This window comes from Mongoliimonas terrestris, assembly GCF_001927285.1.
Taxonomy (GTDB): Bacteria; Pseudomonadota; Alphaproteobacteria; order Rhizobiales; family Pleomorphomonadaceae; genus Chthonobacter; species Chthonobacter terrestris.
Genome location: NZ_MSIG01000004.1, coordinates 333,389 through 390,933, shown reverse-complemented (window position 1 = coordinate 390,933; position 57,545 = coordinate 333,389). Strand labels below are relative to the sequence as shown.

At 69.1% G+C, this 57,545-nt stretch carries 47 protein-coding genes, 1 tRNA gene and 3 pseudogenes (2 of these 51 running past the window's edge); 21 read left to right on the top strand and 30 right to left on the bottom strand.

Annotated elements, in window-relative coordinates; translation table 11 throughout:
• Positions 1-469, bottom strand: partial view of a benzoate/H(+) symporter BenE family transporter gene (locus BUQ68_RS08300; protein WP_075215518.1) — the start only. The gene continues 677 nt to the left of window position 1, outside the view; 469 of the gene's 1,146 nt are visible here — the first part of the coding sequence; its start codon is at positions 467-469; its stop codon lies off the left edge, out of view.
• Positions 470-664: 195 nt separating this feature from the next.
• The gene (locus BUQ68_RS08295) at positions 665-2,050 is read right to left on the bottom strand and encodes an APC family permease (RefSeq protein WP_075215450.1); all 1,386 of its coding nucleotides are present in this window, start codon (positions 2,048-2,050) and stop codon (positions 665-667) included.
• Between the two features lie 447 nt (positions 2,051-2,497).
• Here BUQ68_RS08295 and ytfQ point away from each other — a divergent pair, with 447 nt between their 5' ends.
• The 4 genes from ytfQ to yjfF all read left to right on the top strand — a co-directional run bounded on the left by ytfQ (position 2,498) and on the right by yjfF (position 7,264).
• Positions 2,498-3,463 (top strand): galactofuranose ABC transporter, galactofuranose-binding protein YtfQ, encoded by a 966-nt coding sequence (ytfQ, locus tag BUQ68_RS08290; protein ID WP_075215449.1) that lies wholly within the window; start codon positions 2,498-2,500, stop codon positions 3,461-3,463.
• 266 nt (positions 3,464-3,729) lie between these two features.
• Complete coding sequence (ytfR, locus tag BUQ68_RS08285; RefSeq protein WP_075215448.1) at positions 3,730-5,262, top strand: galactofuranose ABC transporter, ATP-binding protein YtfR; 1,533 nt, start codon at positions 3,730-3,732, stop codon at positions 5,260-5,262.
• A 2-nt stretch (positions 5,263-5,264) separates the two neighbouring features.
• Entirely contained in the window at positions 5,265-6,263 is a 999-nt protein-coding gene (locus BUQ68_RS08280; protein WP_075215517.1) for an ABC transporter permease, read from the top strand.
• Positions 6,260-7,264 carry a galactofuranose ABC transporter, permease protein YjfF gene (gene yjfF / locus BUQ68_RS08275; protein ID WP_075215447.1) on the top strand — a complete coding sequence of 335 codons (1,005 nt, stop codon included), beginning with the start codon at positions 6,260-6,262 and terminating at the stop codon, positions 7,262-7,264. Before BUQ68_RS08280 ends, yjfF begins: the two co-directional genes overlap by 4 nt.
• Here yjfF and BUQ68_RS08270 read toward each other — a convergent pair.
• From BUQ68_RS08270 to chvE, 6 genes are all read right to left on the bottom strand, one after another.
• Positions 7,248-8,267, bottom strand: a complete 1,020-nt coding sequence (locus BUQ68_RS08270; RefSeq protein ID WP_075215446.1) for an aldose epimerase family protein — start codon at positions 8,265-8,267, stop codon at positions 7,248-7,250. The genes yjfF and BUQ68_RS08270 overlap by 17 nt on opposite strands.
• Before the next feature lie 157 nt (positions 8,268-8,424).
• On the bottom strand, positions 8,425-9,870 hold the full coding sequence (locus BUQ68_RS08265) for an aldehyde dehydrogenase family protein (RefSeq protein WP_075215445.1): 1,446 nt from the start codon (positions 9,868-9,870) through the stop codon (positions 8,425-8,427).
• A gap of 11 nt (positions 9,871-9,881) precedes the next feature.
• Positions 9,882-10,874 (bottom strand): AraD1 family protein, encoded by a 993-nt coding sequence (gene araD1, locus BUQ68_RS08260; RefSeq protein ID WP_075215444.1) that lies wholly within the window; start codon positions 10,872-10,874, stop codon positions 9,882-9,884.
• Between the two features lie 156 nt (positions 10,875-11,030).
• A complete protein-coding gene (gene mmsB, locus BUQ68_RS08255) occupies positions 11,031-12,233 on the bottom strand; it encodes a multiple monosaccharide ABC transporter permease (RefSeq protein WP_075215516.1) in 1,203 nt (400 codons plus the stop codon).
• A gap of 5 nt (positions 12,234-12,238) precedes the next feature.
• A complete protein-coding gene (mmsA, locus tag BUQ68_RS08250; RefSeq protein WP_075215443.1) occupies positions 12,239-13,777 on the bottom strand; it encodes a multiple monosaccharide ABC transporter ATP-binding protein in 1,539 nt (512 codons plus the stop codon).
• Between the two features lie 127 nt (positions 13,778-13,904).
• Complete coding sequence (chvE, locus tag BUQ68_RS08245) at positions 13,905-14,984, bottom strand: multiple monosaccharide ABC transporter substrate-binding protein (protein WP_075215442.1); 1,080 nt, start codon at positions 14,982-14,984, stop codon at positions 13,905-13,907.
• A 332-nt stretch (positions 14,985-15,316) separates the two neighbouring features.
• Here chvE and BUQ68_RS08240 point away from each other — a divergent pair, with 332 nt between their 5' ends.
• Positions 15,317-16,342, top strand: a complete 1,026-nt coding sequence (locus tag BUQ68_RS08240; RefSeq protein ID WP_083656406.1) for a LysR family transcriptional regulator — start codon at positions 15,317-15,319, stop codon at positions 16,340-16,342.
• Positions 16,343-16,611: 269 nt separating this feature from the next.
• On the opposite strand, the gene BUQ68_RS08235 is transcribed toward BUQ68_RS08240, so the two are convergent.
• On the bottom strand, positions 16,612-18,336 hold the full coding sequence (locus BUQ68_RS08235; RefSeq protein ID WP_075215441.1) for an IlvD/Edd family dehydratase: 1,725 nt from the start codon (positions 18,334-18,336) through the stop codon (positions 16,612-16,614).
• A gap of 232 nt (positions 18,337-18,568) precedes the next feature.
• Here BUQ68_RS08235 and BUQ68_RS08230 point away from each other — a divergent pair, with 232 nt between their 5' ends.
• The 3 genes from BUQ68_RS08230 to BUQ68_RS24205 all read left to right on the top strand — a co-directional run bounded on the left by BUQ68_RS08230 (position 18,569) and on the right by BUQ68_RS24205 (position 23,245).
• Complete coding sequence (locus tag BUQ68_RS08230; protein WP_075215440.1) at positions 18,569-18,727, top strand: YqaE/Pmp3 family membrane protein; 159 nt, start codon at positions 18,569-18,571, stop codon at positions 18,725-18,727.
• Positions 18,728-18,855: 128 nt separating this feature from the next.
• On the top strand, positions 18,856-20,511 hold the full coding sequence (locus BUQ68_RS08225; protein WP_075215439.1) for an alpha-amylase family protein: 1,656 nt from the start codon (positions 18,856-18,858) through the stop codon (positions 20,509-20,511).
• Positions 20,512-20,899: 388 nt separating this feature from the next.
• Positions 20,900-23,245: a methyl-accepting chemotaxis protein gene (locus BUQ68_RS24205; protein ID WP_139315179.1), complete on the top strand. Its 2,346-nt coding sequence runs from the start codon at positions 20,900-20,902 to the stop codon at positions 23,243-23,245.
• Between the two features lie 64 nt (positions 23,246-23,309).
• Here the strand turns inward: BUQ68_RS24205 and BUQ68_RS08215 are convergent, their stop codons facing one another.
• Positions 23,310-24,443 carry a PQQ-dependent sugar dehydrogenase gene (locus BUQ68_RS08215; RefSeq protein ID WP_075215437.1) on the bottom strand — a complete coding sequence of 378 codons (1,134 nt, stop codon included), beginning with the start codon at positions 24,441-24,443 and terminating at the stop codon, positions 23,310-23,312.
• A 367-nt stretch (positions 24,444-24,810) separates the two neighbouring features.
• Between BUQ68_RS08215 and BUQ68_RS08210 the strand changes: the two genes are divergently transcribed.
• The gene (locus BUQ68_RS08210; RefSeq protein ID WP_075215436.1) at positions 24,811-26,391 is read left to right on the top strand and encodes a S10 family peptidase; all 1,581 of its coding nucleotides are present in this window, start codon (positions 24,811-24,813) and stop codon (positions 26,389-26,391) included.
• A gap of 40 nt (positions 26,392-26,431) precedes the next feature.
• On the opposite strand, the gene BUQ68_RS08205 is transcribed toward BUQ68_RS08210, so the two are convergent.
• From BUQ68_RS08205 to mnmA, 6 genes and pseudogenes are all read right to left on the bottom strand, one after another.
• On the bottom strand, positions 26,432-26,851 hold the full coding sequence (locus BUQ68_RS08205) for a secondary thiamine-phosphate synthase enzyme YjbQ (RefSeq protein WP_075215435.1): 420 nt from the start codon (positions 26,849-26,851) through the stop codon (positions 26,432-26,434).
• A 79-nt stretch (positions 26,852-26,930) separates the two neighbouring features.
• Positions 26,931-27,007: transfer RNA gene (locus BUQ68_RS08200), tRNA-Met, on the bottom strand.
• A 71-nt stretch (positions 27,008-27,078) separates the two neighbouring features.
• Complete coding sequence (locus tag BUQ68_RS08195; RefSeq protein WP_245293197.1) at positions 27,079-27,972, bottom strand: LacI family DNA-binding transcriptional regulator; 894 nt, start codon at positions 27,970-27,972, stop codon at positions 27,079-27,081.
• 15 nt (positions 27,973-27,987) lie between these two features.
• A pseudogene (locus BUQ68_RS24530) lies at positions 27,988-28,161 on the bottom strand (LacI family DNA-binding transcriptional regulator); the annotation flags it as partial.
• Positions 28,162-28,301: 140 nt separating this feature from the next.
• Positions 28,302-28,979, bottom strand: coding sequence for a class I SAM-dependent methyltransferase (locus tag BUQ68_RS08190; protein ID WP_075215433.1), 678 nt, complete (start codon positions 28,977-28,979; stop codon positions 28,302-28,304).
• 39 nt (positions 28,980-29,018) lie between these two features.
• Positions 29,019-30,209 carry a tRNA 2-thiouridine(34) synthase MnmA gene (gene mnmA, locus BUQ68_RS08185; RefSeq protein ID WP_095407302.1) on the bottom strand — a complete coding sequence of 397 codons (1,191 nt, stop codon included), beginning with the start codon at positions 30,207-30,209 and terminating at the stop codon, positions 29,019-29,021.
• Between the two features lie 321 nt (positions 30,210-30,530).
• On the opposite strand from mnmA, the gene BUQ68_RS08180 reads away from it, so the two are divergent.
• The 11 genes from BUQ68_RS08180 to BUQ68_RS08130 all read left to right on the top strand — a co-directional run bounded on the left by BUQ68_RS08180 (position 30,531) and on the right by BUQ68_RS08130 (position 44,636).
• The gene (locus tag BUQ68_RS08180; RefSeq protein ID WP_075215432.1) at positions 30,531-32,786 is read left to right on the top strand and encodes a flagellar hook-length control protein FliK; all 2,256 of its coding nucleotides are present in this window, start codon (positions 30,531-30,533) and stop codon (positions 32,784-32,786) included.
• 33 nt (positions 32,787-32,819) lie between these two features.
• Complete coding sequence (locus BUQ68_RS08175; RefSeq protein WP_075215431.1) at positions 32,820-33,509, top strand: flagellar hook assembly protein FlgD; 690 nt, start codon at positions 32,820-32,822, stop codon at positions 33,507-33,509.
• 283 nt (positions 33,510-33,792) lie between these two features.
• On the top strand, positions 33,793-34,068 hold the full coding sequence (sciP, locus tag BUQ68_RS08170; protein ID WP_075215430.1) for a CtrA inhibitor SciP: 276 nt from the start codon (positions 33,793-33,795) through the stop codon (positions 34,066-34,068).
• 446 nt (positions 34,069-34,514) lie between these two features.
• Entirely contained in the window at positions 34,515-36,197 is a 1,683-nt protein-coding gene (gene fliF, locus BUQ68_RS08165) for a flagellar basal-body MS-ring/collar protein FliF (protein WP_075215429.1), read from the top strand.
• A 3-nt stretch (positions 36,198-36,200) separates the two neighbouring features.
• Complete coding sequence (gene fliG, locus BUQ68_RS08160; RefSeq protein ID WP_075215428.1) at positions 36,201-37,268, top strand: flagellar motor switch protein FliG; 1,068 nt, start codon at positions 36,201-36,203, stop codon at positions 37,266-37,268.
• A gap of 90 nt (positions 37,269-37,358) precedes the next feature.
• Positions 37,359-38,024 (top strand): FliH/SctL family protein, encoded by a 666-nt coding sequence (locus tag BUQ68_RS08155; RefSeq protein ID WP_075215513.1) that lies wholly within the window; start codon positions 37,359-37,361, stop codon positions 38,022-38,024.
• Between the two features lie 3 nt (positions 38,025-38,027).
• Entirely contained in the window at positions 38,028-38,366 is a 339-nt protein-coding gene (fliN, locus tag BUQ68_RS08150; RefSeq protein ID WP_075215427.1) for a flagellar motor switch protein FliN, read from the top strand.
• Positions 38,367-38,376: 10 nt separating this feature from the next.
• Positions 38,377-39,753, top strand: a complete 1,377-nt coding sequence (flbD, locus tag BUQ68_RS08145) for a sigma-54-dependent transcriptional regulator FlbD (protein ID WP_075215426.1) — start codon at positions 38,377-38,379, stop codon at positions 39,751-39,753.
• 95 nt (positions 39,754-39,848) lie between these two features.
• Entirely contained in the window at positions 39,849-40,991 is a 1,143-nt protein-coding gene (locus BUQ68_RS08140; RefSeq protein ID WP_075215425.1) for an HD-GYP domain-containing protein, read from the top strand.
• Positions 40,992-41,206: 215 nt separating this feature from the next.
• The gene (gene flhA, locus BUQ68_RS08135; RefSeq protein ID WP_425349511.1) at positions 41,207-43,306 is read left to right on the top strand and encodes a flagellar biosynthesis protein FlhA; all 2,100 of its coding nucleotides are present in this window, start codon (positions 41,207-41,209) and stop codon (positions 43,304-43,306) included.
• 115 nt (positions 43,307-43,421) lie between these two features.
• Entirely contained in the window at positions 43,422-44,636 is a 1,215-nt protein-coding gene (locus tag BUQ68_RS08130) for an extensin-like domain-containing protein (protein ID WP_075215424.1), read from the top strand.
• A gap of 78 nt (positions 44,637-44,714) precedes the next feature.
• Here the strand turns inward: BUQ68_RS08130 and BUQ68_RS08125 are convergent, their stop codons facing one another.
• The 7 genes and pseudogenes from BUQ68_RS08125 to BUQ68_RS08095 all read right to left on the bottom strand — a co-directional run bounded on the left by BUQ68_RS08125 (position 44,715) and on the right by BUQ68_RS08095 (position 53,266).
• The gene (locus BUQ68_RS08125; RefSeq protein WP_075215423.1) at positions 44,715-45,350 is read right to left on the bottom strand and encodes a cation efflux transmembrane domain-containing protein; all 636 of its coding nucleotides are present in this window, start codon (positions 45,348-45,350) and stop codon (positions 44,715-44,717) included.
• Positions 45,351-45,469: 119 nt separating this feature from the next.
• Positions 45,470-48,133, bottom strand: a pseudogene (gene metH / locus BUQ68_RS08120) (methionine synthase); the annotation flags it as partial.
• A 64-nt stretch (positions 48,134-48,197) separates the two neighbouring features.
• Positions 48,198-48,650 carry a PIN domain-containing protein gene (locus BUQ68_RS08115; protein WP_075215422.1) on the bottom strand — a complete coding sequence of 151 codons (453 nt, stop codon included), beginning with the start codon at positions 48,648-48,650 and terminating at the stop codon, positions 48,198-48,200.
• A gap of 277 nt (positions 48,651-48,927) precedes the next feature.
• Positions 48,928-49,980 (bottom strand): annotated as a pseudogene (locus BUQ68_RS08110) (homocysteine S-methyltransferase family protein); the annotation flags it as partial.
• A gap of 38 nt (positions 49,981-50,018) precedes the next feature.
• Positions 50,019-50,927: a methylenetetrahydrofolate reductase [NAD(P)H] gene (gene metF, locus BUQ68_RS08105; RefSeq protein WP_075215420.1), complete on the bottom strand. Its 909-nt coding sequence runs from the start codon at positions 50,925-50,927 to the stop codon at positions 50,019-50,021.
• Positions 50,928-50,973: 46 nt separating this feature from the next.
• Entirely contained in the window at positions 50,974-51,981 is a 1,008-nt protein-coding gene (locus tag BUQ68_RS08100; protein WP_075215419.1) for an ArsR/SmtB family transcription factor, read from the bottom strand.
• Positions 51,982-52,183: 202 nt separating this feature from the next.
• On the bottom strand, positions 52,184-53,266 hold the full coding sequence (locus BUQ68_RS08095) for a DUF2336 domain-containing protein (protein WP_075215418.1): 1,083 nt from the start codon (positions 53,264-53,266) through the stop codon (positions 52,184-52,186).
• Between the two features lie 237 nt (positions 53,267-53,503).
• Here BUQ68_RS08095 and tsaA point away from each other — a divergent pair, with 237 nt between their 5' ends.
• Positions 53,504-53,995 (top strand): tRNA (N6-threonylcarbamoyladenosine(37)-N6)-methyltransferase TrmO, encoded by a 492-nt coding sequence (tsaA, locus tag BUQ68_RS08090; protein WP_075215511.1) that lies wholly within the window; start codon positions 53,504-53,506, stop codon positions 53,993-53,995.
• Here tsaA and BUQ68_RS08085 read toward each other — a convergent pair.
• From BUQ68_RS08085 to ettA, 7 genes are all read right to left on the bottom strand, one after another.
• Complete coding sequence (locus BUQ68_RS08085) at positions 53,983-54,588, bottom strand: MOSC domain-containing protein (protein ID WP_075215417.1); 606 nt, start codon at positions 54,586-54,588, stop codon at positions 53,983-53,985. The genes tsaA and BUQ68_RS08085 overlap by 13 nt on opposite strands.
• Before the next feature lie 127 nt (positions 54,589-54,715).
• Positions 54,716-55,213, bottom strand: coding sequence for a cytochrome b (locus BUQ68_RS23640; RefSeq protein ID WP_075215416.1), 498 nt, complete (start codon positions 55,211-55,213; stop codon positions 54,716-54,718).
• Positions 55,214-55,329: 116 nt separating this feature from the next.
• A complete protein-coding gene (locus tag BUQ68_RS23635) occupies positions 55,330-55,605 on the bottom strand; it encodes a hypothetical protein (RefSeq protein ID WP_075215415.1) in 276 nt (91 codons plus the stop codon).
• Between the two features lie 64 nt (positions 55,606-55,669).
• Positions 55,670-56,359 (bottom strand): SDR family oxidoreductase, encoded by a 690-nt coding sequence (locus BUQ68_RS08070; RefSeq protein ID WP_075215414.1) that lies wholly within the window; start codon positions 56,357-56,359, stop codon positions 55,670-55,672.
• 102 nt (positions 56,360-56,461) lie between these two features.
• Positions 56,462-56,887: a type II toxin-antitoxin system VapC family toxin gene (locus BUQ68_RS08065; protein ID WP_075215413.1), complete on the bottom strand. Its 426-nt coding sequence runs from the start codon at positions 56,885-56,887 to the stop codon at positions 56,462-56,464.
• Positions 56,884-57,192: a hypothetical protein gene (locus BUQ68_RS08060; RefSeq protein ID WP_075215412.1), complete on the bottom strand. Its 309-nt coding sequence runs from the start codon at positions 57,190-57,192 to the stop codon at positions 56,884-56,886. The genes BUQ68_RS08065 and BUQ68_RS08060 overlap by 4 nt, the downstream gene beginning before the upstream one ends.
• 105 nt (positions 57,193-57,297) lie before the next feature.
• A protein-coding gene (gene ettA / locus BUQ68_RS08055; protein WP_075215411.1) for an energy-dependent translational throttle protein EttA crosses the window boundary here: on the bottom strand, positions 57,298-57,545 show its 3' end. Its footprint extends 1,408 nt past the window's final position; the window shows 248 of its 1,656 coding nt (coding positions 1,409-1,656); its start codon lies beyond the right edge, outside the window; it ends in the stop codon at positions 57,298-57,300.

Below are 57,545 nucleotides of genomic sequence, written 5' to 3'. Positions count from 1 at the left end.
AGCGCATCGCGAGGGCCCAGGTCAGGACGATCGGCAGCGCCAGGGCCGGCATGGCGCCGACCGCCCGCATGGGGGCGAGGCAGAGATCGAGGAGGACACCCGCCAGCATGGCGGCGGCGAGCGGCATCGGGATGGCCGCGACGGCGCGCCCGAACGGCTTCACCACGCCTGCGGCGACGATGAGGCCAGCCGTGACCAGGAAAGCGCCGACGGCGACCGGGAATCCGCCCACCGGCGCGCCGGTGGCGACGAGCAGCGCCGCGCCGGGCGTCGACCAGGCGATCACGATCGGCATCCGCGTGCGCGCGCTCAGCACCGCTGAGAGCACCATGGCGAAGCTGACGGCCATCAGGCCGCTCGCTGCTTCGGCAGGCGATGCGCCCACCGCCGCGTAGCCGGCGAGCACGATGGTGAAGGCGCTCGCGAAGCCGACCACGGCAGCGAGGAGCCCGGCACTGACGGGCTGCATCCAGCCGGCATCGGGTGCGCGATCGTCGGAGGCGGAGGTGGTCACGGGCGGCGCGAGGTCCTGGCGGGCGGGCGGGAGGTGCGACGCCGTTCGACGGGACGCATGCGCCTTCCTACCGCGTCAGAGCCGGACGGCGCCAGAGGCCTGGCGCCGAAGCCGCCCGCACCGGTGCGGACGCCCGGTCGGGACCCGCGGTCACTCGCGCGCATCCTGCTCGATGAAGGCGGCGAGCCGTTCCGACTGGCCCCTGGCGAACAGGGCGTAGGTGAGCGCGATGAGGACGAGGAGAACCGCTGCGGTGACCGGTGCAACCCAGTCGCCGCTCGCCACCCGCGCGACGATCAGCAACAGGCACACGAGGGCGCCGAGGATGGGCACCACCGCCGGCACCTCGAAGCGGCCCCGGCGTTCCCCCGGCCGGCGCTTCAGCACCAGGAGCGCGCCGTTGACCACCACGAACACCGTGAGGAGGAGGAGCACGGTGGCGGAGGCGAGCGTGGCGATGTTGCCGATGAGGGCGAGCAGGCCGGCGATGACGAAAAGGACGGCGATCGCAACCACCGGCGTGCGGCGCACCGGATGCACCGTGCCGAGCGCGGCCGGCAGCAGGCCCTGGCGCGACATGCCGTAGAGGAGGCGGGAGGCCATCACGTAGTTGACGAGCGCCGTGTTGGAGACCGCGAAGATGGTGATGGCGGTGAAGGCCCCGCCTGGGAACCAGGGTGCGGCACGGGCCACCACGGCGGTGAGCGGCCCGTCGGCAGCGGCAAGTTCGCGCCAGGGCAGGACCGAAACGGCGGTGACCGCGATCGCCATGTAGATGGCCGTCGCCGCCAGCATGGAGGCGATGAGGGCAATCGGCACGGTGCGTTCCGGGTCCTTCACCTCCTCGGCGACGTTGATGGTGTCCTCAAAGCCGATGAAGGAGAAGAAGGTCAGGATGGCGCCCTGGAGGACGAGGAGCATGAGCGAGGCGTCGACGGCGCCGCTGTCGCCGGGCGGGAACTCCAGGAGCGACTGCTCGCCCCACCAGCTGATGCCGACCGCGATGACGAAGAGAAGGCCCGCCGCCTCGACGACCGTGCAGACCGCGTTGGCCCAGAGCGATTCGGCGATGCCGCGAAAGAGGATGCCGGCAACGAGGAGGAGGAAGCCGAGGGCCAGCACGGACACCGGCACGCCCTCAAGGCCGAAGGCGCCGATCAGGTTGCGGGCGACCACGTTGGACTGGGTGGCGATGGAGGTGAGGCCGGAGCAGGCGACCGCGAGCCCGACCACGTAGGAAAGGAGCGGCCGACCATAGGCCCGGTGCACCACATAGGCCGCGCCGGCGGCCTTCGGGTAGCGCGAGGCGATGGACGCGTAGGAGAGCCCGGTGAGAAGGGCCGCCACCATGCTGACCAGAAAGCCGATCCAGATGGCGCTGCCGAGAACGCCGGCGGCCTCGCCGACAAGGCCGTAGATACCGGCGCCCAGCATGCTGCCGAGGCCGTAGAGGGTGAGCTGGACCGTGCCGATGGAGCGGACGAGGGTCGGCTTGCCGGTACCGGCCGGCGCAACGGGGGATGCTTCGGACGCCATCGCCTGACTTGAGACCTCCTGAAGGGCCGAACGGCTGGTCGTCGGTTGAAAACATCCGGATCGGCGGCCAGTTCCGGCGACGGCAGAGGTCGTACGCCGAATTCTTGCCCACGCGCAACCACTTGGCCGCGCGCCGGAGTGGCGATCGCACCCGCCTGGTCAGAGCAGCCGCCGTGGTTGCAGGCCCTGCGGATGCGCGGATCGCTGTTATAAGGATTTCGATATGTTAAACGGCCGATTCGTCATTAGACGGTTATAACTGGGTGCGCCTATCGTGTGCCGGTCATAAGAACCGGGCGGCCTTGCCGATCCGGTCGACACGAGGAAACACCCGTCGAGCCGCCGCTCCGCGCGCGGTCGACCGCCAAAAGACGACCCGGCCATCAGCGACGCGGCATCGGTTCCGCGGACGATCCCTCATGGCCGGATGATCGGGAGGGACTATCCATGATTAGGAAGACGCTTCTCGCCGGTGTCGCGCTCGCCGCCGGCCTCATGGCCGCCGGCGCCGCCGGGGCCGCCGACCTCACCATCGGCTTCTCGCAGATCGGATCGGAATCCGGCTGGCGGGCGGCCGAGACCACCGTCTCCAAGATGGAAGCGGAAAAGCGCGGCATCGACCTCAAGATCGCCGACGCCCAGCAAAAGCAGGAGAACCAGATCAAGGCGATCCGGTCCTTCATCGCCCAGGGCGTGGACGCCATCTTCCTCGCCCCGGTGGTCGCCACCGGCTGGGATTCGGTGCTGGAAGAGGCCAAGGACGCCGAGATCCCGGTGGTTCTCCTCGACCGCACGATCGACACCAAGGACGACAGCCTCTACCTGACGGCCGTCACCTCCGACACGGTCTACGAGGGCCGCGTCGCCGGCGAGTGGCTGGCCAAGACGGTGGGCGACAAGGACTGCAAGATCGTCGAGCTGCAGGGCACCGTCGGCTCGTCGCCCGCGATCAACCGCAAGAAGGGCTTCGACGAGGCGATCGCCGCCCACTCCAACCTTTCCATCGTGCGCTCCCAGACCGGCGACTTCACCCGGACCAAGGGCAAGGAAGTGATGGAGAGCTTCATCAAGGCGGAGAACGGCGGCAAGGACATCTGCGCGGTCTACGCCCACAACGACGACATGCAGATCGGCGCCATCCAGGCGATCAAGGAAGCCGGCCTGAAGCCGGGCACCGACATCCTGCTGGTCTCCATCGACGCTGTGCCGGACATCTTCAAGGCGATGGCCGAGGGCGAGGCGAACGCCACCGTGGAGCTGACGCCGAACATGGCCGGCCCGGCGTTCGACGCGGTGATCGCGTTCAAGGAGAACGGCACGGTGCCGCCGAAGTGGATCCAGACCGAATCCAAGCTCTACCTGCCGGACACCGCGCAGGCCGAGTACGAGCGCCGCAAGGACCTCGGCTACTGAGACGGCGGGGCGGCCGCCCCGCCGCCCTTCCTTCTCTTTGCCGACCGATTCGGCGCCTCGGAGCGCTTGCCGACCCGGTCGCTCGACGGGGTCGGTAAGCGCCCCCGGCGGCGGATCTTCGGGGCGGTCAGACCGCCCTCCCCCGCCCCGGACGCCGGCCGTCGCCCTCCATGCGGCGGCCGGTTCGGCGCGGCCGGACCACCGGCGGACCGGCGACGGCCAAAGGTGCCGGACTGTACCGGACGACTTCAGCACGGGACGACCTCATGGCGAGCGACGCACCGCTCCTCGGCCTCTACGGGCTGACCAAGACCTTTCCGGGCGTGAAGGCGCTCGACGGCGTGGATTTCTCCCTGAAGGCCGGCGAGGTGCACGCGCTCCTCGGCGAGAACGGCGCCGGCAAGTCGACGCTGATCAAGGTGCTGACGGGGGTGCACAGCCGCGACGGCGGCGAGATCCGCCTCGACGGCGTGCCGATCCACCCACGCGACGCGGCGGACGCCCAGCGGCACGGGATCGGCACCGTCTACCAGGAGGTGAACCTCCTGCCGAACCTGACGGTCGCCGAAAACCTCTCCATGGGCCGCGAACCGACCCGCTTCGGCTTCACCGACCGGCGGGCCATGCGCCGGCACGCGGCGGCGCTGCTCGGCGCCTACGGCTTGGGGTCGGTGGATCCGGAGTCGACGCTCGGGGAGCATTCGGTGGCGGTCCAGCAGATCGTCGCCATCGCCCGGGCGGTGGACCTCTCCGGCAAGGTGCTGATCCTCGACGAGCCGACCGCCAGCCTCGACGCCAGCGAGGTGCGCGTGCTGTTCGACGTGGTGCGGTCGCTGAAGGCGCGCGGCATCGGCATCATCTTTGTCACCCACTTCCTCGACCAGGTGTTCGCCATCGCGGACCGGGCGACGGTGCTGCGGAACGGCCGGCTGGTCGGCACCCGTGCGACCGCCGACCTCGACCGGCTGTCGCTGGTGGAGATGATGCTCGGCCGCGAACTGAAGGACGAGACGCTGAAGCGGCACCGCACCCAGCGGGCGGCGGCCGAACCGTTCGCCACCTTCGAGGGCTACGGCCGGCGCGCCTATGTGCAGCCGTTCGACCTCGCCATCCGCCCCGGCGAGGTGGTGGGCGTCGCGGGCCTCCTCGGGTCTGGCCGCACGGAGACGGCCAAGCTGATCTTCGGCGTCAAGGAGGCCGACAGCGGCCGGGCTATAGTGGACGGCAAGCCGGTGCGCATCGCCTCGCCGCGGACCGCCGCCGCGCTCGGATTCGGCTTCTGCCCGGAGGACCGCAAGACGGAGGGCATCGTCGGCGACCTGTCCGTGCGGGAAAACATCATCCTCGCCCTCCAGGCCCGGCGCGGCTGGCTGAAACCCCTGAGCGGGCCGGAGACGCGGGCGATCGCGGACAAATTCGTGAAGCTCCTCGACATCCGCACCACGGACGCGGAGAAGCCGATCCGGCTTCTCTCCGGCGGCAACCAGCAGAAGGCGCTCTTGGCCCGGTGGCTCGCCACCGAACCGCGCTTCCTGATCCTCGACGAGCCGACGCGCGGCATCGACGTCGGCGCCCACGCGGAGATCATCCGCCTGATCGAGCGGCTCTGCGACGACGGACTGGCGCTTCTGGTGGTGTCGTCGGAGATCGAGGAGATCGTCGCCTATGCGGACCGGGTGGTGGTGATGCGCGACCGGACGCAGACGGGCGTGATCGAGGGCGACGGCGTGACCGTGGAAGGCATCGTGCGGGCGATCGCCGCCGAGCATGCCGCAAGGCATGGGGAGGTGGCGTCGTGACGCTGGCCCGCCCGTTCCGCGCCCTGCCGGCGGCAACGCCGCAGATCCTCACCTTCGCCCTGGTGCTCTTCGCCAACTGGCTCGTGTTCCCGGACTTCTTCGATCTTCGCCTGCAGGACGGACGTCTCTTCGGCAGCCTGATCGACGTCCTGAACCGGGGGGCACCGGTGGCCATCCTGGCGATCGGCATGACGCTCGTCATCGCCACCAAGGGCGTCGACCTGTCGGTCGGCGCCGTGATGGCGATCGCCGGCGCGGTGGCGGCGACGCTCGCCGCGGACGGCCATTCGCTGCCGGTGATCGTGCTCGCGGCCCTCGCCGTCGGGCTCGCCTGCGGGCTCTGGAACGGCATCCTGGTGGCGGTGCTCGACATCCAGCCGATCATCGCCACGCTGATCCTGATGGTGACCGGGCGCGGCATCGCCCAGCTGGTGACCGAGGGCCAGATCGTGACCTTCACCCACGAGGGGCTGATCGCGGTGGCCGGGGCCTCGCTCCTCGGCCTGCCGATGCCGGTGGTGATCGCCTTCGCGCTCGCGGGACTGGCGGCGGCGCTCGTCCGCTTCACCGCCCTCGGGCTCCTGATCGAGGCGATCGGCATCAACCGCACGGCGGCGACCTACGCGGGCGTCGACAGCCGCAGCGTGCTGATCGCCGCCTACGCGGTCTCCGGCCTCGGAGCCGCGGTGGCGGGCCTGATCGCGGCCTCGGACATCCGCGGTGCGGACGCGAACAATGCTGGGCTCTGGCTGGAGCTCGACGCCATCCTGGCAGTGGTAGTGGGCGGCACGTCGCTGTTCGGCGGACGCTTCTCCATCCTTCTGTCGCTCGTCGGCGCCTTCGTCATCCAGGCGATGAACACCGGCATCCTCCTCTCCGGCTATCCGCCGGAGATGAACCTCATCGTCAAGGCCACGGTGATCGTGCTCATCCTCATCGTGCAGTCGCCGGCCGCCAGCCGCATGAAGACCTTCCTCCGACCGCCGGAGAGCCGCCGATGAACCCGCGCACGCTGCCGCTTCTGGCAACCCTCGGGGTCTTCCTCCTCGCCTACGCGCTCTGCGCGCTGCAGTTTCCCGCCATGCTGTCCACCCGCGTGGTGGCGAACCTTCTGACCGACAACGCCTTCCTGGGGATCGTGGCGGTCGGCATGACGTTCGTGATCCTCTCCGGCGGGATCGACCTCTCCGTCGGCTCGGTGATCGCCTTCACGGGCGTCTTCCTCGCCGTCACCATCCGTGCGGGGCTCGACCCGGTGGCGGGATTCATCCTGGTGCTGGCGATCACCACGGCCTTCGGGGCGGTGATGGGGGCGATGATCCACTATCTGGAGACGCCGCCCTTCATCGTGACGCTCGCCGGCATGTTCCTCGCCCGGGGCGTCTGCTTCCTGATGACGACGGATTCCATTCCGATCGACCATCCGGTCTACGACACGCTCACGGGCCTTTCCTGGCGCATCCCGTCCGGCGGGCGGCTGTCGCTGATCGGCGGCGTGATGGTGCTGGTCTTCATCGCCGGCATCGTGCTCGCCCACCGCACGCGCTTCGGCACGGCGGTCTACGGGCTTGGCGGCAACCGCACCTCGGCGGAGCTGATGGGCGTGCCGGTCGCCCGCACGACCATCCTGATCTACGCGCTTTCCAGCGGCCTCGCCGGCCTCGCCGGGATCGTGTTCTCGCTCTACACGTCCGCCGGCTATTCGCTGGCCGCGACCGGCGTGGAGCTCGACACCATCGCGGCGGTGGTGATCGGCGGCACGCTCCTGACCGGCGGCGTCGGCACCGTGGCGGGCACCTTCCTCGGCGTGATGATCCAGGGGCTGATCCAGACCTATGTGATCTTCGACGGCACGCTCTCCTCCTGGTGGACGAAGATCGTGATCGGCGGCCTGCTGTTCGCCTTCATCGTGTTCCAGCGCGGCCTCGTCCACATGGCCGCCCGCCGCCGGGAGGCGGCGCGGCTGGCGACCGGGATGCCGGTTGTCAGTCCGGCAGGATGAAGCGGTAGGCGGTTTCCTGGCGGTAGGTCTCGCCGGGACGGAGGACGACGCTCGGGAAGGCCGGGTGGTGCGGCGCGTCGGGGAAGCGCTGCGGCTCCAGGCAGAAGCCGTCGTTCACCTGCGGCACGCGGCCGGAAAGCGTCGCGGCGGGCGTTGCGATCATGTTGCCGTCATAGACCTGCAGGCCGGGCTCAGTGGAGTGGACCTCCAGGGTGAGCCCGGTCTTCGGGCCGCGCACGCGCGCCATCAGCCGCGGGGCCGGCGCGGGCGTTTCGGCGACGACGAAGTTGTGGTCGTAGGCGACCGTCTGGCCGGTGGCCTCGTGGAAGCGGCGCGGCGCGCGGAAGTCGAACGGCGTGCCCGCGACGGGCGCCAGAACGCCGGTCGGGATCAGGTCGGCATCGACAGGCGTGTAGGTCTCCGCCGGGATCATGGTCTCGTGGGCGGTGATGTCGCCGGCGTCGTCGAGGTCGAAATAGCTGTGGCCGGCGAGGTTGACGAGGGTCGGCCGATCGGTCGCGGCGGTCATGACGAGATCCGCCGACCGGGCGCCGAGCCGGTAGGTGACGGTGGCGGTCAGCGTGCCGGGGTAGCCCTGGTCGCCGTCCGGCGAGACGAGGCTGAGATGCGCCTCGTTGGCGGTGGCGCCGTCGAGGGTCCAGAGCCGCTGGTCGAAGCCGTCGACGCCGCCGTGCAGGTGGGTGCGCCCCTTCTCGTTCAAGGTGAGCTGGTGCTCCACCCCGTCGAGGGTGAAGCGGCCGTCGCGGATGCGGTTGGCGCAGCGGCCGGCGATGCAGCCGAAGTAGTTGGAGTGGGCGAGATAATCCTCAAGGCGCGGATAGCCGAGGACGACGCGCCGCCAGCCGCTGGGGGTCTCCACCTCCAGGTCACGGAGGACGGCACCGTAGGTGAGGACGGACGCCCGGATGCCGTCGCCGACGAGCCGGATCTCGTGGACGGCGCGGCCATCCGGGAGGGTGCCGAAGGGGCGGACGTCGGACATGGAGCCTCAGGGGTGGGGGAGAAGAAGGGAAAGCGTGGGTGGTCCGCCTGCGCGGACCATGACGGTGGAGGGTGATGGGAGCTGGCGGAGCCACACTCGCCTCGCTCGTCATGGTCCGCGCAGGCGGACCGCCCACGCTTTTGTTCAACGCCGACCGTCAGGCCAGCGTGTAGGCGGTCTTCACCTGGGTGAAGAACTCGCGGGCGTAGCTGCCCTGTTCGCGTGGGCCGTAGCTGGAGCCTTTGCGGCCGCCGAAAGGGACATGGAAGTCGACGCCCGCGGTCGGCAGGTTCACCATCACCATGCCGGCGTCGGCGTTGCGCTTGAAGTGGGTGGCGTGCTTCAGGCTGGTGGTGCAGATGCCGGACGAGAGGCCGAACGGGGTGTCGTTGGCAACAGTGAGCGCCTCGTCGTAGTCCTTCACCCGGATCACGGCGGCGACCGGGCCGAAAATCTCCTCGCGGGCGATGCGCATGCTGTTGGTGACCTCGGTGAAGAGCGCCGGCTGCAGGTAGAAGCCCTCGCTCTCCCGGTTCAGCCGCTCGCCGCCATAGGCGAGCGTGGCGCCCTCGGCGCGGCCGACCTCGATATAGCGCATGTCCTGGGCGAGCTGGCTCTCGTCCACCACCGGGCCGATGTGGGTGCCGGCCTTCAAGGCGTCGTCGACCACGAGGCCGTTCAGGCGCTCGGTGACGGCGGCGACGAAGCGGTCGTGGATGCCCTCGGTGACGATGAGGCGCGACGAGGCGGTGCAGCGCTGGCCGGTGGAGAAGAAGGCGCCATTGACGGCGGTCTCCACCGCGATGGCGAGGTCCGCGTCGTCGAGGACGACGAGCGGGTTCTTGCCGCCCATCTCCAGCTGCACCTTCTTCATGGTCTCGCCCGCGATGGCGGCGGCGGCGACCCGGCGGCCGGTGGAGACCGAGCCGGTGAAGGTGATGGCGGTGACGTCCGGATGGTCGAGGAGCCGCTGGCCGACCACCGAGCCCTTGCCCATGACGAGGTTGAGGACGCCGGCCGGCACGCCGGCGCGGACCAGGATGTCGACCAGCGCGTGGGCGGAGCCGGGCACCAGTTCGGCAGGCTTGAACACGACGCAGTTGCCGTAGGCGAGCGCCGGGGCGATCTTCCAGGCCGGGATGGCGATCGGGAAGTTCCAGGGCGTGATCATGCCGATGATGCCGAGCGGCTCGCGCGTCACCTCCAAGCCGACGCCGGGACGCACGGACGCCACGGTCTCGCCGGAAAGGCGCACGGTCTCGGCGGCGAAGAACTCAAAGATCTGGCCGGCGCGGGTGACCTCGCCGATGCCCTCTGCAAGGGTCTTGCCCTCCTCGCGCGACAAGAGGCGGCCGAGTTCCTCCTTGCGGGCGAGGATTTCGGCGGCGGCCTTCTTCAGGATCTCGTGCCGGGCGTAGGGCACCGAGCGCGACCAGGCCGGGAAGGCGGCCTTGGCGGCGGCGACGGCCGCGTCCACGTCGGCGGCGGTGCCGCGGGCGAAGTCGCCGACCGTGTCGGCGAGGTTGGACGGATTGACGTTCGGGGCGGCCTCGGAGGCGGCGACCCATTCGCCGGCGATGAAGTTCGAGAAGGGGGCGGTCATGGGGGGCTCCTTCAGAGGGCGCGGACGGCGGGAACGCCGGCCGGGGCCTGGCCGACCGCGTTGCGCAGGGGCAGGCCGAACGGCGGCGCGGAGATTTCGAAAACGTCGCCCGGCTCCGTTCGGATCCCGTCGGAGAAGGAGAGCGTGGCGGTGCCGAAGTAGTGCACGTGCACGTCGCCGGGGCGGCGGAACAGGCCGTACTTGAAGTGGTGGTGCTCCAGGTTGGCGATGGCGTGGCACATGTTGTCCTCGCCGGAGACGAACGGCTTCTGCCAGCGGATGCCCCCGCCCCGCAAGATGCGCGAGACGCCCGCCACGTGTCCAGGCAGCGGCCCGACCAGGATCTCCGGCCCGAAGGACGAGGCGCGCAGCTTGGAGTGGGCGAGGTAGAGATAGTTCTCCCGCTCGGTCACGTGGTCGGAGAATTCGTTGCCGAGGGCGAAGCCGAGGCGGAAGGGCGTGCCGTCCGGCCCGATCACGTAGAGGCCGACGATCTCCGGCTCCTCGCCCGCGTCGAGGGCGAAGGACGGCGACGGCAGCGGCTGGCCGGGCGCCACCACGGTGGAGCCGTCGCCCTTGTAGAACCACTCCGGCGCGACGCCGGTCTGGCCGGGAGCCGGCTTGCCGGCCTCGATGCCCTTCTTGAACATCTTCATGCTGTCGGTGAGCTTGGACGGATCGGCGAGGTCCTTGTGCATCTTGTCCCGCCCCTCGGCGCTGCCGAGGTGGGTGAGGCCGGTGCCGGTGATGTAGGCGTGTGCAGGGTCCGGATGGTCGAGCGGTACCAGCATGCGCCCATCGCGGAGGACGGCCTCGAGATCCACCGGCTCGGCGCCGGCAAGACGCGCCGACACCGCCGCCGCAAGGCGCTGCCCGGCCCCGATGGCCTCCAGGGCGAGCGCGTGAGTGGAGGCGACGCCCGGCACCACGACGGCCGAACCGTCGTCGAGCACGGCCGCGACCCGGCGCTCGCCGGTTTCAAGGCGGAACTGGGAGAGACGCATGGGGCAATCCTTGGATGCTGGGGGATGGGCGTGGTCGGTCCGTCCCTGAACGGGATGCGGGGCGAAGGGCGCGGACACGGTGGTCGTCAAGGCCCGGATGCCGGGTCCGGTGCGGGAGCCGGAACCGTTGCGGGGTGCGCGTTCCCCGCCCGGCCGTCACTTGTTCTTGTTGTAGACGTCGAGGAAGACGGCGGCGAGGAGCACCAGGCCCTTGATGACCTGCTGGTAGTCGATGCCGACGCCGAGGATGGACATGCCGTTGTTCATCACGCCCATGACGAAGGCGCCGATCACCGCGCCGATGACCTTGCCAACGCCGCCGGACGCGGACGCGCCGCCGATGAAGACGGCCGCGATCACGTCGAGTTCGAAGCCGAGGCCGGCCTTCGGCGTCGCAGTGTTGAGGCGGGCGGCGAAGATGAGGCCGGCGAGGCCGGCGAGCAGGCCCATGTTGACGAAGGTGAGGAAGGTCAGCCGCTCGGTCTTGATGCCGGAAAGGCGGGCCGCCTTCTCGTTGCCGCCGAGGGCGTAGATGCGCCGGCCGACCGTCGTGCGGTTGGTGACGAAGGTGTAGAGGGCGATGAGGAGCGCCATCACGATGAGGACGTTCGGCAGGCCCTTGTAGGTGGAGAGGAGGTAGGCGAAGTAGGCGATGAGGCCGGCGAAGATGGCGTTCTTGGCGACGAAGAAGCCGAACGGCTCGTTCTCCACCCCGTGCTTCAGGGCCGTCGCCCGGCTCTTCACGTTGACCACCACCATCACGGCGGCAAGCCCGATGCCGATGAGGAAGGAGGTGATCTTCAGCGTCTCGCCGGCGAACACGTCGGGGATGAAGCCGGAGGAGAGGAGCTGGAACTCCTTCGGGAAGGGGCCGACCGACTGGCCGGCGAGGAGCGCGAGCGTCAGCCCCTTGAACACCAGCATGCCGGCGAGAGTGACGATGAAGGACGGGATCTTGTAGAAGGCCACCCAGTAGCCCTGCGCCGCCCCGATGAGGGCGCCGACCGCCAGGCACGCGATGGTGGCCGGCACGTAGTGCACGTCCCACTGCACCATCATGACGGCGGCGAGCGCGCCGACGAAGCCCACCACGGAGCCGACCGACAGGTCGATGTGGCCGGCCACGATGACGAGCAGCATGCCGAGCGCCATGATGACGATGTAGCTGTTCTGCAGGATGAGGTTGGTGACGTTGAGCGGCTTCAGGAGCGTGCCGTTGGTCAGCACCTCGAACAGCACCATGATGGCGAACAGCGACAGCATCATGCCGTATTCGCGGATGTTCGCCTGCAGGAAGCCCGTGCCCGACGGGCGGGACGGGGGCGGCTTCAGAGCCTGGGCGGGCGTGCGCTGGTCCATGGAGGTCATCCCGTCTTCTTCATCGTCGACTGCATGATGGATCGCATGATCGCCTCCTGGGAGGCCTCGGCCGCCGTGAAGGCGCCGACGAAGGCGCCTTCGTTCATCACCAGGATGCGGTCGCACATGCCGAGGAGTTCCGGCATCTCCGAGGAGATCATGATGACCGCCTTGCCCTCGTCGGCGAGCCTGTTGATGATCGAGTAGATCTCGTACTTGGCGCCGACGTCGATGCCGCGGGTGGGCTCGTCGAGGATGAGCACCTTAGGCCCGGCGAACAGCCACTTGGAGAGGACGACCTTCTGCTGGTTGCCGCCGGAGAGGTTGACGGTCTGCTGGTAGACGCTGGCGCAGCGGATGGCGAGGGTCTGGCGGTAGCCGGAGGCGACCTGGAGCTCGCGCATGTCGTCGATCATGCCGCCGGTGGAGACGCCGGGCAGGTTGGCGAGGGTGACATTGCGCACGATGTCCTCGGCGAGCACCAGGCCGAGGGTCTTGCGGTCCTCCGTCACGTAGGCGAGGCCGGCGGCGACCGCCTTCTGGATAGTGGAGACGTCGACCGGCCGGCCTTCCATCTCCACTTTGCCGCTGATGCGCTTGCCGTAGGCGCGGCCGAACAGGCTCATGGCGAGTTCGGTGCGCCCGGCGCCCATCAGGCCGGCGATGCCCAGCACCTCGCCGCGGCGGACCTCGAAGCTCACGTCCTTGATGACGACCCGCTCCTGGTGGATCGGGTGGTGCACGCGCCAGTCCTTCACGGCAAGGATGGGTTCGCCGATCTTCGGGTTTCGCGGCGGATAGCGGTCGGCGAGCGGGCGGCCCACCATGGCGCGGATGATGCGGTCCTCGCTGATGGTCTCGGCCCGGCAGTCCAGCGTGTCCACGGTGGCGCCGTCGCGGATCACCGTGATGCGGTCGGCGACCTTGGAGATCTCGTTCAGCTTGTGGCTGATCAGGATGGAGGCGATGCCCTGCGCCTTGAACTCCAGCAGAAGGTCGAGGAGGGCGGCGCTGTCGGTCTCGTTGAGGCTGGCGGTCGGCTCGTCGAGGATGAGGAGGCGCACTTCCTTGGAGAGCGCCTTGGCGATCTCCACGAGTTGCTGCTTGCCGACGCCGAGATGGGTGATCAGCGTGTCCGGGCTTTCCTTCAGGCCCACCTTGGCGAGCAGATCCTGGGTGCGGCGGTAGCGCAGCGACGTGTCGATCACCCCGAAGCGGGCCGGCTCGTTGCCGAGGAAAATGTTCTCCGCGATGGAGAGGAGCGGCACCAGGGCGAGTTCCTGGTGGATGATGATGATGCCGATCCGCTCGCTGTCCGCGATGGTGTGGAAGCGGCGCTCCTCGCCGGCGAAGTGGATGGCGCCCTCGTAGCTGCCGTGCGGATAGACGCCGGACAGCACCTTCATGAGCGTGGACTTGCCGGCGCCGTTCTCGCCGACGACCGCGTGGATCTCGCCGGCCTCCACGGTCAGGTTCACGTTCACCAGCGCCTTCACGCCCGGGAAGGACTTGCTGATTCCGCGCATGTCCAGGATGGCGCCCATGGCTTCGCGGCTCGTCTCGGTTGGGGTTGCTGCGGTCGCGACGACGGGCGGCGTCGGCCGCCGCCCGCGTTGGTGAGGTCGCCTTGCGGCTTCGAGGGTTCCGTCCGGCCGGGCCGGACGGCGCGGATCAGTTGATCTGCGATTCCTCGTAGTAGCCGCTGCCGATCAGGACGTCCTTCCAGTTGGACTTGTCCACCGACACCGGCTTCAGGAGGTAGGACGGCACGACCTTGACGCCGTTGTCGTAGGTCGTGGTGTCGTTGATCTCCGGCGTGCCGCCGCCGAGGAGCGCGTCGACCATGCCGACGGTGACCTTGGCGAGTTCGCGGGTGTCCTTGAAGATGGTGGAGCGCTGCTCGCCGGCGAGGATGGACTTCACCGACGGCACTTCCGCGTCCTGGCCGGTCACCACCGGGAAGGGCTGGTCCGGCGAGCCGTAGCCGACGCCCTTCAGCGACGACAGGATGCCGATCGAGAGGCCGTCATAGGGGGAGAGGACCGCGTCCACCTTCTTGTCGGTGTAGTAGGCCGACAGGATGTTGTCCATGCGGGACTGGGCGACCGCACCGTCCCAGCGCAGGGTGCCGACCTTGTCCATGCCCATCTGGCCGGACTGCACGACGAGCTTGCCGCTGTCGATGTAGGGCTGCAGCACGCTCATGGCGCCGTTGTAGAAGAAGAAGGCGTTGTTGTCGTCCGGCGAGCCGCCGAACAGCTCGATGTTGAACGGACCGGCGGCGTTCTTCAGGTCCAGTTCGCTTTCGATCGACTGGGCCTGCAGCACGCCGACCTGGAAGTTGTCGAACGTGGCGTAGTAGTCGACGTTGGCGCTGTCGCGGATGAGGCGGTCGTAGGCGATGACCTTGATGCCCTGGTCGGCGGCTTGCTGCAGGGCGTCCGACAGGGTGGTGCCGTCGATCGCCGCGATGACCAGGACCTTCACGCCCTTGGTGATCATGTTCTCGATCTGGGCGAGTTGGTTCGGGATGTCGTCCTCCGCGTACTGCAGGTCCGGCTGATAGCCGCGCGCGGTGAACTCCTTGACCATGCTGTCGCCGTCGGAGATCCAACGGGCGGACGACTTGGTGGGCATGGAAATGCCGACGGCGCCCTTGTCCTGAGCGTAGGCATCCTGCGTGAGCGACACGCCGGTGAGCGACAGGGCTCCGAGCGCGAGCGCTGCGACGAGCGTCTTCAGTGAAGTCATGGGTTCCCCTCCCCTTCTGGTCTGTCTTCTTCGTGGGCGCCGACACCTCCTTGAGGCGGCGGGCCTGTTTTCGGCCAAACGGCGCTTTGATCACGGCGCGCCGGCGTTCGGCCTCTCCTCGCGGCGCCGGATGGGAGACGGTCGGCGCGCGGCGCCAGACCCATCCCTCGACCCCCCTGCCCCGTCGACCTGCGGCCTCCTCCGATCGGTCGATAGGGCGCCCTGACCATAGGAGCGCGGACGCATAACGGTCTAATGATAATTCAAGCTCTTGCTATATCAAAAAGCGTATGGATAATTCCGACTTCGGGGGGAGTTTCGAGACCATGGGCATGGACACATCGGACGCGGACGACGAGCCGTCCGGCGGACGCCTGCGGCCGGTGGCCGGCACCCGGCAAGGCGGGGCCGGACAGCGCGGCAGCCACGGCGAGCGGCTGCTGCGCACCGGGCTGAAGCTCCGGCACCTGAACCTCCTCGTGGCGCTCGACGATCACCGCAAGCTGCACCGGGCCGCCATGGCGCTGAACCTGTCGCAGCCGGCGGCCTCCAAGATGCTGGGCGAGATCGAGAAGATCGTCGGCGTGCCGCTGTTCGAGCGCCTGGCGCGCGGCGTGGAGCCCACCTGGTACGGCGAGGCGCTGATCCGGCGCACCCGCACAGTGCTGGCCGAACTCGGTCAGGCGGGCGAGGAGATCGCCGCGCTCCGCGCCGGCGAGGGCGGCACCGTGGCGGTCGGATCCGTGATGGCGCCGGCGGTGGAGACGGTGGTGAGCGCCATCCAGGCGGTGCGCCGCCGCCTGCCGCAGTTGCAGGTGAGCGTGGACGTGGAGACCTCCGACGTGCTCGCCGAGCGGCTGCTCGCCTCACGGCTCGATTTTGCGATCGCGCGCATTCCGAACGGCATCGACCCGGAGCCGTTCGACTACCGGGAGATCGGCCCGGAGGAGGCGTGCCTCCTGGTGCGGGCCGATCACCCGCTCGCCAGCAAGGAGCGGGTTTCGGCCGGCGACCTGCACGACCAGGAATGGGTGCTGCAGCCGCGCGGCTCCCTGCTCCGGCGCAGCGTGGAGGTGATGATGCGCCGCCACGGCGTGCCGCCGCCGACCCGCGTGGTGGTGACCGGCTCCATCCTGATGACGCTGGTGATGGCCGCCAAGACCGACGCCATCGCGCCGCTCGCCATCCCGGTGGCGGAGCTTTTCCTGTCGGCCGGCAGCTTCCGCCTCTTGCGGCTGGAGGACCCGGTGGCGGTGGAGCCCTACGGCCTCATTAAGGTCAAGGGTCGCGCGCTGTCGCCAGCGGCGTCCGTGCTCTACGCGGCAATCGAGGAAGAGGTGTTCCGGCCGGCGGGATGAGGCAAGATGCGTGGATGGTCGGCCTGACGCCGACCATGACGGTCGCGGGTGGGGTGATTGGCGGAGGTGTCCGCCGGTCTCGGGAAGCGGGGCTGAACCACCGCCGTCATGGTCCGGTTCAGCCGGACCACCCACGCATTGGGCCGATGGAAATGCGTGGACGGCCGGCCTGACGCCGATCATGACGGTCGCGGGCGCGGGGAGATGGGCTCGGAGCGAGCCGCACACAGGGCCGGCTGCTCCGCCCCCGCGCCCCCTCCCTCCCCTGCTCAATGGCTGTCGCGGAGCACCGGGGTGCCGGACTTGCCGACGAGGAAGTCGAAGTCGGCGCCTTTGTCGGCGCCCATGACGCGTTCCACGTAGAGGCGGGCGTAGCCGCGCTCGGGGAGCGGCGGGGCGGTCCAGTCCTTCAGGCGGGCGGCGAGGTCGGCGTCGGAGATTTCCAGAGTGAGCGTGCGGTTCGGCACGTCGAGGGCGATGATGTCGCCGTCGCGCACCACGGCGAGCGGGCCGCCGGCGGCCGCTTCCGGCGAGGTGTGGAGGACGACGGTGCCGTAGGCGGTGCCGCTCATGCGGGCGTCGGAGAGACGCACCATGTCGGTGATGCCCTTGCGCAGCACCTTCGGCGGCAGCGGCATGTTGCCGACCTCGGCCATGCCCGGGTAGCCCTTGGGGCCGCAGTTCTGCAGCACCATGATGCAGGTCTCGTCGATGTCGAGGTCCTCGTCGTTGATGCGGGCGCGGAAGTCCTCGATGGAGGAGAAGACGACCGCCCTGCCCCGGTGGACGAGGAGGTGCGGGCTCGCGGCGGACGGCTTGATGACGGCGCCGTTGGGGGCGAGGTTGCCCTTCAGGACCGCGATGCCGGACGACGGCTTGAACGGCGCCTCGTAGGGGGTGATCACCTCCCGGTTCCAGCATTCCGCGTCGCGGACCGCCTCGCCGACGGTCTCGCCGGATACCGTGAGGGCGGCGGGGTCGAGGAGGCCGGCGTCGAGCAGCTCGCGCATCACGGCGGGCAGGCCGCCGGCGTAGTAGAAGTCCTCCATCAGGTGGCGGCCGGACGGCTGCATGTCGACGATGCAGGAGACGTGGCTGCCGATTCGGTCCCAGTCGGCGAGGTCGAGCTCGACGCCCATGCGGCCGGCGATGGCGAGGAGATGAATGACCGCGTTGGTGGAGCCGCCGATGGCCGCGTTGGTGCGGATGGCGTTCTCGAAGGCCGCGCGGGTGAGGATCTTCGACATGACGAGGTCGTCCTTCACCATCTGGACGATCCGCCGGCCGGTGAGCTGGGCGTAGGTGTTGCGGCGGGCATCGACCGCCGGGATCGCCGCGCAGCCGGTGAGGCTCATCCCCAGGGCCTCGACCATGGAGGCCATGGTGGAGGCGGTGCCCATGGTCATGCAGTGGCCCTTGGACCGGTGCATGCAGCTTTCCGTCGCGGTGAACTCGTCATAGGTCATGCGGCCGGCGCGCATCTCCTCGGTCATCTGCCAGATGCCGGTGCCGGAGCCGAGCTCGCGGCCCTTGTAGCGGCCGGTGAGCATGGGACCGCCGGAGAGCCCGATGGTCGGCAGATCGCAGGAGGCGGCGCCCATGAGCAGCGACGGCGTGGTCTTGTCGCAGCCCATCAGGAGCACGATGCCGTCGAGCGGGTTGGCGCGGATGCTCTCCTCCACGTCCATGGCGGCGAGGTTGCGGAACAGCATGGCGGTCGGCCGCATCTGGCTCTCGCCGGTGGAGAGCACCGGAAACTCCAGCGGAAAGCCGCCGGCCTCGTAGACGCCGCGCTTCACCCATTCGGCGAGCTCGCGGAAATGGCCGTTGCATGGGGTGAGGTCGGACCAGGTGTTGCAGATGCCGATCACGGGCCGGCCGTCGAACATGTCCGCCGGGGTGCCCTGGTTCTTCATCCAGGTGCGGTACATGTAGCCGTTCTTGTCCCGGCGGCCGAACCATTGCGTGCTGCGCAGCTTCTTCTCGTCGGCCATCGTCCGGATCCTCGACCCCTTTCGCGCCTTGTCGGCGCTCTTCGGCGAAGACCGTACGCCGGCCAATCGATAACCGTCCAATTCGGTTTCGACCCTAAGTCATGCCGTTTTGGTGATGGATGGCGCGGCCTTGGCAAGCGTGGGCGTAAACACGACATGACGTCGGGATCGGACCGGGCTGCAGCGGCGTTGTCCGTGGGACCGCATCCAACACCCTTCGGAGAGGCTAACCATGGACATCCTTCGCATCCTGATCGCCATCCTGCTGCCGCCGCTCGGCGTGTTCCTGCAGGTCGGCATCGGCCTTCATTTCTGGCTGAACATCCTGCTCACCCTCCTCGGCTACATCCCCGGCATCATCCACGCGATCTGGGTGATCGTGCGGAAGTAACCGCGCGCACCCGGCCATCCCGGCGCGGGCGGCGGACGACGGGCGAGAACGATCCGGCCCCGGCCGCGTTCGCTCTTCGACATCGCCGTCCGAACAACGTCGTCCGTAGAACCGCCGGGACCACCGCCATGATCGAAGACCTCTGGTACAAGAACGCCGTCTTCTACTGCGTGTCGGTGGAGACCTTCATGGACTCCAACGGCGACGGCGTCGGCGACTTCGAGGGCCTCACACGACGACTGGACTACCTGCACGGGCTGGGCGTCACGGCGATCTGGCTGATGCCGTTCCAGCCCTCGCCCGGCAAGGACGACGGCTACGACGTGAGCGACCACTACGGGATCGACCCGCGCTACGGCACGCTCGGAGATTTCGTGGAGTTTGCCCACGGGGCCAAGCAGCGCGGCATGCGGGTGATCATCGACCTCGTGGTCAACCACACGTCCGACCAGCACCCGTGGTTCCAATCGGCCCGCTTGGATCCGAAATCGCCCTACCGGGACTGGTACGTCTGGTCGAAGACCAAGCCCAAGGACGCCGACGAAGGCATGATCTTCCCCGGCGTGCAGGTCACCACGTGGACGAAGGACGCCAAGGCGGGCGCCTACTACTTCCACCGCTTCTACGACCACCAGCCGGATCTCAACACCGCCAACCCGCACGTCCAGGCGGAGATCCTGAAGATCATGGGCTTCTGGCTGGAACTCGGGGTCTCCGGGTTCCGCATGGACGCGGTGCCCTTCGTGATCGCCGAGAAGGGCGCCGGCATCGAGAAGCCGAAACAGCAGTTCCAGATGCTGCGCCTGTTCCGCCAGTTCATCCAGTGGCGGCGCGGGGACAGCATCGTGCTCGCCGAGGCGAACGTGGCGCCGGAGGAGACCATCAACTACGTGGGCGACGACAGCGACCGCCTGCAGATGATGTTCAACTTCCACGTCAATCAGAACCTCTTCCTGGCCATGGCGACAGAGCGGACGGAGCCGCTGGTGAAGGCGCTGATGGAGACCCGCGGTCTGCCGGACACCGCCCAGTGGGGCCTGCATCTGCGCAACCACGACGAACTCGATCTCGGCCGGCTGGCACCCGAGGACCGGGACAAGGTGTTCGCCGCCTTCGGTCCGGAGGAGACGCACCAGCTCTACCACCGCGGTATCCGGCGCCGGTTGGCACCCATGCTGGACGGCGACGAGCGGCGGCTGAAACTCGCCTACTCGCTGCTCTTCACGCTGCCGGGGGTGCCGGTGATCCGCTACGGCGACGAGATCGGCATGGGCGACGACCTCTCGCTGCCGGAGCGCTACTGCGCCCGCACGCCGATGCAATGGTCGGACGAGCCGCACGGCGGCTTCACCAAGTCGGACACGCCGGTGATGCCGGTCATCACGGACGGCCCCTACGGCTACCCGCATCTCAACGCCGCCTATCAGCGGCGGAACGCCGACAGCCTGCTCAACTGGCTGGAGCGGATGATCCGCATGCGCAAGGAGATCCCGGAGGTGGCATGGGGCGACCTGGTGCCGGTGGACACCGGGGCGGAGGCCATTCTGGCCCTTCGCTACGACTGGCGCGGCAACAGCGTGCTCTTTCTCCACAACCTTTCTGCCAAGCCGTGCGAAGTGCATTTCCGCACCGGCCTCGACGACAAGCCGCTGGTGGATCTTCTTGGCCACGACCATCGGAAGCCGGACGACGGCAACACGTTCAGCGTGCTGATGGAGCCCTATGGCTTGCGCTGGTACCGGGTCGGCGGCCTGGACTACCTGCTGACCCGCAGCGAAATCTGACGCCGAATCATCGGGGTCGATGGCGCGAAGACCTGTTCCGGCCGACACGGGCCGGCGAGCAGGTTCGTCCCCGACCGGGACGCGCCCGCAATGCCGCACGCGCGTCGTTCAAGGGCCGGGCGCGGCGACAGGACTGCGCGCCGCAGACGGCCGATCCCCCGTTGTCGCAACGCGATAGAAGATCTCAAGCATTCAATGCACCCTTCACACATGGGCACCGAGCAGGAGCGACGTCGGCAGCGAGCGAATGGTATTAATACGCTCGTATCAAAATCTTATACTCACTGTTAATTGTTGGAAGACCTACAATGTTTTGTTGATCGCAGTCCGGGCGGGGGGAGGAACACGCGTGCGGCTGAAATGGAAAATCTCACACAAGATCGCCGTCATGCTGGCGAGCGTCACGCTCTTGGCGGGACTGTCCGCCCTGGCCATCTTCCAGTTTCATCACCGGCCAAGCCTGGAGCAGGCGCTGGACCGGACGAACCTGGAGATCGCGGAGGCGATCGGCGACACCATCGACCGCAACCTTTTCGAGCGCTATGGCGACGCCCAGGCCTTCGGGCTGAACGACGCGACGCGCGATCCGGCCAACCATCGAAATCCCTCGCCGGGCAACACGCTCGTGCAGGCGATGAACGGCTACATGAAGCTTTACGGTCTCTACCGGCTGACCCTCTTCGTGGACACGTCCGGGGCCGTGCTGGCGGTCAACACCGTGGACAACCTGGGCAGACCGATCGAAACCGCGGCCTTCTACGACCGCGCGTTCACCGACGCCACCTGGTTTCGGGACGCCATGAACGGGCGCTATCTGGAAGGCCCGAACGGCTTCACCGGCACGGCGGTCCAGCAGCCAGGCTTCGACCGGGACATCGGGGCGCTTTATGGCGACGACGGGATGGTCATCGTCTACTCCGCCCGGGTGGTTGACGATGCCGGCCGGATCCTCGGCGTCTGGGCCAATTTCGCGGATTTCGGGCTGGTCGACCAGATCGCCCAGGGCTTCAGCGCCAAGTTCGCCGCCAACTACGCGGTCACCCACCTGGAGATCGCCGACGCGGAGGGACGCCTGCTCCTCGACATGGAGACGGTCGGCGGCCAGCCGATCACGCGCTATGATCGGGATCCCGCGGTGATCCTGAATCAGACGCTGGCCGACGAGGGCGGCTTCCGGCTGGCGGACCTGCCGGAAGCTGGATCGATGGTGAACATCGATCCGGAGAGCGGCACCCCGATCAAGATCGCCCATGTGCGCACCAACGGCGCCTACGACTATCCGGGCCTCGGCTGGACCGTGCTGGTGCGCATTCCGCTGAGCGAAGCCTATCCGGTGTTCGACGCCATGGAGCGGGAGGTGTCCTACGCGGTGGTGTTCGTGGTGATCGGCGTCGCGGCCGGCGGCCTCCTAGTCGGCCATCTGGCGGCGAAGCCCTTGGCACGAACCGCCGATGCCCTGACGGCCCTCGCGGGCGGGACGGCCACGGATCTGCCCTACGGGCACCGCGGCGACGAGATCGGCGACATGGCCCGCGCCTACGGCCACCTGAAGGCGGAGGTGATGGCGGCGTTCGAACTGCGCCAGATCGTCGACGAGATGCCGCTCGCGGTGTTGACCGTCGGCGCCGCCGACAACCGCATCGCCTACGCCAACCACGCCTTCGATGCGGCGGTGGCGCCCTACCGGGCGAGCCTGCCGGCGACCATCGTGGGCGCGGAGGTCGGCGCCCTCCACCCGCGCCTTGCGGCGGAGCGCGACCGGTTCGGCGCCCGAGGAACGGGCGGGGCGTTTTCGCTGACGCTCGGCACGGGTCGGTTCGCCGTCAAGGTGACGCCGATCCGCGACCGGGCCGGGCATGTGGTGTCGTCCCTGGCGGCCTGGATCGACGAGACGCGGCAGATCGCCCTCGCCGAGACCTTCGAGGCCAAGGTGAAGGGCATCGTGGACGGCGTGACGGCGACCTCGGAGGACGTGTCGCGGAAGGCCGAGACCCTCAATCGCGCAGCCGCGTCGAGCAGCAAGCAGTCGAGCGCGGTGAGCGCGTCGGCCGGTACCGCGACCGAAGGGGTGGAGACGGTGGCGGCCGCGGCCGAGGAGCTGGTGTCCTCCATCTCGGAGATCGGACGGCAGGTGGCGAGCGCCCAGGAGGTCTCCTCCGCGGCGGTGACGCAGGCCTCCGATTCCGACCGCATCATCCGGGGACTGGCGGACTCCGCCCGCAAGATCGGCAGCGTGGTGTCGCTGATCTCCGACATCGCCGCGCAGACGAATCTCCTCGCCCTCAACGCCACCATCGAGGCGGCTCGGGCGGGAGACGCCGGCCGCGGCTTCGCCGTGGTGGCGACGGAGGTGAAGAGCCTTGCCGAACAGACGGCCCGGGCGACCGACGAGATCGTCGTGCAGGTGCAGGAGATCCAGGCCTCGACCGGCGCGGCGGTGGACTCGGTCGGCAGCATCTCGCAGGTGATAGCCAATGTGTCGGAGATCGCATCCGGCATCGCGGCCGCCGTGGAGGAGCAAGGCGCCGCCACGCGGGAGATCACCGACAGCATGACACGCTCGCTCGGATCCATAAGGGCGGTCTCGGCTAGCATGGCGGAGGTGGACCGCTCGGTGTCGGAGACCGAGACGATCTCCTTCGATCTCGGCAACACCGCCGGCCGCCTCAGCCAGCAGGCCGGCGAACTGAACGGAGCGGTGCGGTCGTTCCTCGACGGCCTTCGGACGGGCTAGGCAGAGACAAATTGACGGCGGACGGGCGGTGTCGCCCGCCCGCCGTTGGGGTCGGCACCGCCGATCAGTCCTGGGGCGCGATCCGATAGACGGCGGCGTTGCGCTCGTCCGTGATCACGTAGAGGGCCCCGTCCGGGCCCTCGGCCACGTCGCGGATGCGCTTGTCGAGGTCGCCGAGGAGACGCTCCTCGCCGACGATCCGGTCGCCGTCAACATCGAGCCGAACCAGGGACTTGGCCCGCAGACCGCCGACGAAGAGGTCGCCCTGCCACTCCGGGAAGGCGTCGCCGCCGTAGAACACCATGCCGGAGGGCGCGATGACCGGCGTCCACTGGTAGATCGGGTCGGTGAAGCCTTCGCCTTGCGCCGCGCCGGTGCCGACCGGGCTGCCGCTGTAGTTCACGCCGAAGGAGACCTCCGGCCAGCCGTAGTTGTTGCGCGCCTTGGCGATGTTCACCTCGTCGCCGCCGCGCGGACCGTGCTCGATCACCCAGAGGTCGCCCGACGCCGGGTTGAGGGCGGCCGCCTGGATGTTGCGATGGCCGGTCGACCAGATCTCCGGCCGCGCCTCGCTGCCGTCCGCATAGGGGTTGTCGGCCGGGACCGATCCGTCCGGATCGAGGCGGACCACCTTGCCGAGGTGGGACATGGGATCCTGCGCCTGGCCGCGGAACTGCTCGTCGGAGCGCTCGCCGAGGCCGACGAAGAGGTGGCCGTTGTTGTCGAACACCAGGCGCGAGCCGAAGTGCTTGGTGCTGGCGACCTTCGGCTGCTGGGTGAAGATCACCTCAACGTCTCTGAGGCCGGTGCCGTCCTCCGAGAGGGCGCCGCGACCGACGGCGGTGGAGTTGGTCCGGTTTTCACCGGGTTCGGAGTAGGTGAAGTAGACGAGCCGGTTCTCCTCGAAGTCCGGGTGAATGGCGACGTCGAGAAGGCCGCCCTGCCCCCGCGCGTCCACGTCGGGCAGCCCGGCGATCGGCTCGGAGACGGTGCCGTCGGTGGAGACGAGCCGGAGCGTGCCGGCCTTCTCGGTCACCAGCATGCGCCCGTCGGGCAGGAAGGCGAGGCCCCAGGGCGTGCTCAGGCCCTCGGCCACCGGCGTGACCGACAGGGCGGCGTCGCCGGTCGAGGCGGACTGCGCGGCGACCGGTCCGGTCAGAAGGGCGGCGAGACTGCAGGCGATGGCGAAACGGGTCATGGGCGGTCAGTGCTCCTCGATCGTTGAAGGCCGGTACGTCTGCGAACAGGGTCGCGGGCGGCCATGGCGCTCCCCCCACGTCCTTTGCCCAAGATGGCGACGCACGCCCGCCGATCCAGGGCGTGGGCGGCCGTCCGGGTCGGGAGAGGACGGCACAGCTGGCGGGGTGTAGGCCGAAAACGGCCTGAAAATGCCGGACGACGGCCGGGTCCGGCGTGTTGGCGCGGCGTCATCAAAAAGCCCATCACTTCGCCGTGACTCGTCCCCCTCGCGCGGCTCCGCTTCCGACCGAGCCACGGCCAGGGAACGGACCGCGGAGCCGGCGGGTTGCCGGGTCGGACCGTTCATCCAAGGACAAGCGAACCTCATGCTGCCTCTCTCCCCCTGGACGACGACACGCAGGCCGCTGATTCCGGTCGCGCGCGCATGCCTCATCGCCTTCACGCTCGTGGTATGCGGACCGGTGGCCGCAGAGGACGCCGGCGGCGCGTCCGCACAGGACGGCACGGCGGAAGCGGCGCCGCGCCCGACGAGCGGCATCCTCAGCCTGCTGCCGCAGGCGACCACCCGCGAGGCGTCCATCGCGGTCGACGGCGGCACCCTCGCCTACACGGTGACGGCCGGCACCCAGGCGCTTCGTGACGGGACCGGCAAGGTGACGGCCGAGATCTTCCACGTCGCCTACAGGCTGAAGGACGGCGCCGCCGACCGGCCGGTGACCTTCGTGTTCAACGGCGGCCCGGGCGCGGCCTCCGCCTACCTGCACCTCGGCGCGCTCGGGCCACGGGTGCTCGACACCGCCGCGAGCGGCGACTTCCTACCGCCGCCGCAGCGACTGATCGACAATCCGGACACCTGGCTCGATCTCACCGATCTGGTCTTCGTGGACCCGCCGGGCACCGGCTACAGCCGGGGTACCGACCAGGAGCAGGAGAACCGCTTCTGGTCGGTGGAGCGCGACGCGGAGGCGATGAGCGCCTTCATCCGCCTCCACCTGCAGGCGAACGACCGGATGCGCGCGCCGGTCTATCTGGCCGGCGAGAGCTACGGCGGCTTCCGGGCGGCGCTCCTGGCGAAGACGCTGCAGGAGAGCGCCGGCATCGCGCCGAGCGGCGTGGTGCTGATCTCGCCGGCGCTGGAATTCTCGCTCCTTTACGGCGAGGACTACGAACCGCTGACCTGGGCGCTGACGCTGCCGTCGCTCGCCGCGGTGAACTTCGAGAAGCAAGGGGTGCGCGGCAGCGCGGCGCTTGCCGAGCGCCTCGCCGAGGTGGAGCGCTACGCCCTCAACGACTATCTGGTCGCGCTCGCCGCCGGCCCGGTGGAGGCGGCCGAGCGGGCGAGCGAGACGGTGGCGCGCTACACCGGCCTGCCGGTGGAGGAGGTGCGCCGGCGGTTCGCCCGGGTGCCGGTGTCGGTCTTTATCAAGACCTTCGACCCGGGCCGGCTCCTCAGCCGCTATGACGGCTCGATCGCCGGGCCCGACGTGGCGCCGCAGCAGAACGGGCCGCTCGGTCCCGATCCGATCCTCGACCGGAGCGTGCCGGCACTGACCGCCGCCATGGTGGCCTATGTGCGCGACGAACTGGGGTTTCGAACGGACATCACCTACCGCCTTCTCAACGGCGAGATCGCCGGGCGGTGGGATTATGGCGGCGGCGGGTCTCGCCAGGGCTTTGCCGGCGTGCTCGACGACCTGCAGGAGGCCCGCGCGCTGAACCCGGCCATGAAGGTGCTGATCACCCACGGCTATACGGACCTCGTCACCACCTACATGGCGTCCGAATATCTGGTGCAACAGTTGCCGCCGCTGATCGGCGCGGCGCCGATCCGCACCGAGGTCTATGAGGGCGGGCACATGATGTATCTGAGGCCCGACGTGCGGGCGGCCATGAAGGCGGACGTGCGCGCGGTCTATGCAGGCGCCGACGGGGTGGGCGAGCCTTGATGGCGACAGGCCGCGCGTTGCCGGTTGTCCCGGTGCGGCGTCATTCGCCGATCAGATGGAGAACCACCTCCCGGCGGTGCGGACGGCTGCGGTGCTCGAACAGATAGAGCCCCTGCCAGGTGCCGAGCACCGGCCGGCCGTCGGCGACCGGGATGGAGACCTGGACGGCGGTGAGCGCCGCGCGGATATGCGCCGGCATGTCGTCCGGACCCTCGTCGGCGTGGATGTAGCGGCCCGGGTCCTCGGGGGCGATGGCGGCGAAGAAGGTGTCAAGGTCGGTGCGCACGTCCGGATCGGCGTTCTCCTGGATGAGAAGCGACGCGGAGGTGTGGCGGCAGTAGGCCGTCAGGAGACCGGTGGCGATGCCCTGACCCGCGACGAACGCCAGGAGTGGGCGGGTGATCTCCACGAGGCCCTTGCCGCGGGTGTCGACGTGGAGCGTGTGGATCGCCTGCCGCATAACGGGTCTCCGCGCGCGATTGAGACCCCGCGGTCCTGTCGCCGGGTGCCGGCTCGCTGATCGGACGCTTTGTGAGGGATGGTAGCAGAGGGCGGATTCGAACCGCCGACCTACGGGTTATGAGTCCGTCGCTCTAACCACCTGAGCTACTCTGCTGTCGCCGGGACGAGGACACCGTGGCCGTTCGTCCGAAGCGCTGTCGGTATAAGGTCCTGCCGGCGGGCCTGTCAAGCGACAGACGGAGCGCCTCTTCGATCGCCCGGGGATCTGGCGGTGACGTCCTGAACGGCGCCGCCGGAGGCCGTGTTGCAGGCCGCGCCGGGTGGCACGATGCGGCACGGCAGGAGGTAGCGGCCCGGGCGGACCTCCGTCTCGCCGATCATCTCCAGGAGGGCGCGGGCGGCAGCGGCGCCGAGGGCTTCCAGGTCGGGATCCATCAGCGTCACATGGGGCGGCGGGTCACCGTCCCCGAAGGTCGCCACCGCCACATCCGCCGGCACCCGGACCCCGTGCTCGGCCAGGGCAGCGAGAGCGCCCTGGGCGATGGGCGTGGCCCCGCAGAGGACGGCGTCGGGCAGATGTTCGACCGACTGCCAGAGCCGGTCGACCTCCATGCGGCCCCAAAGTTCGGAGACGGCGCCGAAGAGCACCGGCGCATCCCAGCCGGCCGCCGCGCGGAACGCCAGCGCCCGCTGACGGCAGGCAACGGATTCGGACGGTCCAGCGAGGTAGACAGGCCGCTGCCGCCCGGCCGTCCTGAGGTCTTGCAGCGTCCGGCGGAAGGCCTCGCCCTCGTCCGGCGCGAACACGATGCCGTCCGGGGGTCCGGCCGACAGGACGTGGACGACTGGGAGTGCGAGTGCGGACAGATCGATCGGAAAGGGCGCCTCAAGCGCTTCGCCGACGACCAGGAGGCCGTCCACGTGCTTGTCCAGCATCGCCTCCACATGCTTGCGGGCGACGGTCGGATCGTGGCTGGCGGCGCAGTAGAAGACCGACACGCCGTCGGCGAGGGTGGCCTCCGCCACGCCGCGGGCGACCGGCATGCTGATGCTGCCGTCCGGATCACCCGCGAGAAGGCCGATGGTGAAACTGCGCCGGCTGAGCAGGGCCCGAGCCATCACGTTCGGCCGGAACTCCAGCTCGGACGCAATCCGCCGTACGCGTTCGCGCGTCTCGGGGGCCATCCGGCCGGAGCCGTTCAGGGCCTTCGAAACAGTCGCGATCGAGACGCCCGCAGCCGCGGCAACGTCGACGATGCGGACCCGGTTGGAGCTTGGACGTTCAGATGGAGATCGGGACACAATCATAACCAGCACGCGAGTACAATGACTTCACACTGGAAACGAGTATCGCTTGTGTACGTTTTAATGTCAAAGGAATAGGTCGAACTTGATTATAGATGGTAACTTTTAGCGGTTACCGCGCAATTTCCGATGCCCTGATTGCATCAGACCTTCGCAACCTCGAACTCCAGCAGGCGATAGAATCCGCCGAGACCGGCGGCCCTGTTGGAGAGCAGGCGGACGCCCGGAAGGGCCGCGAGGGTCGACGCCCGGATGGTGGTGTTCCAGCCGAGCAGCCGGCCCATGGGCGACAACAGGCCGCCGATCCGGGCGCGAACCCCACTTTCCGGTGCGAAATGGCTGACCGCCAGAATGCGCCCGCCCGGCCGCACGATGCGGCGCATCTCCGACATGACCCGGGCGGGATCCGGCACCACGGTCATGACGTACATGGCCATGGCGCAGTCGAAGGCGTCGTCGGCGAACTCAAGCCGCGCCGCGTCCATCTCCAGGATGGCCTCGACGTTGGTCAGCTTCTCGGCGGCGATCCGTTGGCGCGCCTTGGCCAGCATGTCCGGCGAGAGGTCGATCCCGGTGACGCGGACGGAGGACGGGTAGTCCGGCAGCGAGATGCCGGTGCCGACGCCGACCTCGAGCACGCGCCGGGTGTCGGGCGGGAGGGCCGCCACGGCGGCGCGCCGGGAAGACTCCATGATGCGGCCGAACACCACGTCGTAGATCGGGGCCCAGCGGGCGTAGGCCGCGATGACGTCGGTGGCGCGCATGGCGGTCGCGACGGCGGTTCCACTTTTCTCAGCCGTGTGCGCCCGGTCGTCGGTCATGACGTCTCCCCCGTTCTGTCCGTTATCGACGGCAAGGACTCAACCGGCGGCCAAGGTCTTTGGTTCCGCCAGCGTGCGCGGTGCGGCCATTCTTCCATCCCGCAGTGTCGCGCGAATGAAGCCGCCGCCGAGCACGCGGGAGGCCTCGCCGACGCCGTCGTAGAAGACGCAGGCCTGGCCCGGCGCGACGCCGAGCTCGCCCTCCACCAGATCGACGGAGACCCCGTCGGGCCCGCCGTTCAGGACGGCGGGCTGCGGCGGGCGGCTGGAGCGGACCTTCGCCCAGATCGGCAGGCCGTCGGCCGGCAGGTCCTGAAGCGCGCCGTCGCCGATCCAGTTGACGTCGCGGAGCGACAGCCGGCGGGTCATCAGCGCCTCGCGCGGGCCGACGACAACGCGCCGGGCCGCCGCGTCCAGGCGAACGACGAAGAGCGGCTCGCCGGTGGCGACGCCGAGGCCGCGGCGCTGGCCGACCGTGTAGTGGATGATGCCGTCGTGCCGGCCGAGCACGCGGCCGTCCACGTGCACGATCTCGCCGCCGGACGCGGCCGCCGGCTTCAGCTTCTCGATCACGTCCGCGTACTTGCCCTGCGGCACGAAGCAGATGTCCTGGCTGTCGTGCTTGTCGGCGACCACGAGGCCGAACGCGCGGGCAAGATCGCGCACCTCCGGCTTGGAGAGGCCGCCGAGGGGGAAGCGGATGTAGTCCAGTTGTTCCGGCGTTGTCGCGAACAGGAAGTAGCTCTGGTCGCGGTCGAGATCGACCGGCCGGTAGAGCGCCCGGCGGCCGGACGGTGTCAGGCCGGAGCGCACGTAATGGCCGGTCGCCAGGGCGGCGGCGCCGAGCTGGCGGGCGGTGTCCAGAAGGTCGGAGAACTTCACGGTCTGGTTGCAGGCGACGCACGGGATGGGCGTTTCGCCGGCCATGTAGCTTTCGGCGAAGCGGTCGATCACCTGGTCGCGGAAGCGCGACTCGTAGTCGAGCACGTAGTGCGGGATGCCGAGGCTCGCCGCCACCTGACGGGCGTCGTGGATGTCCTGGCCGGCACAGCAGGCGCCCTTGCGGTGGGTCGCCTCGCCGTGGTCGTAGAGCTGCAGCGTGACGCCGACCACGTCGTAGCCCTCACGCTTCAGGAGCCCGGCCACCACCGACGAATCCACGCCGCCCGACATCGCCACGACGACGCGGGTGTCTTCCGGCCGACCCGGGAGATCGAGTGAATTCAGCATCTGGCGGCTCCCGCTCCCGACCGGGCAAGCCCGGCCGTCTTGAATGGAACGGACCGGTGTCCGTTCCTCACGCTAACCTCCGGTCGGTTGCCGAACGGCATCCCTGCCTTTGCCGGCGGCCCGCCAGGGGCCTCATCGGCAAGCTTTGCCGACGCCTCGGCACCCCCTGCCGGGTGCCGGGACGGGAGTCGCCCCCCGCGTCGACCGTAGCTGGGCGAAACCTAGCCAAAAAACAAGCCTCTGTCACCGCGAAGCTGCCAGATCTGCGGGTGGCCCGCTCCTTGCTCCTCGCTTGGCTGCTTGTACCGAGTTCCCAATGCCATGTCTGAACCCGCGTTCCTGCCGTCTCTCACCGTCCAGCCCGCCATGCAGGTCTTCCCGCTGCCGGCGACCGCCGACGCGCCGGCCGATCAGACGGCCTTCTCCGGCCTGTTGAAGGCGCTCCAGAGCCTGTCCGACGCGCCTTCGGCCGCAGCCGGCACCGCCGCTGCCGCGCCGGACGGAGCGGCCGGCCCGGACGCAACGCTGTTCGCCGCCCTCTCCTTCCTGGCCGCGAACGGCGCGGCGGAGGTGGACGGCCCGGCCGAACCGTTTGGTGCTGAAGAGGTTTCGACGGAAGGCGTGGCGCCCGGCGACGAGGTCGTGGCGCAAGCCCCGGACCCGGCGCTGGCCGGTCCGGTCACGCCGACGGTTTCCGGACCGCCGCTTGCCGTTCCTCCCTTCCCCGCCGCGACGCCGATCGAGACGGCGGGCGCCGAGACGGACGACGCCCTCGCGTCGCCCGTCAGCGGCCAGAGCACCCCCCCGGACGTGGCCTCCCCCCTGTCGCGGGCGGCGGAAGCCTTTGCGGCGGCACTGCTCGGCGCCTTGAAGGAAAAGACCACGGCGCCGGATCCGGAGCCGGAGCCCGTCCGTCAGCTCAACGGTGAGGAGAAGCCGGCGACGGCGTCCGCCGGAAGCCCTGTCGTGACGGCCGAGGGCGCGGGGCTCGAGGGTGTGGCGGGCGACGTCGAGGCGGCGTCGGCCGGTGGTTCCTCCACGCCCGCCGTCCCGCCGCCGGTCGATACCGCGGCGCTCCTTGCCGCGCTGAGCGCCGGCACGGGATCCGAAAAGCCGGTCCCGGCGGCGTCCGCCCTTGCCGGGTCGCCGACCATTGTGACGGGGTCGCCCGCGATACCGGGCTTCGTGCCGCCCGCGCAGCCGGCGGGCAGCACGGTCGTCGCCGAAGCGCCAGGACCGACGGGGCCGGCCCCTACCGCTCCGCCCGCTTACTCCGCGCCCGTCGTGGCGACCGGTGCCGCGGCAAGCCTTGCCGAGACCGTGGCCCGCCTCGCCGCCGAGACGGGCACGGCCATTTCGGTGACAGTCACCGCCTCCCCGGCCCCGGACGCCGCTGTCGCCAACGCGCCGCCCACGACGCCGGCCCCGGCGACAGCCGCCCTGCCCGCCGAAGCGCCGGTCGACGGGGATGCGCCGATCCCGACCCCGCCGGTGGCCGTGGCGGCGGGATCCGTGATCGAGCCGCCCGATCAGCCGACCGCATCGCCGCCCGCGCCCGCGCCGCCTGTTGTCGAAGCCGCACCGGGTCCGGTGAAGGCCGAACCGCTGCCGGGCATCACGCCGCAGGCGACTGCCGCCTCCCCGGTACCGGTCGCGACGCCGCAGCCGGCAACCCCGGCGGCCCCGGTCGTGGACGCGATGGCAGCGGACCTTTCCGACGCATCCGTGCCGACCGAGCCGACCCAGACGGACGCCTCGGCTGACAAGGCAGGCGACGACATCGCCAGCGCCCTGGATGCCGCCTTCGACGGCGGCGAGGGCGAATCCGGATCGGACGGAGACGAGCAGCCGGGCGGTCAGCCGCCGGAACAGCGCGCCAAGACGGACACCGACAGGCTGACCGCCGACAGCCTCGCCGACACCCGCCCTGCGGATCCGTCCGGGACGCAGCAGCGCCAGACGTCGCCGCTTGCCGCCGCCGCGCTTGCCTTTGCGGCCCGGCTGAGGGCCGACGGTGCCACGGAGCGCACGCCGGAAGGCCAGCCGGCGGTGGCCATTCTCGGCGCCGCGCAGACCTACGGCGGGACCGCGCCGAGCGCGCCCGCGATGCCGTTCCTCATGGGCCAGCCGGCCATCACCGTGCCGCTGCAACGGCTCGGCATGGAGATCGCCAAGCAGGCGGGCGCCGGCGAGACCAGCTTCCAGATCCGCCTCGACCCGGCTGAACTCGGCCGGGTGGACGTGCGGCTCGAGATCGGTGAGGGCGGCGAGACCCGCGCCCACCTGACCGTGGAGCGGCGCGACACGCTGGAGCTTCTCGCCCGCGACCAGCGCACGCTGGAACGGGCGCTGCGTGACGCCGGCTTCGACAGCCGCGACGGTTCGGTGTCGTTGTCGCTCCGCCAGAACGGCGGCGGGGAAGGCCAGGCGCGGCAGGGCCGCGACGACCCGACCGGCAACGGCCAGGACCAGAGCGGCCGCGCGCGCGGCATGGACGACACCGACGACCGGACGGTCCGCCCGGCCCTCGACCCCTATCGCCCGCTACGAGATTCGCTTCTCGACGTGCGGATCTGACCCTAACGGACCTGAACCGAAGGACGCGACCCGATGGCGACCGACGTGACCTCCACCACCGGAACCTCCACCACCGGCACCTCTTCGACGAACACCACGACCACGTCGAAGTCCAACGCCGCGACCAGCAGCGTGATGGCCAACTACGAGACCTTCCTCTCGCTGTTGACCACCCAGTTGCGGGTGCAGAACCCGCTGGAGCCGATGGACGCGGAAAAGTTCACCGAGCAGCTGGTGCAGTTTTCCGCGGTGGAGCAGCAGATCCAGACCAACAGGAACCTGGAGTCCATGCTGGCCGCCCTCGTGTCCGGTTCGGCGCTGAACCTCGTCAACTATATCGGCAAGACGATCGAGGCGAACGCCGACGTGACCAAGCTGGAGAACGGCCAGGCGCTCTGGAAGGTGTCGCCGGCCGAGGCGGCGCCGCGCAGCGTGGTGACCATCCGCAACGAGGCGGGCGCGGTCGTCTACTCGGAGACCGTGGACCTGACGGCGGGCGAGAACACCTACACGTGGGACGGCACCACCACCGCCGGGTCGGCCGCGCCGGACGGCAACTACTCCATCACGGTGGACGGACGGTCGAGCACGGACGCCGCGGTGGCGGTCTCCACCAAGGTCACCGGCACGGTGACGGCCATCGACACCTCCACGGAGGAGCCCTTCCTGACGGTGAACGGCGCCAAACTGCCCCTGTCCGAAATTCTCTCGGTCCGGGGCTGACCGGTTGTCCACAGGCTCGGTAAACCCATAGCCACTCGCGAGTATAAGCGCCGTGCGCCCGAGTCCTTCGATGAAAGTCGCGGGAATCCGCCGTTTTCACAGTCGAAGGTTGATAGATCTTAACAGGTGTTAAGGGGTCAGGCTTGTTGCATTCTGCGTTCGATCGGTTCGAAATCGCAGGCAAGTCAAGTTCTTACCTAATTGTTTGCGCGCGATTAGCCGATTTTTAAAAGCCGTCGCGTATTGTCGATCACTGACAGGTCAAGTTCAGTGTGAGAGTACGATGACCGAGCAGATGCGTCCCCGCGTAAAGTATGTGATCGGACCGGATGGGAGTCCCCTGACGATTGCCGATCTGCCCCCGGAGGACACCAAGCGTTGGGTCATCCGGCGAAAGGCCGAGGTTGTCGCAGCGGTACGTGGTGGACTTCTTTCCCTTGAAGAGGCTTGCAAGCGGTACACCCTCACCGTCGAAGAATTCTTGTCCTGGCAGCAATCCATCGACAAGCATGGCCTCGCCGGACTGAGAGCCACCCGCGTGCAGCAGTATCGTCCCTGAAATCGAATCGCCCCGACAGACTGCGACCCACTTTCCAAAAGGCCGGCCCACGAAGCCGGCCTTCTTCTTTTCCGGCCCGTCGCGACCGCGGCGCCACGCCTCAATCGCCAGGGCCGTTCGGCGGAACGGAGAGCCCGATCGGCATAAATTGCCGGTTTGTGTTGCCATTCGCTCACCATGGCACGCGGAAAACCGGGCCGGGTCGCCTGACGAAACAATCCGTTAATCAGTTGTTTACCAACACATGCGGAAATTCCTGCCGAGTGGGGCGTCAGAGCGGTCCGGCAGGATCGGTCGTCAACGGCACATCGTAGCGGCATCCGCACCGATCGTGGTTCCGGCTTGGAACGGACGACGGACGGGACCCTGCGGGCGCCGGCCCCGACGAGACGACGCGGGCGGCAATCAGGTGGCCCCGACACGGGCGGACCGGAGTACCAAGGCAAGTGAACGGGCTAGCGGAACTCGTCAGATCGCTGGGACCCGCCCGCATCGCGGCCATGGGGGCGGTCGCCCTCGGCCTCGTCGGTTTCTTCGCCTACATCATGATGCAGTATTCCGCCGTCACCGAGGCGCCGCTCTACACCGGCCTCAGCCTTGAGGATTCCGCCGCCATCGTCAGCGAGCTGGAATCCGCCGGCATCCCCTACACCCTTCGCCAGGACGGCAGCGCCATCTTCGTGACCGACACAGAGGTGACGCGCCTGCGCATGCGCTTTGCCGAGGAAGGCCTGCCGGCGGGCGGCGGCGTCGGCTACGAGATCTTCGACAAGACCGACGCCCTCGGCACCACCAGCTTCGTGCAGAACGTGAACGCGCTCCGGGCGCTCGAAGGCGAACTCGCCCGCACCATCCGGGCGATCAACCGGGTCGAGCAGGCCCGCGTGCATCTGGTGCTGCCGGAACGCCAGCTGTTCCGCCAGGAGACCCAGAAGCCGACGGCCTCCATCGTCCTGAAGACCCGCGGCGTGCTGGAGCCCACCCAGATCCGGGCGATCCAGCATCTGGTCGCCTCGGCGGTGAACGGGCTCGACCCGTCGCGCATCTCCATCGTGGACGAGGCCGGGCGGCTCCTCGCCGAGGGCACGGGCGACGACGCCTCCGCCACCTTCCTCGCCTCCAGCGCCGACGAGCGCACGTCCGTGTTCCAGCGCCAGGTGGAGGATCGGGTCCGCGACATCGTGGAGAGCGTGGTCGGCGCCGGCCGGGCCCGGGTCAAGGTGGCGGCGGAGCTGGACTTCAACCGGGTGTCGGAGACGCGCGACCTCTTCGATCCGAACGGCCAGGTGGTGCGCTCCACCCAGACGCGCGAGGAGTCCTCCTCGTCGCGGGACGGCGGCAACGACCAGGTGACCGCCGCCAACCAGGTGCCGAACGCCGGCGCCGCCGACGAGGCCGGCGGCCCCAGCACCGAGGACCAGAGCGCCATCAGCGAGGAGACCATCAACTACGAGATCTCCAAGACCACCCGCACCCAGGTGACCGAGATGGGGGGCGTCAAGCGTCTGTCGGTCGCCGTGGTGGTCGACGGCCGCTGGCAGACCGACGACACCGGCACCCAGACCTACGTGCCGCGGGCGGCCGAGGAGCTGCAGCAGATCCAGGCCCTGGTGCGCACCGCCATGGGCTTCGACCAGAACCGCGGCGACCAGGTGGAGGTGGTGAACCTGCAGTTCGCCGACGGGCCGCCGAAGGCCGAGCTCGACGCCGTTGAGGCCGGCCTCTTCGACTTCAGCCGCAACGACCTGATGCGCTTCGCCGAAATGGGCGTGATGCTCGTCCTCACCATCCTGGTGCTGCTCTTCGCCGTGCGGCCGCTGATCAAGCGCATCCTCTCGCCCGAGGTGGTCACCGAGACGCGCGAGATCACCACGACCATCACCGGCCCGGACGGCCAGCCCATCACCATGATCCTCAACGCCAACGGCGAACTGGTCCAGGCCGAGGGCACGCCGGCCAGCGGTACGCCGCTTCTGGAAGGCCCCGCCGCCCAGCCGGGCCGCATCGAGGAGGCCAAGGCCCAGGGCGCCGCCCAGATGGATCAGATCCGCCGCGTCGGCGACCTCGTGGTGGAGAACCCCAACGAGGCCGCCATCATCATCCGCACCTGGCTCTCGGAGGCCGCGTAAGTCATGGCCGCAGTCAACACCCAGCTCACCGCACGGGGCGCCACCCTCACGCTGTCCACCACGGACGGCATCCAGCGCGAACTCACCGGCCCGGAGAAGGCGGCGGTGATGATGCTCGCCCTCGGCGACCGGTTCGGCGCGCCGGTGTGGAAGTCCCTCGACGAGATCGAGATCAAGCACCTGTCGCTCGCCATGTCGAAGCTCGGCCCGATCACGCCGGTGATGCTGGACGACCTCCTGGTGGAGTTCGTCACCAAGGTGTCGTCGTCGGGCGCCCTGATGGGCAACTTCGACACCACCGAGCGCCTGCTCCTCTCCGTACTGCCGGGCGACAAGGTCGCCTCCATCATGGAGGAGATCCGCGGGCCGGCGGGCCGCAACATGTGGGAGAAGCTCTCCAACGTGCAGGAGAACATTCTCGCCAACTACCTGAAGAACGAGTACCCGCAGACCGTCGCGGTGGTGCTTTCCAAGATCAAGTCGGACCATGCCGCCCGCGTGCTCGCCATCCTGCCGGACGAGTTCGCCCTGGAGGTGGTCAACCGCATGCTGAAGATGGAGAGCGTGCAGAAGGACGTGCTCGACAAGGTGGAGCAGACGCTGCGGGTGGAGTTCATGTCCAACCTCACCAACACCCAGCGGCGCGACAGCCACGAGCTGATGGCGGAGATCTTCAACAACTTCGACCGGACCACCGAGGCGCGCTTCATCACCGCGCTGGAGGAGGACAACCGGGACGCCGCCGACCGCATCAAGGCGCTGATGTTCACCTTCGACGACCTCGGCAAGCTGGACAGCGCGGCCATCCAGACGCTGCTGCGCAACGTGGAGAAGGACAAGCTCGGGCTGGCGCTGAAGGGTGCCAAGGAGAGCGTGCGCGACTTCTTCTTCTCCAACATGTCCCAGCGCGCCGCCGCCCTCCTCAAGGAGGACATGGAAGCCCTCGGGCCGGTGCGCCTGCGCGACGTGGACGAGGCGCAGGCCATGATGATCAACATCGCCAAGGACCTCGCCGCCAAGGGCGAGATCATGATCAGCAAGAACAAGGGCGAGGACGACCTCGTCATCTGACCCCTTCGCGTCCCGGCGACCGGGACCCGTGACCAGACATGACGCCGGATGCGCGGCGGACCGGAAGTGAGAATGCGACGGATCAACGACATGGCATCGCCTGCCCGGTTCCTGTTCGACACCGACTTCGCCGCGCCGCCTCCCGTGCCCGAACCGGAGGTGCCGCCGACGCCGACGATCGAGGTGCCGACCCACGAGGCGCTGGTGGCGGCCGCCGAGGACGCCGCCTACGCGCGGGGCCTTGCGGCCGGCCGGGAGGCGGAGGAGGCGCGCCAGTCCACCCGGCTTGCCGAGGAGGCGGCGCGGCTCGTCAGCGTCGCCCAGTCCATCCTCGCCGTGCTCGACGTGGACCGGGCGCGCGTGGAGGCGGACGCCGCGCGGGTCGCCACCCTGGTGGGTACCAAGATCGCCGGCCGGCTGATCGAGCTCCACCCGGAGGAGCGGATCCTCGCCGTGGTGTCGGAAGCCCTGGCGCCGTTGCGCAAGGCGCCGCACCTCGTGGTGCGCATGGCCGCCGACGACGCCGGGGCGATCCGCGGCGCCCTCGACCGCATCGTCCAGGAGCGCGGCTTCGAGGGCCGCCTGGTGGTGCTCGGCGAGCCGGACATCGCGCGCGGCGACTGCCGCATCGAATGGGCGGACGGGGGCATCGTGCTCGACCGGGCCGCCACCGAGGCGGCCATCGACGCCGCCCTTCAAACCCATCTCGCCCTGATCGGCCCCGACGGGACCGATCCGGAAGCGGACCGGAGCTGACCCATGGCCGACGAGACCGACGACGGGTCCATCCCGTTCGACACCCACACCGCCGCCCCGCGGCCCGATGAGGACGAGGATCCCAACCTCGCCCACGCGGCCTCGGAGCTGGAAGCGGTGTTCGACGTGCCCGTGCGGGTGTCGGCCATCCTCGGCCGCGCCCGCATGCAGGTGCACGACCTCCTGAAGCTCGCCCCCGGCAACGTGCTGGAACTCGACCGCAAGGTGGGCGAGGCGATCGACGTCTACGTCAACGACCGGCTGGTCGCCCGCGGCGAGGTTGTGCTCGTCGACAACAAGCTCGGCGTCACCATGACCGAGATCATCAAGTCCGAACGGTGAGGTTGGAACGATGCGGCTCCTGATCGTCGGAACCCTGGACGGCCAGCTCACGGTGGCCACCCGCATGGCCATGGACAAGGGCGCGTCCGTGGTGCACGCGGACACCATCGAGATGGCGCTGAAGACGCTGCGCTCCGGGCGCGGCGCCGATCTCATCATGGTGGACGTGGCGCTGCCGATCGCCAGCCTCATCGGCGACCTGGAGGCGGAGCGCATCCACATCCCGGTGGTCGCCTGCGGCACCGCCACCGACGCCCGCGCCGCCGTGGCGGCGATCCGCGCCGGCGCCAAGGAATACATCCCGCTGCCGCCGGACGCGGAGCTGATCGCCGCCATCCTGGCCGCGGTGACGGCGGGAGGGCACGACCTCATCGTGCGCGACGAGCTGATGGCGGCGGTGGTCAAGCTCGCCGACCAGGTGGCGCCGTCAGAGGCCTCCATCCTGATCACCGGCGAGAGCGGCACCGGCAAGGAGGTGCTCGCCCGCCACGTCCACCGGCGGTCGACCCGCGCCGACAAGCCGTTCGTGTCGGTCAACTGCGCCGCCATTCCGGAGAACCTCCTGGAATCGGAGCTCTTCGGCCACGAGAAGGGCGCCTTCACGGGCGCCGTGGCCCGCCGCATCGGCAAGTTCGAGGAGGCGAGCGGCGGCACGCTCCTCCTCGACGAGATCTCCGAGATGGACGTGCGCCTGCAGGCCAAGCTGCTGCGCGCGCTCCAGGAGCGGGTGATCGACCGGGTCGGCGGCGCCAAGCCGGTGCCGGTGGACATCCGCATCATCGCGACCTCCAATCGGGTGCTGGCGGACGCGGTGCGGGAGGGCTCGTTCCGGGAGGACCTTCTCTACCGGCTCAACGTGGTGAATCTGAAGATCCCGCCGCTTCGAGAGCGGCCGGCCGACATCGTCGCCCTTGCCGACCACTTCGCGCGCAAGTACGCGGAGGTGAATGGCGTGCCGGTCCGCACGATCTCGGCCGATGCCAAGCGCGAGCTGGTCGCCGCCCGCTGGCCCGGCAATGTGCGCGAGCTGGAGAACACGCTCCACCGGGCGGTGCTCCTCGCCACCGGCCCGGACATCGGCGTCGACGCCATCCGCTCGCCGGACGGCGCAAGGCTCGATCCGCGCCTGGAGAGCCGGCCCCACGACGCCGCCGCCCGCGCCGCCCAGACGGCGGAGGCGATCACCCGCGCTCTCGTCGGCCGCACGGTGGCGACGGTGGAGCGCGACCTGATCCTCGATACGCTGGACCACTGCCTCGGCAACCGGACCCACGCGGCCAAGATCCTCGGCATCTCGATCCGCACCCTTCGCAACAAGCTGAACGAGTACACGGCCGAGGGGATCGACGTGCCGGAACCAGGGACCGCCCGCACCGCCGTGGCGTGACGGCCCACGCTGATTTGCCGACGAAAAGGTTTTTTACCGATAATTATGGGTGTGCATGCGATTGCATTAACTGTCGTTTCGATAGGTATGCTGACATGCATTTCGACATCTGGGTTGTCGCCAACGATCTCGCCGCCGCGACAGCCCTTTCCGCAGGCCTCGCCTCGCTCGGAACGGTGACGGCTCTCGACCTGGAGGCGTTCGCCACCTACCAGATGCCCATCGGCGCGACCATCCTGTTCGACGTCGACCTGGAAGCGCCCCGGACCATCAGCGTGCTCCGCACCGGGCTGAAGCGAGCGAGCGGGCCGCAGGCGGTGATCGCCGTCGACGCGCGGAACCGCCGGCACAAGGTTCAGGCCGATGCCCTCGGCGCGGCGGCCGTCATCGTCCGGCCGCTCGACCGCGCGCGCCTTCTGAAGACGCTGGAAGGCGTACTCGCCCGGACACCGCGTCCCCGGGCGGACGCCAGCCCGACGCCGCTCGGCGCCGCGCGCGAGCGGTCGGTGCCGGCCCCCAGGCTCGACCCGCGCGATGCCGCCCAGTCGGTGGGCCTTGCCGGTGCCGTTCTCAACCGCCTGTTCGACGGCCTGATGAGCGGCCGGCCGGTGGACCCGGCCACCGTGACGGCTGCGGCGACTGCAGTCCAGGACAGCATCGATCGCGTCGGCCTCGACGTGTGGCTCTCCGCCGTTCGCGAACAGCACGCCGGCACCTACCAGCACAGCCTGCTGGTCACCGGTGTGGCGTCGGTCTTCGCGCACCATCTCGGCCTCGACAAGGCCGATCGTAAGCAGATCGCCGTGGCCGGGCTGCTGCACGACATCGGCAAGGTGAAGATCCCGCTGCAGATCCTGGACAAGCCCGGCGTCCTGTCGCCGGCCGAGTTCCACATCATGAAGAAGCACCCGTCCATCGGCGCCGCCTACCTGGAAGCGGGTGGCGGCTTCGACCCGGTGGTGATCGACATGGTGCTGCACCACCACGAACTCCTCGACGGATCCGGCTACCCGGACGGCCTTCGTGGCGATGCCATCGACCGGCGCACCCACATCCTGACGGTGGCGGACATCTTCAGTGCCCTGGTGGAGGAACGGAACTACAAGTTGCCGATGCGGGCCGACCTCGCCTACCGGCACCTGGTCTCCATGGCGAGCGAGCACAAGCTCGACCCCGACCTCGTGAAGGACTTCGCCCCGGTTGCGGGCGAGGTCACCGTCAGGCCGTTGCGCGCCTGAACGGTTCCGGCCGAGCGGCCCCGCCGCCGCACCCGCGCGAACACGCCCTCGCCACCCGCCGCCGCCTCGACGCGATCATCCGCGCCGCTTGGAAGACGCGCGAAACGCCCGTCCATTAACGGGGCGTTAACCGTGAACCCGGCACTTTCTGCCTACCCATTCGTCTCTTTGCATAACTAAGGGTGGCCTCGCCCGTGACCGATACCAGTTCGCCCATCGGCAATCGTTTCGGTCTGCGCTGGCCCACCACGCTGGAGCTGAAGGACACGGTCCTTCGGGGCGACGTGGGCTTTGCCATCGGCATCATGGCGATCCTGGTCGTCCTGATCCTGCCGCTGCCGGCCTTCCTCCTCGACCTCTTCCTCGCCGTCTCGATCATCTTCTCCATCCTGATCCTGATGACGGCGCTCTTCATCCAGACACCGCTGGAATTCTCCGCCTTTCCGACGGTGCTGCTGATCGCCACCATGCTGCGGCTGGCGCTCAATCTCGCCTCCACGCGCCTGATCCTCTCGGGCGGCCACGAAGGCACCGACGCCGCCGGCCACGTGATCGAGGCGTTCGGCAACTTCGTGATGGGCGGCAACTTCGTCATCGGCATCATCGTGTTCGCGATCCTGGTGATCGTGAACTTCGTGGTGATCACCAAGGGCTCCGGCCGTATCGCCGAGGTGGCCGCGCGCTTCACCCTCGACGCCATGCCGGGCAAGCAGATGGCGATCGACGCCGATCTCTCCTCCGGCCTCATCGACGAGACCACCGCGCGCCTGCGCCGCAAGACCCTGGAGGAGGAAAGCTCCTTCTTCGGCGCCATGGACGGCGCCTCCAAGTTCGTGCGCGGCGACGCGATCGCGGGCCTCCTGATCACCTTCATCAACGTGATCGGCGGGATCATCATCGGCACGCTGCAGATGGGGATCACGCTGTCGGAGGCGGCGCACTCCTACACGGTGCTGACCGTCGGCGACGGCCTCGTCAGCCAGATCCCGGCGCTGATCGTCTCCACGGCCGCGGGCCTCCTCGTTTCCAAGGCCGGCGTGTCGGGCGCAGCCGACAAGGCGCTCGTCTCCCAGCTCTCCGGCTATCCGACGGCGCTCGGCATGTCGGCGGCGGTGATGGGCCTTCTCTCCATCCTGCCGGGCATGCCCTTCGTGCCCTTCATGGCGCTCGCCCTCGGCGCCGGCGCCATGTCCTTCTTCGCCAGCCGTCGCAACGTGCGCCGGGAGGTGGAGACCGCCATGGCCAAGGCCGTGGCCGAGAAGCCGCCCGCCCCGACCGAGGAGCCGATCCAGACCGCGCTGAAGATGGACGACCTGCGCGTGGAACTCGGCTACGGCCTCCTGCCGCTGATCAACGATCCGCAAGGCGGCGACAAGCTCTCCGACCAGATCAAGGCGCTCCGCCGCCAGATCGCCTCGGAGATGGGGTTCGTGATGCCGCCGGTGCGCCTCCTCGACAACGTGCAGCTCCAGGCGAACGAATACATCATCAAGATCAAGGAAGTGGACGCCGGGAAGGGACAGCTCTACCCGGGCCAGTTCATGGTCATGGACCCGTCGGGCGGCAAGGTCACCATCCCGGGCACCCAGACCACGGAGCCCACCTTCGGCCTGCCGGCCACCTGGGTGGAGGCGCGCCTTCGCGAGGAGGCCGCCATCCGCGGCTACACGGTGGTCGACCCGGCGACCGTGCTCTCCACCCACTTGTCCGAGACGCTGAAGGCCAACGTGGCGGAGATCCTCTCCTACGCGGACGTGAAGAAGCTGCTCGCCGAACTGCCGACCGAACAGGGCAAGCTGGTGGACGACCTGGTGCCGGGCCAGATCACCATCTCAGGCATCCAGCGGGTGCTGCAGGCGCTCCTCACCGAGCGCATCTCGATCCGCGACCTCTCCACCATCTTGGAGGGCATCGCCGAGGCGGTGGGCCATTCCCGCTCCACCCAGACGATCGCCGAGCACGTGCGGGCCCGCCTCGCCCGCCAGATCTGCGCCCAGAACACCGCCGTCGGCGGCTACCTGCCGCTGATCAGCCTGTCGCCCGCCTGGGAGCAGGCCTTCCTGGAATCGATCGTCGGCGAAGGCGACGACCGGCGGCTCGCCATGGCGCCCTCCAAGCTGCAGGAGTTCGTGATGCTGGTGCGCGACGCCTTCGAGGACGCCGCCCGCAAGGGCGAACTGCCGGTGCTGATGACGAGCCCGATGGCGCGCCCCTTCGTGCGCTCCATCGTGGAGCGCTTCCGCGCCCACACCACGGTGATGAGCCAGGCCGAGGTGCACCCGCGCGTGCGGCTGAAGACGGTCGGCTCCATCTGAGGATCCGCGCGCGAAGATACGGCTCGCCCGACCTCCACGCCCGGTTGAGGCGGACCGACCGGCGCCGTCATCGTCAACGAACGCTTAAGCCCTCGGGCGCAATCTGACGGGCATCATGGCCCCAGGTTCCGCGTTCCGCGCCGCACTCCTCGTCTTCCTGTCGGCTTCGCTCGCCGGCTGCGGGCTCTTCGATTGGGAAGAGCGCGAGCCCTGGCGCGCCCAGGCGGAAGCCGCTTGCTTCGCCCGCAAGCAGGTGAAGCTGTCGCCGCTGATCACCCCCGCCGAGGCGATCCAAGGCAAGGGCATCTGCGGCCTCGACCGGCCGCTTCGCGTGTCGGCGCTCGCCGACGGCACGGTCCGGATCGGCAGCCGGGCGGTCGTCATGTCCTGCCCAATGACGGCGGCGCTGGAGGCCTGGGTGCAGTCCGCCGTCATGCCGGCCGCCTACGAGCGTTACGGCGTGCCCGTGGTGGAGATCCGCTCCATGGGCACCTACAACTGCCGCTCGCGCAACAACGTGCCCGGCGCGCGGCTTTCCGAGCATGCCTTTGCCAACGCCTTCGACGTGGGCGGCTTCGTGCTCGCCAACGGCTACACGGTGACGGTGAAGAAGGGCTGGCGCGGCAGCCCGGCCGACCGGGCGTTCCTGCGCCAGGTGCATGCGGGCGCGTGCGGGCCGTTCACGACGGTGCTCGGACCGGGCTCCGACGGCAAGCACGAGGACCACCTGCACCTCGACCTCGCCCGTCACAACGCCAAGGGCACCTATCGCTACTGCCGGCCGACACCGAAGATGCCCGCGCCCTCGAGCGAGCCGCCGCCCTTCCAGATGGACCAGGGCATCCCGGTCGCCCAGCTGCCGCAAAGCACCGACTGGCCGCATGTGCTGCCGCAGAGCGTGGAGGCCCAGCGCCAGGCCGACGCGGCCGCCGGGTACGATCTCCCGTTGCCGCCCGGCCGCCTGTCGACCGATCCCCTCCCCCCGGCACCGCCTCAGGGCAACGCGGGCTGGGCGCCGCCGCCTCAAGGGCATGGTGGCTGGACGCCGCCGCAGGACTATGGCCAGCCGGCCGGGGGCTATGGCGTCCCGTTGCCGCCCGCGTCCGTTCCGAACGGCGGCTACGCGCAACCCGCTCAACCCGCCTATCCGCCGCCGCAGCCGGCGGGCTGCCCGCCGGGCTATATCTGCACGCCGGCCGCGTCCGACGGCATCCCCCCGCCGCCGCCGGGCTGGTCGGTGGGGCCGCAGCCGCTGCAGGGCTATGCGCCGGACGGGATCCTGTTCGACCCGGACGATCACGGCGACTGGGCAGGGGCGCTCGACGAGTGAGCCTGGTGCGGGGCGGCCAGACAGGCTGCCGCGGCGGCCGGCCTGCTCGAGCCACCGGCCGGCGGAGCCGGCTGCCGGTCATCCGGGCGCGGGTTCGGTGGCCTTCAGTTCGGCGCGCGCAGCCACGATGATGGTTCGAGCTGCGTAGAGGTTGACGCCCGCGATGATGAGGCCGGCAACGATGTCCGGCCAGGCGGCCATGCGGTTCGCGACCAGCACACCCGCCACGATGGTCAGCCCGTTGAGGAGCGCGTCGTTGCGGGTGGACAGCCAGATCGATTGCATGGAGCTGTCGCCCGTGCGGTACGGCAGGAGGCGGACCGCGACGGTGACGTTCACCGCAAGCGCCACGGCGGCGGTGAGCGACATGCCGAGCGGCGACGGCACGCCGCCGTACCAGAGCCGCACGAAGACCTGGGCGAGCGCGACCACGCCGACGGCGAACATCGCCAGCCCCATGATAAAGCCCGCCCGGGCACGGCTGCGCAACGCCCAGCCGATCGCCACAACGCCGAGCAGGTAGATGCCGGTATCCTCCAGGAAGTCCACCGCGTCGGCGATAAGGGCCGCAGACCCGATCCAGAGCCCGATGAGGCCTTCGCCGAAGAACATGAGGCCGTTGAGCACGGCAGCCTGGATCAGGACCCGGCGATACGCCGGATCCTTGTGCAGCGGCGCGTCCGGCGCGTGGAGGAAGTCGTCGTCGTCAGCCATGACGCGCTGCATAGCACGGCGCGCGATGCCAACCAAAGCACGTGCCGCCGGACGCGTGCCGCACCCTTTCCGAGAACCGGATCCGGGGATCGCCAAGCGTGCCTGCCACCGGCATGCCCCTACTCGGCGGCATCCGCCGCGGCGACGCGGTCCGGATCATAGTTGAGGATCGGGGCCAGCCAACGTTCCGTCTCGGCAAGGCTCATGCCCTTGCGCGCGGCATAGTCCACCACCTGGTCGCGCTCGATCTTGCCGACGCCGAAATAGTGGCTCTCCGGGTGGGAGAAGTAGAGGCCGGAGACGGCGGCGCCCGGCCACATGGCGTAGCTCTCGGTGAGGGTGATGCCGGCGTTGGCGGTGGCGTCGAGGAGGCGGAAGAGGGTCGCCTTCTCCGTGTGGTCCGGCTGGGCCGGGTAGCCGGGCGCCGGGCGGATGCCCTGGTAGGTCTCGCCGATGAGGGCCTGCGGAGAAAGGTCCTCGTCCGGCGCGTAGCCCCAGAACTCCATCCGCACCCGCTGGTGCAGCCGCTCGGCGAAGGCTTCGGCCAGACGGTCCGCGAGGGCCTGGGAGAGGATTTTCGAATAGTCGTCGTTGGCGCGACCGAAGCGGGCCGCCACCGCGTCCTCGCCGATGCCGGCGGTCACCGCGAAGCCGCCGACATAGTCGGCGACACCGCTCTCCTTCGGGGCGACGAAGTCCGAGATGGAGACGTTGGAGCGGCTTGAGTCGCGCGCGATCTGCTGGCGAAGGCCATGGAACGTCGCAAGCCGGGTGGTGCGGCTGTCGTCGGTGTAGAGCTCGATGTCGTCCCCGACCGCGTTCGCCGGCCAGAAACCGATGACGCCGCGCGCCGTCAACCACTTCTCCTCCACCATCTGGCGGAGCATGGCCTGGGCGTCCTCGAACAGCGCCCGGGCAGCGACGCCGTAGCGGTCGTCGTCGAGGATCATCGGATAGGTGCCCTTCATCTCCCAGGTGGAGAAGAAGGGCGTCCAGTCGATGTAGCGGGCGAGTTCGCCGAGATCGTAGCCGTCGAAGGCCCGGACGCCGAGGAAGGAGGGCTTTACAGGGCGGTGGTCGGCCCAGTCGAAGTCGGGCCGGTTGGCGCGGGCTTCCTGGATGGTGAGGCGGCGCTTGTCCTCGCGGCCGCGGGCGTGCGCCTCGGCAAGCCGCGCATACTCCCGGCGCACCTCGTCCACATAGGCGTGGCGCTTCTCGCCGAGGAGCGCGGAGGCGACGCCGACGGCCCGGCTCGCGTCCGTCACGTAGACGGCCTGGCTCGCCTTGTACTGCGGATGGATCTTCACCGCCGTGTGGATGCGGCTGGTGGTGGCCCCGCCGATGAGGAGCGGCAGGTCGAAGCCCTGGCGCTCCATCTCGGCGGCAACCAGCACCATCTCGTCGAGGGACGGCGTGATGAGGCCGGATAGGCCGATGATGTCGACCTTCTCGGCCTTGGCCGTGTCGAGAATCTTCTGCATCGGCACCATGACGCCGAGGTCGATCACCTCGAAGTTGTTGCAGGCGAGCACGACGCCGACGATGTTCTTGCCGATGTCGTGCACGTCGCCCTTGACGGTCGCCATCAGGATCTTGCCGGCGGACGACGACTGGGTGGAGCCGCTCGCCGCCTTCTCCGCCTCCATGTAGGGCATCAGGTAGGCGACCGCCTGCTTCATCACCCGGGCGGACTTCACCACCTGGGGCAGGAACATCTTGCCGGCGCCGAAGAGATCGCCGACCACGTTCATGCCGGCCATCAGCGGCCCTTCGATGACGTGCAGCGGCCGTTCGGCCTTGGCGCGGGCCTCCTCGGTGTCCTCGGTGATGAACTCCGTGATGCCGTGGACGAGGGCGTGCTCGAGCCGCTTCTCCACCGGCCAGGAGCGCCAGACGAGATCCGCCGTCTTCTCCTTGGCCGAACCGTCGCCCTTGAAACGCGGGGCGGCGTCGACGAGGCGCTCGGTGGCGTCCGGGCGGCGATTGAGGACGACGTCCTCGCAGAGCTCGCGGAGCTCCGGGTCGATGTCGTCGTAGACGCCGAGCTGGCCGGCGTTGACGATGCCGAAGTCCATCCCGGCCTGGATGGCGTGGTAGAGGAAGACCGTGTGCATGGCCTCCCGCACCGGCTCGTTGCCGCGGAACGAGAAGGAGAGGTTGGACACGCCGCCGGAGACGTGCGCGCCTTTCAGGTTCTGACGGATCCAGCGGGTCGCCTCGATGAAGTCGACGCCGTAGTTGTTGTGCTCCTCGATGCCGGTCGCGACCGCGAAGATGTTCGGGTCGAAGATGATGTCCTCTGGCGCAAAGCCGACCTCGTCGACCAGGATGCGGTAGGACTTCTCGCAGATCTCGATCTTGCGCTGGAAGGTGTCGGCCTGCCCGACTTCGTCGAAGGCCATGACGACCACCGCCGCGCCGTAGCGCCTGACCAGCCTGGCCTGATTGATGAAGGCCTCCCGGCCCTCTTTCATGGAGATGGAGTTGACGATGCCGCGGCCCTGGAGGCATTTCAGCCCCGCCTCGATGACGGACCACTTGGACGAGTCCACCATCACCGGGATGCGGGCGATATCCGGCTCCGCCGCCATCAGGTTCAGGAAGGTCACCATGGCCTTCTCGCTGTCGAGAAGGCCCTCGTCCATGTTCACGTCGAGGACGACCGCGCCCCCTTCCACCTGATTGCGCGCGACCTCCAGGGCGGCCGCGTAGTCGCCGTCCTTGATGAGCTTGCGGAAGCGCGCCGAGCCGGTGACGTTCGTGCGTTCGCCGACGACCACGAAGGTGGCGAAGGCGGCGGAGGGAGCGGTCTGGGCCGAGGTGGAGGTCATCAGGTGTGCGTACCGATCAGAGGGAGAGCAGCGCGCGAGCGCGCTCGGACAGCGCGTCGCCGGAGAAGGGGTTCACGATTTCCAGGCCCGCGGCACTGTCACCTTCGGCCATGTCCTCGGAGAAGATATGGGTGCATCCGGCGAGCCGGGCCGCGGCCAGCAGATTGGCGTCCCAGATGGAGAAGAGCCCGCGCGACGCGAGGTTCAGAGCCTGCATCACCGTTGCCGTTGTTGGAGCAAAAGTCGGAAACCCGAGCGGAATCGTCCGGAGGTACTGCTCGGCGACGACAAGCGGCCAGCCGAGCTTGCCTGTCGATACCCGATAGGTCTCGTTTATGACCTGCAAAGCGATCAGGCCGCCACGGGCCCGGACCGCTTTCAGTACCGCATCCGCGACCTTGGCCTTGCCTGGGTTGCGCGGGTCGATCGCATAAATCAGGACATTGCTGTCCACGGTCGGCACCATCATTCGTTCCCCGCGGGCCTCACCGGCTCCGGTCGTCGTACCACTCTTCGCGCGATCCGTATTGGCCGGGCGGACACGCGTCGGGGCCTGGTTCCGGCGGATTCCGAAACACCGCCTGCAGTTGAAGCCAGGCCGCTTCCTGCTCTTCATGCGTCCCAACCGGCATCTCGACGTTGGGTCCGTAGACGACCTTAGGTGGGCGTGTTGTCTTAGAATTCCGCTCTTGTGTCATGACCGCGCTCCGTAGACTGGGCTCACCCTATCACGCGGCGATCACCGCCGGCTCCAGGCCGCTGAGCCGCATGCGCGGCTCGATGACCGGCAGCACGCGCGGCGGCAGGCCCTTCACGGCCTCGGCGATGGCGCGGATGTGGTCCGGCGTGGTGCCGCAGCAGCCGCCGACCACGTTGACGAGGCCGGAGCGGGCGAACTCGCCGACGAGGGCGGCCATGGCCTCCGGGCTCTCGTCATACTCGCCGAACTCGTTCGGCAGGCCGGCGTTCGGATAGGCGCAGACGAGCGTGTCCGACACCCGGGCGAGATCGGCCACATGGGCGCGCATCTCCTTGGCGCCGAGAGCGCAGTTGAGGCCGATGGAGAAGAGGTTCGCGTGGCGGACCGAGTACCAGAAGGCTTCCGCCGTCTGGCCGGAAAGGGTGCGGCCGGAGAGGTCCGTGATCGTGCCGGAGACCGAGATCGGCAGGCGGATGCCCTTCTCCTCGAACACTTCCTCGGTGGCGAAGAGCGCCGCCTTGGCGTTCAGGGTGTCGAACACGGTCTCGATCAGGATGATGTCGGCGCCGCCGTCGATCAGGCCGCGGACCGCCTCCGCGTAGGCGATGCGGAGGTCGTCGAAGCTCACGGCCCGGAAGCCCGGGTTGTTGACGTCCGGCGAGATGGACGCGGTGCGGTTGGTCGGCCCGACGGCGCCGGCGACGAACCGCGGCCGCGACGGGTCGCGCGCCTCCACCTCGCGGCAGGCTTCCTTGGCGACGCGGGCGCTCTCGAAATTGAGCTCGTAGGCGAGCGCCTCCATGCCGTAGTCGGCCTGCGCGATCGTGGTGGACGAGAAGGTGTTGGTCTCCAGGATGTCGGCGCCCGCCTCCAGATACTGGAGGTGGATGGTCTTGATCACGTCCGGCCGCGTGATCGACAACAGGTCGTTGTTGCCCTTGAGGTCGCGACCCCAGTCCTTGAAGCGGTCGCCGCGGAAGTCGGCCTCGGTCAAGCGGTGCTGCTGGATCATGGTGCCCATGGCGCCGTCGAGCACCAGGATGCGATCCTTGGCGAGGGCACGGAGGGTGGTCTCGATCGTCGACGGGGCGTTGGTCATCGGACGGCTTTCTCAATTTGACGGGCGATGGGAGGCGCTCACGCGGCCTTCGTCGCTTCGGCGGACACCGGCTGGTCGGCGCGCAGGCCCATCATATGGCAGACCGCATAGACGAGATCCGCCCGGTTCATGGTGTAGAAGTGGAAGTCGCGGTAGCCGCGGTCCACCAGATCCATCACCTGCTCGGCAGCGACCGCGGCGGCCACCAGCTGGCGGGTGGCCGGGTCGTTCTCCAGCCCCTCGAAGCGCTGGGCGAGCCAGTTCGGCACCGAGGCGCCGGTCTTGCGGGCGAACTGTGCGGTCTGGGCGAAGTTCACCACCGGCACGATGCCGGGGATGATTGGGATGTCGATGCCGGCCGCGCGAACGCGCTCCACATAGCGCTCGAACAGGTCGTTGTCGAAGAAGAACTGGGTGATGGCCCGGGTGGCGCCGGCCTCCACCTTGCGCTTCAGGATGGCGATGTCGGCCGGCACGTCCGGGCTTTCCGGATGCTTCTCCGGATAGGCGGAGACGGTGATGTCGAAGTCGCCGATCTCCCGGATGCCCTGGATGAGGTCCGGCGTGGAGGCGTAGCCGTCCGTGTGCGGCTGGTAGCGCGCGCCGACGCCGCCGGCCGGATCGCCGCGCAGCGCCACGATGTGGCGGACGCCCGCCGCCCAGTAGCCGCGCACCACATCGTCCACCTCCGTGCGGGAGGCGTCCACGCAGGTGAGGTGGGCCGCCGGCTTCAGCGACGTCTCGCGGACGATGCGCGAGACCGTGTTGTGCGTCCGCTCGCGGGTGGAGCCGCCGGCCCCGTAGGTGACCGAGACGAAGCGCGGCTTCAGCGGCGCAAGGCGCTCGATCGACGCCCACAGGGTTTCTTCCATCTTCTCCGACTTCGGCGGGAAGAACTCGAACGAGACGCCAAGGTCGAGGGCGTTGATGTTGCGGGAGAAACGCATGGGGGTCGTCCTTGATGGATTGTTCTTGCGGTCGAAGACGATGAGGTCAGGCGGACTGGAGGAAGCGGCGCTCGTCGGCGAGCACGATGCGTCGGTCGATGCCGACGAAGAGGGTCACGGTCAGCCGCTCCTCCCCGTTCGGCTCGGCGGGCAGATCGCGGACGAGGCCGAGGTCGAGGCCGGCGGCCTCGATCCAGCCGCGCATCTGGTCGTGGCCGAAGCCGAGGCGCCGGTGCGCGTGCTCGGTGCGCAGGAATTCCAGCCCGTGGGGCGCGAAATCGACGATCACCAGCCGCCCGCCGGGGGCGACCGCGCGCGCCGCCTCCCGGATGGCACGGGCCGGATCGTCCAGATAATGGAGCACCTGGTGGATCACCACCACGTCGAAGCTGCCGGCGGGTACGGCGAGGGCCGTCACGTCGCCCTGTCGCACATGCGCGTGGTCGATGCCGGCGCCGGCGAGATTGGCGCGGGCGACCGAGAGCATGTCGTGGCTCATGTCGATGCCGACGCCGCGGGTGTAGCTGTCGGCGAGCAACGTCAGCATGCGGCCGGTGCCGGTGCCGATGTCGAGGAGCGCGTGGATGCGCCGCCCGCCGAGCGCCTCGCGCACGGCCGCTTCCACGGCTGCGTCCGGCACGTGCAGGGTGCGCAGGCGGTCCCAGCCGGCGGCGTTGGCGGCGAAATAGCGCTGGGCCTCGGCGGCGTGGTCGGCCTTCAGCGCGTCGAGCCGCTGGCGATCGCGGACGAGAATCGGATCCTCGGCGGCCAGACGGCCGAGGAGGGCCCGGACGGTGGCGGCGCCAGGACCGTCCTCCGACAGGCGGTAGTAGGCCCAGGCGCCTTCCGGCAGGCGCTCGATCAGGCCGGCCTCGGTGAGGAGCTTCAGGTGGCGCGACACGCGCGGCTGGCTCTGGGCGAGCACCTCGGTCAGGTCCTTCACCGTCGCCTCGCCGGCCGAGAGCAGCGCCAGGAGGCGCAGACGTGTCGGCTCGCCGGCGCTTTTCAGGGCCGTTACCAGATCATCGAGGGTGGAGCGAACGTCGGGTACCATGCTGCTCTCCGGCCCGCAAAGGACATAAACATATCTTTATGCCTTTCCGCCCGGTGGTGCAACCGCTTTCCGCGCCGCCGTCTCGCGGCGACAGTCCGTGCGCCCGGCCTCAACGAACGACGCCCGCAGTGCGGGCACTACGGGCGTCGGACGGTTTGCGCGGATAATTGTAGAAATTACGTAGAAATGAAAACGATCTCTTTCATATCGCCATGCGGGTCTCACGCCAAGCCTGCAAACGCTGCCGGGCCTGTCTGGGATCCATCTCCACGAACGCGTTGAGCGCGTCGCGGCGCTGCACGGGCGTCAGACGGTGCTTCCAGGGGCCGGATTTCAGCAGCATCTGAACCGTGGTCATCTTGAAGCCCTGGGCCCTTGCGCTGGTGACGAAGGGCTCCACGTCGGTGCGCACCAGCCAGTGCTTGGCCTCCTCCAGCGACAGGTCCGCCAGGATGGCGAAGACGGACACCACGTCGGCGAAGCGGTCCTCGGCGGCATACTGGAAGAGAAGCGGTTCGGAAGCGACGCGCCGGCCGCCCTGGTTGAGCAGCTTTTCCCAGGCGCTCTCGAAGTCGTAGAGGCCGAGCCAGTAGGTGTTGCTCATGCGCTCCGCCGCCCGGCGGGCCGCTTCCTGCAGGTCCGCGATCGGCCGGTCCTTGCCGGCCGAATGGAGCGCCCGGCGGACCTCCTCGGCGGCTTTCTCGGTCAGGGCCTCGATGACCCCGTCCGGGGTGTCCGGCCGGGTGCCGAGCGCCTTGGCGGTCTCCACGTCGGTCATCGCCTGGTGGACGATCTCGGCGAGCGCCCGCTCACCCAGGATGGCGCCGTGGTTGCTGGCGACGGTGCGCTTGACGCTCGGATCGCCGCGCGAAACCACCGTCTCGGTCACAGCCTCGGACAGGTGGAAGCGGCGCGCGATGGCGAGCAGATGTTCGTTGCCGCGGTTGCCGGCCACGTCCAGGAGGTCGCGTTCGCTGAGGACCGGCGACTTCTCCAGCACCGGACCGGCCACCGTCGCGTCCTCGTCCGCGGCGAGACGGCGGATCACGTTCTGTGGCGCCCGGCGAAGCGGTGCGATCTTCTCCGCCGCGAATGCCAGCGCCTCACGCTCCACCATCTCGGCAAGCCGGGACATCACGTCGTCGTAGATCTCGATCTGCTCCAGCGTGCACCGCTCCGACGCGAAGGCGAACAGCGAAGCCACCCCCCGCATCAGTTCGTTGCGTCGCGTGGACGAGGTGTCGAGATCCAGGCTGCGGAAGTCGACGAGATTGGTATCGATCATGAATGAACCAAGGGGCTGTATGCCAGGGACAGGGACACCCTAGCAGGGGGAATTGGCGAACTCCTTTCAACGATTAGGACAATTTGAATTTCGGCATGAGTCAGGCACGGCCGACCCCACCCGACGGACGCGGCTTGGCGCGGCTCTGCCGCCTGTGATCTACTGCGCGCATCGGGGCGGACGGCCATGGATCCGCCGGTGTCCGCCGCCCCCGAAAGCCCGAGCCGCCCGACCGCGATGAGCGACACCGCCAGACCGCCGCCGACCCCGCCCGACCAGGAAGTAACCTTCATCGGCCGGATCTGGACGCCTTGGGAGACGCGGGCGGACTGTCCGCACAACGTGCTGATCGCCCGCGAGCGCGGCGGCCACGCCATCGTGGAGGTGGAGCCCTTCTACCGCGCCGGGCTGATGGGCCTCGACCGCTACAGCCACCTGATGCTGCTCTATTGGATGGACGAGGCGGAGCGCGACGTGCTGGTGCAGTTCCCCCGCCACGCGGACGGGCCGCGCGGGGTCTTCTCCATCCGCTCGCCGGCCCGGCCGAACCCGATTGCCGTGGCGGTGGCGCGGATCCTGGAGATCGACATGGAGATCGGCCGGATCGCCATCGAACAGGTGGACTGCCGCAACGGCACGCCGCTCGTCGACATCAAGCCCTACTACCCGACCGTCGATTCGGTGCCGGACGCCGACGTCGCGCCCCGCTCCGGCGCTCAGACGTCGTAGAGCCACTGCTCCGGCAGGCGAGCCTTGACCGGCCCCGGCGCGATCCGTCCGGCCCGCTCCACGGTGGCGAGCAGGCCGCGCCGGCGATCGCCGGCCTTCACGAAGCCGAGTTCCAGGTCGGGGCGGCCCGGATGGGCGTCGGCAAGGGCCCTGCCGGAGTTGCGGCACGGGGCGTTCTGGCCCTCCACCACGAGGCTCGCGCCGCTTTCGAAGAAGAGGCGCGTGCCGGTCGGCAGGAAGGAGGCGTGCGCGACGCCCTCCACCACAAGATTGGCGCCGATCAGCGCCGGGTCGATGGCCGCAAGGTCGAGGTCGGCGGCGATGGCGGCGAGGTCCTCCACCGACACGACGGTGATCTGCCGGCCGGAGCGAATGAGCGTGCCGCGCGGATACCAGGGCTCGCGGCCGCCGGCCTTGCGGGTGAAGCCGCGGTGCCGATCCTCCGGGATCCCCTCCAGATCCGCGTCGAACCCATCCACCGGGCGGGTTCGGAACCCGTCGCCGTCGGCGATGAGGGCGGCGACGGCATGAAGGGAGAGGTTTCGCGCCGGCAGCACTTTCGGCTGCGGGGCGACGCGCGAGACGAGATCCATGGGAGGGGCTCCGGGCGATCGTCCGCACCCGACGGATGCCGACGCTGTTCGCCCGGATGATAGGCGACGGATCCTTGCCGGAAAAGCCGAAACCACTCCTGCCGCACGATCCGTCGCGGCTCCGATCTCAGGGCGAGGGCGCAATCATCCGGCGCATGGTGGCATCGCGGGCGACCATCTGGTGCCAGAGGGCGCCGACCACGTGGAGCAGGATGAGCACGATGAAGACCGGCTTCATCAGCTTGTGCGGCCCGGCGGCAGCTTCGCTGACGTAGTAGGCGACAAGACCGCTGACCGGCGCGGCGACCATCAGCGCGTAGAAGAGCCAGTGCACGCCTTCCGCGAGGCGGACGGCCGCCCAGGAGAATCCATTGGGTTCCGGCGTCCCACGCGTCAGCTTCAGGAAGAGCCGTATCGCCGCGAGGATGAGCACGGTGACGCCGGCGACGATGTGGAGGTCGCCCATCAGGGATGCGGTGCCGGTGAGTGGATGGCCGGCCTCGGCGGCTTCGACCATCTCCTCCATGGCTTCGGCGAAAATGAGCTGGAAGGCGATGAGTGCCGCGATCGCCCAGTGGAGGGCGATCTGCGCGGCGGAATAGCCGGCCGGATGGGTGCGTGACATGGAAGCGGATCCCCCGTGGAACAACGGGGCCGACTGTGGGCCTGTGCTGTCGCAAATGTATGCCGGCATGTCGCGCAAGTGTATCCGTGCGTAACCGGACCTTGGCCGTGGCCGTTTCAGCCCTTGTCGTCCGCCGCCGCCCAGGGGCCGTTGGCCGTCACGATCCGCTTGGCGGCGGCCTTCAGGGCCTTTTCGCTGGTCTCGGCGAAGGCCTCCGGCAAGGCTTGCTCCAGAAGGATGCGGAGCGCCTCCAGCGCCCAGATCTCGGCGTCGCTTTCCACCGTGTGGGCGATCTCCTCGCCGTTCTCCTCGTCCACCACGCGGGCGAGCCATTCGTGGAGGACGAGCGCCTCGTCGCGGGAAAGGGCAAGGCGGACGGGGTCGGCGGTCATGGGCGTGAAGTCCTGAAGGAGGAGCGAAAAACAGGCCTGCTGGACCGAGGGACGCGCCGAACGATCACCAGGGGGCCTCGGTGCCGTCCACCCGATAGAACCGCCCCGTGCCGGAAAGGTCCAGCCTGTCGAGAACGGCGAGAACGCCGGCGGCGCTTTCCTCAACCGACAGATCGGCGCCCGCGCCGCCCATGTCGGTGCGCACCCAGCCCGGATGGATGACCGCGACGGCGATGCCGCGCGGGGCTAAATCCGTGGCGAGCGCCTGCATGGCCTTGTTCACGGCCGCCTTCGACGCCCGGTAGGCGGTGGTGTCCGATTTGGCGTAGGAGAGGGAGCCCATGAAGCTGGAGATCGTCAGGATCCGGGCCGGCGCCGTCATCAGCGGCAGCACCGATCTTGCGACGAACAAGGGCGCGATGGCATTGATCCGGAACGAGGTCTCGAATGCCGCCCAGGTCATGGTCTGGGCGAGCGTGTCGGCGTTGCGCTCCAGGAGCACGCCGGCGTTGTTGACGAGCGCGTCCACAGGCTCGCCGACCCGGGCACCGAACCCCTCCACGTCGGCCGGATCGCCCACGTCGAGCGCCATCAGGCGGAGCTTCGCCGGATGCGCCGCAGCAAGGTCGTCAAGCGCCTGCGACGGCGGCCCCGGCCGGTGGGTGGCGATCACCCGACGCCCGTCGGCGACCGCGCGCCGGACGAGTTCGAGGCCGATGCCGCGCGCGGCTCCGGTGACGATCATGGCGGGCATGCGGTCTCCTGCCAAGCAGCGGTGGGGGCGGTGCAGCGCGGGTGTCAGCGCGCGACCGCCACGATGAAGAGGCGTGGAAAGCGCAACAGCACCTTCTGGGGATCACGCCGCATTTGGATCCAGGACTTCGACATCAGGGAAGTCGCGGCCGTTCAGTGTCACCACCACGCACCCGTGCACCTTCGCGGTGGCGGCGATGATGGTGTCCAAGGCGTCACGCGGCCGGCCATCACGGTATCCGATCGCCCGGAGTTCGGCCCAGCACAGTGCTTCCGCAATACCAAACGGCAGGATCCGTCCCGCAAAGAGCTGGGCCGGTCCCGTCGGCCCCGTGAACCAGGCTTCCAGACGCCGCCTGCGCGCCCCGTCGCTGAGCCGTAGGATGCCCTGCCGGATTTCGCCGACCGTCAGGGTGGACAGGTAAAGATCCGCGTCTGGGCATTGCTCGAGCCAAAGCAGCACTCGCGGCGCCGGCGCCGGCTTCACCAGTTCACTGATGATGTTCGTGTCGAGCAGATACTTGGTCAAAGGTCGGACAACCGCCCCGGATGACGATCCCGGACAAGGTCGAGGCCGGACCCTACCAGTGGAGAGGCCCGCATGGCGCGAACGATGCCGCCGCGTTCAAAGGGTTGCTCATCCGGCGCTTGATCAGCGACCTGGCGCGTGATTGCCGACCGCAGGTCGTCCGCGCCCGGCGTGGCCAATCGCTCCGCAAGTCGCCGCAGCAGATCGCGATCCTCGGGGCGTGCAAAGACCTCGAAGCGGACCAGCCCCGGCTTATCCGGTTCGCTGCCGGAACGCGCCTTCAAGCTTTCTGAGGCTTCTGCCATCGATGATCTCCCAAGACAGATCCTGGTGTCAGCGCCTGCCTCTCGATGCAAGATCGAGAGGCAATTTTTCACTTTAACACGGGAGCAGGCCCACGGCCCCTCCCCTCACCGCGTCAGCGGCTTGTACTTGATCCGGCGCGGGTTCACCGCGTCGGCGCCGAGGCGGCGCTTCTTGTCCTCCTCGTAGGACTCGAAGTTGCCTTCGAACCATTCCACGTGGCTGTCGCCCTCGAAGGCGAGGATATGGGTCGCGAGGCGGTCGAGGAACATGCGATCATGGCTGATGACCACGGCGCAGCCGGCGAAATCCTCCAGCGCGTCCTCCAGGGCCGACAGCGTTTCCGTGTCGAGGT

Coding starts and splice junctions, on each gene's coding strand:
- BUQ68_RS08115 (WP_075215422.1), bottom strand. CDS start 48,650: ATGATGGTGCCGACCGTGGACAGCAATGTCCTGATTTATGCGATCGAC.
- BUQ68_RS08180 (WP_075215432.1), top strand. CDS start 30,531: ATGTCTGAACCCGCGTTCCTGCCGTCTCTCACCGTCCAGCCCGCCATG.
- BUQ68_RS08070 (WP_075215414.1), bottom strand. CDS start 56,359: ATGCCCGCCATGATCGTCACCGGAGCCGCGCGCGGCATCGGCCTCGAA.
- BUQ68_RS08295 (WP_075215450.1), bottom strand. CDS start 2,050: ATGGCGTCCGAAGCATCCCCCGTTGCGCCGGCCGGTACCGGCAAGCCG.
- yjfF (WP_075215447.1), top strand. CDS start 6,260: ATGAACCCGCGCACGCTGCCGCTTCTGGCAACCCTCGGGGTCTTCCTC.
- BUQ68_RS08240 (WP_083656406.1), top strand. CDS start 15,317: ATGGACACATCGGACGCGGACGACGAGCCGTCCGGCGGACGCCTGCGG.
- BUQ68_RS08060 (WP_075215412.1), bottom strand. CDS start 57,192: ATGGCAGAAGCCTCAGAAAGCTTGAAGGCGCGTTCCGGCAGCGAACCG.
- BUQ68_RS08095 (WP_075215418.1), bottom strand. CDS start 53,266: ATGATCGATACCAATCTCGTCGACTTCCGCAGCCTGGATCTCGACACC.
- BUQ68_RS23635 (WP_075215415.1), bottom strand. CDS start 55,605: ATGACCGCCGACCCCGTCCGCCTTGCCCTTTCCCGCGACGAGGCGCTC.
- BUQ68_RS08085 (WP_075215417.1), bottom strand. CDS start 54,588: ATGGATCTCGTCTCGCGCGTCGCCCCGCAGCCGAAAGTGCTGCCGGCG.
- BUQ68_RS23640 (WP_075215416.1), bottom strand. CDS start 55,213: ATGTCACGCACCCATCCGGCCGGCTATTCCGCCGCGCAGATCGCCCTC.
- BUQ68_RS24205 (WP_139315179.1), top strand. CDS start 20,900: ATGCTGGCGAGCGTCACGCTCTTGGCGGGACTGTCCGCCCTGGCCATC.
- tsaA (WP_075215511.1), top strand. CDS start 53,504: ATGAGCGACACCGCCAGACCGCCGCCGACCCCGCCCGACCAGGAAGTA.
- BUQ68_RS08235 (WP_075215441.1), bottom strand. CDS start 18,336: ATGGCCGACGAGAAGAAGCTGCGCAGCACGCAATGGTTCGGCCGCCGG.
- metF (WP_075215420.1), bottom strand. CDS start 50,927: ATGCGTTTCTCCCGCAACATCAACGCCCTCGACCTTGGCGTCTCGTTC.
- BUQ68_RS08225 (WP_075215439.1), top strand. CDS start 18,856: ATGATCGAAGACCTCTGGTACAAGAACGCCGTCTTCTACTGCGTGTCG.
- BUQ68_RS08130 (WP_075215424.1), top strand. CDS start 43,422: ATGGCCCCAGGTTCCGCGTTCCGCGCCGCACTCCTCGTCTTCCTGTCG.
- fliG (WP_075215428.1), top strand. CDS start 36,201: ATGGCCGCAGTCAACACCCAGCTCACCGCACGGGGCGCCACCCTCACG.
- BUQ68_RS08270 (WP_075215446.1), bottom strand. CDS start 8,267: ATGTCCGACGTCCGCCCCTTCGGCACCCTCCCGGATGGCCGCGCCGTC.
- BUQ68_RS08230 (WP_075215440.1), top strand. CDS start 18,569: ATGGACATCCTTCGCATCCTGATCGCCATCCTGCTGCCGCCGCTCGGC.
- fliN (WP_075215427.1), top strand. CDS start 38,028: ATGGCCGACGAGACCGACGACGGGTCCATCCCGTTCGACACCCACACC.
- BUQ68_RS08125 (WP_075215423.1), bottom strand. CDS start 45,350: ATGGCTGACGACGACGACTTCCTCCACGCGCCGGACGCGCCGCTGCAC.
- ytfQ (WP_075215449.1), top strand. CDS start 2,498: ATGATTAGGAAGACGCTTCTCGCCGGTGTCGCGCTCGCCGCCGGCCTC.
- BUQ68_RS08215 (WP_075215437.1), bottom strand. CDS start 24,443: ATGACCCGTTTCGCCATCGCCTGCAGTCTCGCCGCCCTTCTGACCGGA.
- BUQ68_RS08175 (WP_075215431.1), top strand. CDS start 32,820: ATGGCGACCGACGTGACCTCCACCACCGGAACCTCCACCACCGGCACC.
- BUQ68_RS08140 (WP_075215425.1), top strand. CDS start 39,849: ATGCATTTCGACATCTGGGTTGTCGCCAACGATCTCGCCGCCGCGACA.
- mmsB (WP_075215516.1), bottom strand. CDS start 12,233: ATGGACCAGCGCACGCCCGCCCAGGCTCTGAAGCCGCCCCCGTCCCGC.
- mnmA (WP_095407302.1), bottom strand. CDS start 30,209: ATGCTGAATTCACTCGATCTCCCGGGTCGGCCGGAAGACACCCGCGTC.
- BUQ68_RS08155 (WP_075215513.1), top strand. CDS start 37,359: ATGGCATCGCCTGCCCGGTTCCTGTTCGACACCGACTTCGCCGCGCCG.
- flbD (WP_075215426.1), top strand. CDS start 38,377: ATGCGGCTCCTGATCGTCGGAACCCTGGACGGCCAGCTCACGGTGGCC.
- BUQ68_RS08100 (WP_075215419.1), bottom strand. CDS start 51,981: ATGGTACCCGACGTTCGCTCCACCCTCGATGATCTGGTAACGGCCCTG.
- BUQ68_RS08265 (WP_075215445.1), bottom strand. CDS start 9,870: ATGACCGCCCCCTTCTCGAACTTCATCGCCGGCGAATGGGTCGCCGCC.
- mmsA (WP_075215443.1), bottom strand. CDS start 13,777: ATGGGCGCCATCCTGGACATGCGCGGAATCAGCAAGTCCTTCCCGGGC.
- BUQ68_RS08210 (WP_075215436.1), top strand. CDS start 24,811: ATGCTGCCTCTCTCCCCCTGGACGACGACACGCAGGCCGCTGATTCCG.
- BUQ68_RS08205 (WP_075215435.1), bottom strand. CDS start 26,851: ATGCGGCAGGCGATCCACACGCTCCACGTCGACACCCGCGGCAAGGGC.
- araD1 (WP_075215444.1), bottom strand. CDS start 10,874: ATGCGTCTCTCCCAGTTCCGCCTTGAAACCGGCGAGCGCCGGGTCGCG.
- ytfR (WP_075215448.1), top strand. CDS start 3,730: ATGGCGAGCGACGCACCGCTCCTCGGCCTCTACGGGCTGACCAAGACC.
- chvE (WP_075215442.1), bottom strand. CDS start 14,984: ATGACTTCACTGAAGACGCTCGTCGCAGCGCTCGCGCTCGGAGCCCTG.
- sciP (WP_075215430.1), top strand. CDS start 33,793: ATGACCGAGCAGATGCGTCCCCGCGTAAAGTATGTGATCGGACCGGAT.
- BUQ68_RS08190 (WP_075215433.1), bottom strand. CDS start 28,979: ATGACCGACGACCGGGCGCACACGGCTGAGAAAAGTGGAACCGCCGTC.
- BUQ68_RS08195 (WP_245293197.1), bottom strand. CDS start 27,972: ATGGCTCGGGCCCTGCTCAGCCGGCGCAGTTTCACCATCGGCCTTCTC.